This is a genomic window from Candidatus Palauibacter polyketidifaciens, assembly GCF_947581785.1.
Lineage (GTDB): Bacteria > Gemmatimonadota > Gemmatimonadetes > Palauibacterales > Palauibacteraceae > Palauibacter > Palauibacter polyketidifaciens.
In genome coordinates, this window is sequence record NZ_CANPVO010000012.1 from 1 (window position 1) to 57,671 (window position 57,671).

46 protein-coding genes and 1 riboswitch (1 of these 47 running past the window's edge) are annotated in these 57,671 nt (G+C 69.7%); of the genes, 19 read left to right on the forward strand and 27 right to left on the reverse strand.

Going from position 1 to position 57,671, the window contains the following annotated elements; translation table 11 throughout:
• The 4 genes from RN729_RS02010 to RN729_RS02025 all read right to left on the reverse strand — a co-directional run.
• Positions 1-442: phosphomethylpyrimidine synthase ThiC (locus tag RN729_RS02010; RefSeq protein WP_343218885.1), on the reverse strand; the 442-nt coding region annotated here is incomplete at its 3' end.
• Between the two features lie 219 nt (positions 443-661).
• Positions 662-760: riboswitch (TPP riboswitch) on the reverse strand.
• Positions 761-774: 14 nt separating this feature from the next.
• On the reverse strand, positions 775-1,857 hold the full coding sequence (leuB, locus tag RN729_RS02015) for a 3-isopropylmalate dehydrogenase (protein WP_310781961.1): 1,083 nt from the start codon (positions 1,855-1,857) through the stop codon (positions 775-777).
• A 13-nt stretch (positions 1,858-1,870) separates the two neighbouring features.
• Positions 1,871-2,665, reverse strand: coding sequence for a rhomboid family intramembrane serine protease (locus RN729_RS02020; RefSeq protein ID WP_310781962.1), 795 nt, complete (start codon positions 2,663-2,665; stop codon positions 1,871-1,873).
• A complete protein-coding gene (locus RN729_RS02025; protein WP_310781963.1) occupies positions 2,662-3,396 on the reverse strand; it encodes a DUF72 domain-containing protein in 735 nt (244 codons plus the stop codon). The genes RN729_RS02020 and RN729_RS02025 overlap by 4 nt, the downstream gene beginning before the upstream one ends.
• A gap of 97 nt (positions 3,397-3,493) precedes the next feature.
• Here RN729_RS02025 and RN729_RS02030 point away from each other — a divergent pair, with 97 nt between their 5' ends.
• Positions 3,494-3,823, forward strand: coding sequence for a ubiquitin-like small modifier protein 1 (locus RN729_RS02030; protein ID WP_310781964.1), 330 nt, complete (start codon positions 3,494-3,496; stop codon positions 3,821-3,823).
• A 72-nt stretch (positions 3,824-3,895) separates the two neighbouring features.
• On the opposite strand, the gene RN729_RS02035 is transcribed toward RN729_RS02030, so the two are convergent.
• The 11 genes from RN729_RS02035 to RN729_RS02085 all read right to left on the reverse strand — a co-directional run bounded on the left by RN729_RS02035 (position 3,896) and on the right by RN729_RS02085 (position 15,622).
• On the reverse strand, positions 3,896-4,675 hold the full coding sequence (locus tag RN729_RS02035) for a hypothetical protein (protein ID WP_310781965.1): 780 nt from the start codon (positions 4,673-4,675) through the stop codon (positions 3,896-3,898).
• Positions 4,676-4,873: 198 nt separating this feature from the next.
• Positions 4,874-6,331 carry a Fic family protein gene (locus RN729_RS02040; RefSeq protein ID WP_310781966.1) on the reverse strand — a complete coding sequence of 486 codons (1,458 nt, stop codon included), beginning with the start codon at positions 6,329-6,331 and terminating at the stop codon, positions 4,874-4,876.
• Positions 6,332-6,671: 340 nt separating this feature from the next.
• Positions 6,672-7,679 carry an NAD(P)H-quinone oxidoreductase gene (locus tag RN729_RS02045; protein WP_310781967.1) on the reverse strand — a complete coding sequence of 336 codons (1,008 nt, stop codon included), beginning with the start codon at positions 7,677-7,679 and terminating at the stop codon, positions 6,672-6,674.
• The gene (locus RN729_RS02050; protein ID WP_310782006.1) at positions 7,676-8,500 is read right to left on the reverse strand and encodes a sugar phosphate nucleotidyltransferase; all 825 of its coding nucleotides are present in this window, start codon (positions 8,498-8,500) and stop codon (positions 7,676-7,678) included. The genes RN729_RS02045 and RN729_RS02050 overlap by 4 nt, the downstream gene beginning before the upstream one ends.
• Positions 8,501-8,531: 31 nt before the next feature.
• Complete coding sequence (locus tag RN729_RS02055; RefSeq protein ID WP_310781968.1) at positions 8,532-10,013, reverse strand: RNase adapter RapZ; 1,482 nt, start codon at positions 10,011-10,013, stop codon at positions 8,532-8,534.
• Complete coding sequence (locus RN729_RS02060; protein ID WP_310781969.1) at positions 10,013-11,029, reverse strand: dihydroorotate dehydrogenase; 1,017 nt, start codon at positions 11,027-11,029, stop codon at positions 10,013-10,015. Before RN729_RS02060 ends, RN729_RS02055 begins: the two co-directional genes overlap by 1 nt.
• Positions 10,975-11,760: a hypothetical protein gene (locus tag RN729_RS02065; RefSeq protein WP_310781970.1), complete on the reverse strand. Its 786-nt coding sequence runs from the start codon at positions 11,758-11,760 to the stop codon at positions 10,975-10,977. Before RN729_RS02065 ends, RN729_RS02060 begins: the two co-directional genes overlap by 55 nt.
• Positions 11,761-11,780: 20 nt before the next feature.
• Complete coding sequence (locus RN729_RS02070) at positions 11,781-13,040, reverse strand: N-acetylmuramoyl-L-alanine amidase (RefSeq protein ID WP_310781971.1); 1,260 nt, start codon at positions 13,038-13,040, stop codon at positions 11,781-11,783.
• Positions 13,030-13,503 carry an SsrA-binding protein SmpB gene (smpB, locus tag RN729_RS02075; RefSeq protein ID WP_310781972.1) on the reverse strand — a complete coding sequence of 158 codons (474 nt, stop codon included), beginning with the start codon at positions 13,501-13,503 and terminating at the stop codon, positions 13,030-13,032. Before smpB ends, RN729_RS02070 begins: the two co-directional genes overlap by 11 nt.
• 3 nt (positions 13,504-13,506) lie before the next feature.
• Positions 13,507-14,043 carry a YtxH domain-containing protein gene (locus RN729_RS02080; RefSeq protein WP_310781973.1) on the reverse strand — a complete coding sequence of 179 codons (537 nt, stop codon included), beginning with the start codon at positions 14,041-14,043 and terminating at the stop codon, positions 13,507-13,509.
• An 88-nt stretch (positions 14,044-14,131) separates the two neighbouring features.
• Complete coding sequence (locus tag RN729_RS02085; RefSeq protein ID WP_310781974.1) at positions 14,132-15,622, reverse strand: M28 family peptidase; 1,491 nt, start codon at positions 15,620-15,622, stop codon at positions 14,132-14,134.
• Positions 15,623-15,707: 85 nt separating this feature from the next.
• On the opposite strand from RN729_RS02085, the gene RN729_RS02090 reads away from it, so the two are divergent.
• The 11 genes from RN729_RS02090 to RN729_RS02140 all read left to right on the forward strand — a co-directional run bounded on the left by RN729_RS02090 (position 15,708) and on the right by RN729_RS02140 (position 30,460).
• Positions 15,708-16,649 carry a DUF58 domain-containing protein gene (locus tag RN729_RS02090; protein ID WP_310781975.1) on the forward strand — a complete coding sequence of 314 codons (942 nt, stop codon included), beginning with the start codon at positions 15,708-15,710 and terminating at the stop codon, positions 16,647-16,649.
• 179 nt (positions 16,650-16,828) lie between these two features.
• Positions 16,829-18,817, forward strand: a complete 1,989-nt coding sequence (locus tag RN729_RS02095) for a BatA domain-containing protein (RefSeq protein ID WP_310781976.1) — start codon at positions 16,829-16,831, stop codon at positions 18,815-18,817.
• Between the two features lie 23 nt (positions 18,818-18,840).
• Positions 18,841-22,140, forward strand: a complete 3,300-nt coding sequence (gene mfd / locus RN729_RS02100; RefSeq protein WP_310781977.1) for a transcription-repair coupling factor — start codon at positions 18,841-18,843, stop codon at positions 22,138-22,140.
• 1 nt (position 22,141) lies between these two features.
• Complete coding sequence (locus RN729_RS02105; protein ID WP_310781978.1) at positions 22,142-23,545, forward strand: peptidylprolyl isomerase; 1,404 nt, start codon at positions 22,142-22,144, stop codon at positions 23,543-23,545.
• A gap of 14 nt (positions 23,546-23,559) precedes the next feature.
• Positions 23,560-24,507: a 4-hydroxythreonine-4-phosphate dehydrogenase PdxA gene (locus RN729_RS02110; protein WP_310781979.1), complete on the forward strand. Its 948-nt coding sequence runs from the start codon at positions 23,560-23,562 to the stop codon at positions 24,505-24,507.
• Positions 24,504-25,172: a cell division ATP-binding protein FtsE gene (gene ftsE / locus RN729_RS02115; protein ID WP_310781980.1), complete on the forward strand. Its 669-nt coding sequence runs from the start codon at positions 24,504-24,506 to the stop codon at positions 25,170-25,172. The genes RN729_RS02110 and ftsE overlap by 4 nt, the downstream gene beginning before the upstream one ends.
• Positions 25,169-26,044: a permease-like cell division protein FtsX gene (locus RN729_RS02120; RefSeq protein ID WP_310781981.1), complete on the forward strand. Its 876-nt coding sequence runs from the start codon at positions 25,169-25,171 to the stop codon at positions 26,042-26,044. Before ftsE ends, RN729_RS02120 begins: the two co-directional genes overlap by 4 nt.
• A gap of 79 nt (positions 26,045-26,123) precedes the next feature.
• Complete coding sequence (locus RN729_RS02125) at positions 26,124-27,302, forward strand: peptidoglycan DD-metalloendopeptidase family protein (protein ID WP_310781982.1); 1,179 nt, start codon at positions 26,124-26,126, stop codon at positions 27,300-27,302.
• Complete coding sequence (locus RN729_RS02130) at positions 27,299-28,486, forward strand: AAA family ATPase (protein WP_310781983.1); 1,188 nt, start codon at positions 27,299-27,301, stop codon at positions 28,484-28,486. Before RN729_RS02125 ends, RN729_RS02130 begins: the two co-directional genes overlap by 4 nt.
• A gap of 14 nt (positions 28,487-28,500) precedes the next feature.
• Complete coding sequence (gene moaC, locus RN729_RS02135) at positions 28,501-28,983, forward strand: cyclic pyranopterin monophosphate synthase MoaC (RefSeq protein ID WP_310781984.1); 483 nt, start codon at positions 28,501-28,503, stop codon at positions 28,981-28,983.
• Positions 28,973-30,460 (forward strand): nucleotide sugar dehydrogenase, encoded by a 1,488-nt coding sequence (locus RN729_RS02140; RefSeq protein ID WP_310781985.1) that lies wholly within the window; start codon positions 28,973-28,975, stop codon positions 30,458-30,460. The genes moaC and RN729_RS02140 overlap by 11 nt, the downstream gene beginning before the upstream one ends.
• Here RN729_RS02140 and RN729_RS02145 read toward each other — a convergent pair.
• The 3 genes from RN729_RS02145 to RN729_RS02155 form a co-directional block, all read right to left on the reverse strand.
• Entirely contained in the window at positions 30,350-32,077 is a 1,728-nt protein-coding gene (locus RN729_RS02145) for a LysM peptidoglycan-binding domain-containing protein (RefSeq protein WP_310781986.1), read from the reverse strand. The two genes, RN729_RS02140 and RN729_RS02145, sit on opposite strands and share 111 nt — an antisense overlap.
• Before the next feature lie 211 nt (positions 32,078-32,288).
• On the reverse strand, positions 32,289-33,755 hold the full coding sequence (gene guaB / locus RN729_RS02150; RefSeq protein ID WP_310781987.1) for an IMP dehydrogenase: 1,467 nt from the start codon (positions 33,753-33,755) through the stop codon (positions 32,289-32,291).
• Between the two features lie 67 nt (positions 33,756-33,822).
• The gene (locus RN729_RS02155; RefSeq protein WP_310781988.1) at positions 33,823-34,200 is read right to left on the reverse strand and encodes a DUF2281 domain-containing protein; all 378 of its coding nucleotides are present in this window, start codon (positions 34,198-34,200) and stop codon (positions 33,823-33,825) included.
• Between the two features lie 156 nt (positions 34,201-34,356).
• Between RN729_RS02155 and RN729_RS02160 the strand changes: the two genes are divergently transcribed.
• From RN729_RS02160 to glnA, 3 genes are all read left to right on the forward strand, one after another.
• Positions 34,357-35,376 (forward strand): SDR family oxidoreductase, encoded by a 1,020-nt coding sequence (locus RN729_RS02160; protein ID WP_310781989.1) that lies wholly within the window; start codon positions 34,357-34,359, stop codon positions 35,374-35,376.
• Positions 35,322-36,080, forward strand: a complete 759-nt coding sequence (locus RN729_RS02165) for a 4'-phosphopantetheinyl transferase superfamily protein (RefSeq protein WP_310781990.1) — start codon at positions 35,322-35,324, stop codon at positions 36,078-36,080. Before RN729_RS02160 ends, RN729_RS02165 begins: the two co-directional genes overlap by 55 nt.
• A 167-nt stretch (positions 36,081-36,247) precedes the next feature.
• Positions 36,248-37,648, forward strand: coding sequence for a type I glutamate--ammonia ligase (gene glnA, locus RN729_RS02170; protein WP_310781991.1), 1,401 nt, complete (start codon positions 36,248-36,250; stop codon positions 37,646-37,648).
• 40 nt (positions 37,649-37,688) lie between these two features.
• Here the strand turns inward: glnA and RN729_RS02175 are convergent, their stop codons facing one another.
• Both RN729_RS02175 and RN729_RS02180 read right to left on the reverse strand, forming a co-directional pair.
• The gene (locus RN729_RS02175) at positions 37,689-42,530 is read right to left on the reverse strand and encodes an NAD-glutamate dehydrogenase domain-containing protein (RefSeq protein WP_310781992.1); all 4,842 of its coding nucleotides are present in this window, start codon (positions 42,528-42,530) and stop codon (positions 37,689-37,691) included.
• A 24-nt stretch (positions 42,531-42,554) separates the two neighbouring features.
• Positions 42,555-42,971: a cupin gene (locus RN729_RS02180; RefSeq protein ID WP_343218886.1), complete on the reverse strand. Its 417-nt coding sequence runs from the start codon at positions 42,969-42,971 to the stop codon at positions 42,555-42,557.
• Positions 42,972-43,264: 293 nt separating this feature from the next.
• Between RN729_RS02180 and RN729_RS02185 the strand changes: the two genes are divergently transcribed.
• On the forward strand, positions 43,265-43,954 hold the full coding sequence (locus RN729_RS02185) for a DUF4377 domain-containing protein (RefSeq protein ID WP_310781994.1): 690 nt from the start codon (positions 43,265-43,267) through the stop codon (positions 43,952-43,954).
• Positions 43,955-43,991: 37 nt separating this feature from the next.
• Here the strand turns inward: RN729_RS02185 and RN729_RS02190 are convergent, their stop codons facing one another.
• From RN729_RS02190 to RN729_RS02205, 4 genes are all read right to left on the reverse strand, one after another.
• Complete coding sequence (locus RN729_RS02190; RefSeq protein WP_310781995.1) at positions 43,992-45,347, reverse strand: formylglycine-generating enzyme family protein; 1,356 nt, start codon at positions 45,345-45,347, stop codon at positions 43,992-43,994.
• A gap of 134 nt (positions 45,348-45,481) precedes the next feature.
• The gene (gene dnaE / locus RN729_RS02195) at positions 45,482-49,024 is read right to left on the reverse strand and encodes a DNA polymerase III subunit alpha (protein WP_310781996.1); all 3,543 of its coding nucleotides are present in this window, start codon (positions 49,022-49,024) and stop codon (positions 45,482-45,484) included.
• Positions 49,025-49,029: 5 nt separating this feature from the next.
• Positions 49,030-49,299, reverse strand: coding sequence for a hypothetical protein (locus RN729_RS02200; RefSeq protein ID WP_310781997.1), 270 nt, complete (start codon positions 49,297-49,299; stop codon positions 49,030-49,032).
• A gap of 1 nt (position 49,300) precedes the next feature.
• The gene (locus RN729_RS02205; protein ID WP_310781998.1) at positions 49,301-50,599 is read right to left on the reverse strand and encodes a DNA polymerase Y family protein; all 1,299 of its coding nucleotides are present in this window, start codon (positions 50,597-50,599) and stop codon (positions 49,301-49,303) included.
• A 446-nt stretch (positions 50,600-51,045) separates the two neighbouring features.
• Between RN729_RS02205 and RN729_RS02210 the strand changes: the two genes are divergently transcribed.
• From RN729_RS02210 to RN729_RS02220, 3 genes are all read left to right on the forward strand, one after another.
• Complete coding sequence (locus tag RN729_RS02210; RefSeq protein ID WP_310781999.1) at positions 51,046-51,534, forward strand: heme-binding protein; 489 nt, start codon at positions 51,046-51,048, stop codon at positions 51,532-51,534.
• A gap of 102 nt (positions 51,535-51,636) precedes the next feature.
• Positions 51,637-52,092, forward strand: coding sequence for a DoxX family protein (locus RN729_RS02215; RefSeq protein WP_310782000.1), 456 nt, complete (start codon positions 51,637-51,639; stop codon positions 52,090-52,092).
• 298 nt (positions 52,093-52,390) lie between these two features.
• Complete coding sequence (locus RN729_RS02220; RefSeq protein ID WP_310782001.1) at positions 52,391-52,939, forward strand: hypothetical protein; 549 nt, start codon at positions 52,391-52,393, stop codon at positions 52,937-52,939.
• Between the two features lie 27 nt (positions 52,940-52,966).
• Here RN729_RS02220 and RN729_RS02225 read toward each other — a convergent pair whose 3' ends face one another.
• From RN729_RS02225 to RN729_RS02235, 3 genes are all read right to left on the reverse strand, one after another.
• Positions 52,967-56,701 carry an FG-GAP-like repeat-containing protein gene (locus tag RN729_RS02225; RefSeq protein ID WP_310782002.1) on the reverse strand — a complete coding sequence of 1,245 codons (3,735 nt, stop codon included), beginning with the start codon at positions 56,699-56,701 and terminating at the stop codon, positions 52,967-52,969.
• Between the two features lie 16 nt (positions 56,702-56,717).
• Positions 56,718-57,344 carry a hypothetical protein gene (locus RN729_RS02230; RefSeq protein ID WP_310782004.1) on the reverse strand — a complete coding sequence of 209 codons (627 nt, stop codon included), beginning with the start codon at positions 57,342-57,344 and terminating at the stop codon, positions 56,718-56,720.
• Positions 57,341-57,671: part of a prolyl oligopeptidase family serine peptidase coding region (locus RN729_RS02235; protein WP_310782005.1), annotated on the reverse strand (this coding region is incomplete at its 5' end). Its footprint extends 143 nt past the window's final position; the window shows 331 of its 474 annotated nt. The genes RN729_RS02235 and RN729_RS02230, both read right to left, overlap by 4 nt.

The window sequence follows — 57,671 nt, forward strand, 5'->3', positions numbered from 1 at the left end:
CCGAGTTCCCGATGTTGGCGTTGATCTTCACCTTGAAGCCGCGCCCGATGATCATCGGCTCCAGCTCGGGGTGGTTGATGTTGGCCGGGATGATGGCGCGCCCCCGCGCCACCTCGTCGCGCACGAAGGTCGGGTCCATCCCCTCCCGCACGGCGATGAACGCCATCTCCGGCGTGGTCTCGCCCCGGCGCGCGTAGTGCATCTGCGTGACGGGGCCGTTTCCCCGCCTGGTCTCGCGGACGAGGGTCGAGGGCAGTACCGCGGCGGCGTCCCGCGGCCCGCGGACGACGGTGGCGGAGCGCCCGGTCGAACGCACGTCGCGGGCCTGGATCCACGCTTCGCGCAGGAGCGGCAGGCCTCCGCGCACATCGCACCCGCCCGGACCGCTCGTGTCGTAGACCCGCAGCGGCGGCTCGCCGCCGGAGAGCGCGATCTCCCGCATGGGGACGCGAAGGCCGCCGGGGCCATCCACGAAGACCCGCGTGGAGTTGGGGAAGGCGCCTTCGTACGGAACCGGCCGACTGGGGTCGAGGGCGGGGTCCGGCGCGAGGGCGGGGTCCGGCGCGAGGGCAGGGTCGGGCTCGATCATGACGGGTGTCGTTCTCCCCGGCACACCCGCGTCGTCGCCGGATGGGGGACGGTCGACGCCGGGCGGGAGGTTACCCCGCGCGGGCCGCGCTCCCTACGCCGGTATGAGCCGGATCAGGTTCATGGGGTACGCTCTCAATCCCGCACAAGCGGGATGCCCCCGGCGACCGCCGGGAAAGATAGGGGTCACCGGCCCGTCGCGCCCGCCGCGCGCAGGGCCCGGACGATCAACTCCCCCATCCGCGCCGTCGACACCGCCGCCGGGCCGCCATCGGCGTGGAGGTCGGCCGTTCCGTATCCGTCTTCGAGCACCCGGTTGACGGCCGATTGCACGGCGCCCGCCTCCTCCGGCAACGCGAAGGTGAGTTCGAGCATCATGGCGACGGAGAGGATCGCGCCGATGGGGTTGGCGATCCCCCGCCCCGCGATGTCGGGCGCCGCGCCGTGGACCGGCTCATAGAGACCGGTGTCGCCGCCCACGCTCGCCGACGGCAGCATGCCCAGGCTCCCGACGAGCACGGCCGCCTCGTCGCTCAGGATGTCGCCGAACATGTTGCTGGTCAGCAGGACATCGAACTGCCGCGGGTCTTGGATCAACTGCATCGCGCAATTGTCCACGAGCATGCTGGAGAACTCGACGTCCGGATAATCGCGGGCGACCTCCTCGGCGATCCGGCGCCAGAAGATCGACGACTCCAGGACATTCGCCTTGTCGATCGACGTCACTTTCCTCCGCCGCGTGCGCGCTAATTCGAACGCCGACACGGAGATCCGCCGGACCTCCTCCTCTGCGTAGGTCTCGGTGTCGAAGGCGACGCCGTCCTCGATGCCGCGTGGACGCCCGTAGTAGATGCCGCCGAGCAGTTCGCGGACGACGACGAGGTCCACGCCGCGGACGCGCTCGGGACGGAGAGGGGACCGGCCCACGAGCGCCTCGGGCACGGAGACGGGGCGGATGTTCGCATGGTTTCCAAGCAGGCGCCGCAGATCCAGCAGCCCCCGGGAGGCGTCGACCTCCGTCCCATCCACCGAGCGCACCGCGAGTCCAACGGCTCCGACGAGGACGGCGTCGACCTCAACGGCGAGCGCGCGGGTTTCCTCCGGCAAGGGATCCCCGAACCGCTCGAGCGCGCCGTCACCGATCGGGGCTTCGATGATGTCGAACCGGTGGCCGTAGATCCCGCCGACGGCTTCCAGCACGCGCCGCGCCTCGAGAAGGACTTCGGGGCCGATCCCATCGCCGGGCAGGAAAAGGATGCGTCCGTCCATGCCGCTGGAGGCGCTAGCCGAAGCCTCCGCCGAATCGCTCGACGAACGTGCGCTCGCGGTCGGTGAGTGCGGACCATCCCGCGGCCTTGAGCTTGTCGGCGATGCGCTCGTACTCGGCCCGGTTCACGGGATGAAGGGCGCCCGGCTCGATGCGCCCCCACTTCACGTTCAACTCCCGCTCTCCCATGCGGACGCCGGGACTCTCGGCCTTCTTGCGAAACTGCGCCGCCGCGGAGCGCGTGGCCCGCAGCCTCAGAAAGAGCCAGCCGCCGAGGAAGCCGCCCAGGTGCGCGAAGTGCGCCACGCCCCCGCCGGCGCCGCCCAGCCCCAGCCACAGCGAGAGGACCGTCAACCCGATCACGAGGTGGCGCACCTGCACCGGGACGACCATCCAGAGCAGCACGCGGTCGCGGGGCCAGTATTTCGCGTAGCCGAAGAGCACGCCGTAGACGGCCGCCGATGCGCCGACCATCGGCACGTGGAGACCGCCCTGCGACATCGCGAGCAGGGTCCACAGGATGTGAACCAGGGCCCCCGCGAACCCCGCGGTGAGATAGAGCTTGAGAAAGCTCTTCGATCCCAGGAGCATCTCGAGCTTCCGCCCGAAGAAGAAGAGCGCGAGCATGTTGAAGAGGATGTGGGACAGGCCGCCCAGGTCGTGCAGGAACTGGTAGGTGAGCAGCGTCCAGGGTTTGGTCAGGACCTGTGCGGGGACGAGCCACAGCTCCCGGAACAGGGCCGGATTGCCGCGCGTGAGCACGTACATGAGGATGTTGACGAGCAGCAACTGGCCGACGACCCGGGTCATGCGTGCGTCCCCTCCGTCATCTTCGCCGTCATCTCGTCGGTCATCTTCGTGAACTGGCCGGCGAGCGCGGGACCGACCCCGGCATCTTCGTGCTTGAAGAAGGCGTAGATCCGGTCCCATCCGGAGGCGCGCAGTCGCTCGGCCCAGGCCTCCAGCTCTTCCGTCGAGTACGCGCTTCGGCGCAGCCGGAGGTAGGTCCAATCCGCCGTCTCGACGAGCGGCGCGTCGTCCCCATCATCCGTTTCGGCGAGGCAAAGGGCGGAGTTCCGGGCCCGGAGGATGTCGAACACCGCCTCGTCGAACCACGAGGCGTGCCGGAACTCGAAGGCGGAGGTACCGGGGTTCGGAAGCTGGTCCACGAAACGCGCGAGCCGTTCATCGTCCCGCTTGAAGTTGGGCGGAAGCTGGTAAAGGATGACGCCCGCGCGATCCGCCATCACCGACGCCGTCTGCACGAGATACTCCGTTTCCTCCTCCGCGTTCTGCAACCGCTTGAAGTGCGTGATGCGGCGCGAAGCCTTGAGCGCGAAGCGGAATCCATCGGGCACCGCGTCCGCCCAGTTCTCGAGCACGCTCTCGCGCGGCATGCGGTAGAAGGTGTTGTTGATCTCGACGGCCCGAAGCCGGCGGCCGTAGAAGGACAACATCTCCTTGTTGGGGAGATCCTCCGGGTAGAAGCTGCCCTTCCACGCGGGGTAGCTGTAGCCGCTCGTGCCGATCCAGACCTGCATGGGCCGGATGATACGGTCCTGCCGTCGGCGGGCCAACGCACCCGGGAGGCGCCCGCATGGTACATTGGCCGCCGGCTGTTTCCAGTGGCGAAGCGACTTGCGAGAAACGAGGGAACGGATCGTGCCGAGCGGGACGCCCGCCGCCGGCCTCGTGCGCGTCACGCTGCCCGCCGCGCTGACGGAGTTCACGGGCGGGCGCTCCACGGTCGCTGTCCCCGGCGCGCCCGCCCCGGTCAGCGACATCCTGGCCGGCCTCGGCGCCGCCCACCCCGGCGCCCGCGACCGCCTGATCACGGACCGGGGCTGCCTGCGGCCTCACGTGAACATCTTCGTGGACGGCGAGAACATCCGCTTCCTGAGCGGCCTGGACACGCCCGTGCCTAACGGCGCCGAAGTCGTCGTCCTCCCCGCCGTAAGCGGCGGCTGACCGCAAGCCACGGACGACTTGGACGGCCGCGCACGGAAGCAATTGAACGGCAGCCGATGCGGGGACCGGCGGCTAGGCAGTCCCACGTGACCGGGACACCCACCTGCGGCGCCCCTTCGGTGTCCAGCCCCACACGTTGAACGGGCACTCTTGGGGGAGGAAGTCGATGTCCAAATCCCTCCCGACCATCGAGCGAACTGCTGCGTAGAGACCGCGCTTGTGAGATGTTCCTCGCGGATCGCGCGTGGTCCGGTTGAAGCGATACGTGACCGCGCCGAGAAGTACATCCGCCAACTGATGACAACGGCTGTCCCGTGGATCGCTCGGCCGCACGCGTGTCAGCTCGAGAGGGACTCGAAACTCAGATCGCAGCCCTCCGGCGACGGTGGTCTCCAGAACCTCCGTGCTGAACTCGTACTGATCCGTCGTGGCGCCAATCACCAATCGAAATCCGCCCGGGTCCGTTACGGCGAGTGCAAGGCTCTTCCTGAGGAAGAAGTAGCAAAACTTGTAGAATCCCTGTTCGGCGGTCGCCGCGCCGCTGGGCGGGTGCTTGAGTGGATACGTCGCAGTGTCAACAACCATCGCGCGAAAATCGAGGTTGAGATGATCGAACTGCGCTGCAAAATCGCAGTACCGGTCCAGTTCTCGGCGTGAACACGACTTCCAACTCAAGGAACGCTCCCCAAGGCCGCGCTCATCGCAGAATTCAGCGAGTACGACTTCAGCTCGAGCCATCGCGCGTGTCGATCCGATCAAGGCACCGAAGCCCAGAAAGCGTTCTCCGGTAGCACTCTCATCGGCATATACCGTGTACTCCCGCCCCACCAACCTTACCTCACGCTCCAGCAACTCGGGTCAGACGGACCTGAGACCGCCCGACACGTCCGCCAATAACTGGGCAGGAACTCGCCGAAACTGCATCGACCCTCCTAGCCCACGCCGCAACCGCCGAACTCGGCTTTGACGTCGCGATCACTCTCGAGGGAGACGTCTCCCCCGAGGCCCGTGCGGCGATCAACGCCGCTCTCGCCAACATCTCTCCCGACCTTAGGTCGACCTAACTCCACCCCCAAACCACCGACGAATCAACCCGCGTAGACCAGCCACTCCTCCCCCTTCGGCTCCGTCCCCTTCAATCGCCTCCTCGTTCCGTCCCGCTTCCCGTCGCACCTGCTCGAATTCGCCTCTTGTTCTTTCCATGATCCACCGAAGCAGGTCATTGAATTGCTTCTTCAACTCCTCCAGGTCACTACCGTCATACTCAATAGTGCGTCTCGAACTGAGGGGGCCGAAGTCGGCAACAAATTCCCATCGGCTGGCATCCTTCCGACATTCGCCGTTGACTTCGACATTCACGGCCGTCTCTGTTGTCAAGAAATCACTCACTATGTATTCGAATCTTCCGCGTATGTACTGCACCTCCATGGGAATCGGGAACTCGTCAACCTCGAGATCCTCCCACAAATGCGTGAACAGTTTCCCGTCGTCCCCCTGGCCTGCCACCTCCCCATATGCCTTGATCACTTTGGCGAAGACATCTGGGGTGAAGGCGGTGAGTTTTTTCACGCAGTACCTTCTGAGGGGGAGCATGACTGTGTCGAAGTATGTCCTGCCGTCAAACGGCGTGTTCTCACCGGCCTCACGGCGCACAGTCTGCCTAAAGATCTCGATTTCCTTGTCGATGTCGTGGGGATCTTCTATGGATTCTCCGCGTGCGGCTCGGAGATGTAGGTTGAGCGAATACTTACAGGAAGATGCAATGAATTCTATGAATTGCGAGAGAGTGTTGGCTTGAGCAGCGTGTTCAATCTCTTGAATGTACCGATCTCGGTTCGTCGTTTCGATGATAGCCACGGTATATCCGTGTCGGATGAGGATCATATTCATCAGGAGGCGCGCCAAGCGGCCGTTTCCGTCATCGAACGGATGAATCCGCACGAATCGGTAGTGGAACGTGGCTGCGACCACAATCGGATGCTCGCCGGAATCTTCTTGGTCTCGATACCAGTCGATGAGATCCTGCATCTCCGCAGCCACCTGCTCAGGCGGCGTGTAATAGTGGATCTCTCCGGTGCTCGTTCGAACGTTGTTGGGGGCAGTCTTGTATTGACCCACGGAAATGAGGCGTTTCGTGCGTCGCCCGTCCGGCGTCAGCGCTTCCATTTCGTATGGTTCGCGAAGGAGCACTTCGTGAAGTCGGCGGATGAAAACGCCGTTCAACGCGTCGCCGCGCTTGACGGCATCCTCGATCGTCTTGAAGGCAGCGTCGTGACCTTCAATATCGAGATGGTCGCGGAGTGGTTTTCCGTGAGCCGTGAGACCGTGAAGAATGAGGCTCCGCGTTTCGCCCAACGTGAGGATATTGCCCTCGATGGCGTTAGAGTGGTAGTTGGAGTCCAGCCTGATCTTCTGCGCAACGCGGGCCGTAACCTCCGGGGGCAGGGGTCGGAGCCGGTCCAAATCGGCCCTGAGAGCGTCGATGGTGGCGATGACGTCGCCGGTCATTTCTCCTCGCTTTCGGCGTCGGCGTAACGTTGACGTGATAGGAGCCGGTGCCTCGCTGGCGGCGAGACCCGCCCCGCCCTCACCCATGATCGCGGTGCGGCGTTACGGATTCCCGAAAATAGCCTCGTTGCGCCCTCGAATGCGACACGGCAAAGAATGTGACAGCATCGTTTGATCGGGATCCGATACGCAGGGTAGCGGTTTCGAGACGGCGGGACCGGTATCGTCCGCATGATGGGGGACGAAGGGGGTGTTCCTGATACGGGCGGGCGGGCGCGGTTGTGAGCGGCACCGACATCGCGATGCGCCCCGCCGTGAGCTGCGGCTGATCTTCTGAGCTTCAGGCGTCGGTGTCGAGCAGGACCTTGCCGAACGACTGGTTGGACTCGACGTAGCGGTGGGCCTCGGCGGCCTCGGCGAGGGGGAAGACGCGGTCGATGACGGGGCGGAGGTGGGAGGGGTCGCCCTCCGGCGCCGTGAAGCCGGGGAGGAAGCGGGTCGCGAACATGTCCGTGAGGGTCGCCTTCTCCGCCTTCGAGCGGGCGCGGAGGACGGTGCCGACGACGGTCGCGCGCTTCCCCATCAGCGTGCGGAGGTTGGCCTCGACCTTCATGCCGCCCATGACGCCGACGATGACGAGGCGGCCGAGGGTGGCGAGGCTCGCCATGTTCGCCTCCCAGTAGGGGGCGCCGACGGTGTCGAGGATGACGTCGGCGCCGGCCCGGTCGGTGTGGCGGGCGACCTCGTCGGCGAAGGAGCCGGCCCGGCGGTCGACGGCGAGGTCGCACGGCAGTCCGGCTTCGCGGATGCGGTCGAGCTTGGCCGCCGACGCCGTGGCGATGATCGCGCCCGCCCCGCTCGCGCGCGCAAGCTGAAGCGCGGCCGTTCCCACGCCGCCGCCGGCCGTGTGCACGAGCACGGTGTCGCCGGGGCACAGACGGCCACGCTCGATGAGGGCGTCGGCCGCGGTGAGGAAGACCTCCGGGATCGCCCCCGCCTCGGTCCAGCTCAGCGTCGGCGGGACGGGCAGGAGCTGCCCGGCCGGCACCGCCACGCGCTCGCCGTATCCGCCGCCGCCCAGAATGCCCATCACGCAGTCGCCCTCGGACCAGCCGACGACGCCGGCCCCGACCGCCTCGATTTCGCCGGCGAACTCGAGTCCCGGGATGTCCGGTGGAGCACCCGCCGGTGCCGGATAGCGGCCCATCCGCTGCAGGAGATCGGCCCGGTTGATCCCCGCACAACGCACGCGCACCCGCACCTCGCCCGCCCCCGCGACCGGGTCCTCCCGTTCCACGAGTTCGAGAACCTCCGGGCCGCCGGGCTCCCGGACGCGGATCGCCCTCATACGCCGTGCCCTCCTTTGCGCGGCGGCCGACCGGTGGCGGCCGAAGGGGCCGTCTCCGCCGCGGCAGCGTCGTCCGCCGAAGCGCTCGCCCCGAAGGCGCGCCGCGCCGCCTCCAGCCGCTCGGGCGTCCCGATGTCGTACCACGCCGCCCCCGTCGCGTCGAACACCCCGACGTGCTCACCATCTCCGATCCAGTCCATGTACGAATCCATGATCGAGAAGACGCCTCCTTCCGCGTGGCGTTCGAACACGCGCGGCGAGATCGCGTGGATGCCGCAGAAGCCGCACTCCCGCGCTTCATCCGCGCCCGACGGCTCGCGCGCGACGACTTCCCACCCCTCGTCCCGGTTCGCGCGCCCGTACACGCCCCACCCGTCCACCAGGAGGGGGCGCGACGTCTCCCGCTCCGCGATCGCGAGCGTCGCCAGCCGTCCATCCCGCGCCTCCCCGTCGAGGTGCGACCGATACAGCGCGGCAAGGTCGACCTCGGTCACGACATCGCAGTTGTGGAGCAGGAAGGGTTCCCGCGCCTCGAACAGCGACCGCGCGTGGAAGAGCCCGCCGCTCGTGTCCATGGGAGCCGGCGACTCCTCGTCCTCCCGCGACACGAACACCGGGACGCCCAGCGACGACGCCTCGGCCCACGCCGCCACCTGCCCGGCCAGATAGTGCGCGTTCACGATCAGCCGGTGTGCGCCCGCCGCGACGAGGTTTCCGGCGACGCGCTCCAGCAGAGGGACGCCGCCGAAGTCGACGAGCGCCTTCGGGGTCGCGTCGGTGAGCGGCCGCAGGCGGCGTCCCCGGCCCGCCGCGAAGATCATCGCCTCCACGGGTCCGCCCCCGCCGTCCGGCTCAGACCCGCGCGGGACGGCGGGGCCAGTCCGCCGATTCCCGGTGCGTGACCTCCACGCGCACGCCGGGGAAGCGCACGCTCAGGTGCCGGCGCAGCCGCTCCGCCATGTACACCGAGCGGTGCTGCCCGCCCGTACACCCGAAACTCACGCTCAGGCTGTGGAACCCGCGCTCCAGGTAGTTCGCGATGTGCGCGTCCACAATCCCCCGCACCCGTTCCCAGAACTCCTGCGCTTCCGGCCGGGCCGCGATGAAGGCGATCGTCTCTTCATCGAGACCGGTGAGGTTGCGGTAGGCTTCCTCGCGGCCCGGGTTCGGGAGCCCGCGGCAGTCGAACACGTATCCTCCTCCATGCCCCGACGTGTCCGCCGGATATCCGCCGGGATACCGGAAGCTGGAGATCGTCACCTCCAGTCCTCCCCCGACAGCCGACGGCTCAGCCCTGCGGCCCCAGCGTTCGACGATCGCGCGCAGCGCCCCCTCGAGTTCGGGGACGTCCACGGGCAGACCCGCCTCGAGCAACCCCCGCAGGTTCTCCGCCGCGTAGGGCACGCTCTGCAGGAAGCGCGGCTTTCGCTCGAAGAATCCCCGGTAGCCGTAGGCCCCGAGCGCCTGCAGCAAACGCACGAGGACGTACCCCGGCCAGAGTTCGAGGAACTCCTCGCGCCGGGCGACCCCGTGCGATTCGATGACGCCGATGTAGTGATCGAGCAGCGCCTCCCGGTGCCGGTCCGCGAGATTCGCCTTCGAGTCGTAGAGAAGCGACGCCACGTCGTACTGCAGCGCCCCGCGCCGTCCGCCCTGGTAGTCGATGAACCAGGCTTCCGGACCCTCCGGCCCCTGCCGCACCATCACGTTGCGGGACTGGAGGTCGCGGTACAGGAACCACGGCCGGTCGCCGGCGAGCAGGTGGCGCGCGAGCCGCAAAAAGTCACGCTCCAGGTGCGCCTCGTTGAAGGGGATGTGCGCAAGCTTCAGGAAGTGGTACTTGAAGTAGTTGAGGTCCCAGAGGATGGACTGCCGGTCGAACGCCGCCCGGGGATAGGCCCGCCGGAAGTCGATCTGCTTCCCTCCCTCGACCTGGAAGCGCGGCAGGATCTCGAGCACCTGCCGGTAGAGGGGGAGGACGGCGTCGGGGAGGGCGTCGGATCCCGGCTCTCGCGCTTCCTTGATCGCGTCGAAGAGGGTCGTGTCTCCGAGATCTTCGAGGAGCCACACGCCGGACTTCTCTTCCGCGCCGTACACCTCCGGCACGGGCAGTCCGAGTTCGCGCAACGTGCGGGAGTAGGAGAGAAAGGCCCGGTTCTCCATCGGGTCGGGCCCGTGGGCGCCCACGGCGGATGCCCCGTCACCGGCGGTGAGACGCCAGTAGCTGCGGGCGGAGCCGTCCGAGGCGACGGGGCGGATGTCCACCGGCGGTTCGCCGCGCCACTCGACGAAGAGCGCCGACGCGAGGTCGACCAGCGCCTTGCCGGGACTCATCAGCCCGCCGGAATCGCGGGGCCCCTGCCCGGCCGGGCCTGAAGGGCGCCCACGAGATCCTCCAGGCGCGCGACCCCGTTCGCCGTCATGTACTCCGACATCCCCTCGTGAACCGCCACCGCCGCACCCGGATCGACGAAGGAAGCCGTCCCGATCTGGACGAGACAGGCGCCGGCGAGGACGTACTGCAACGCATCCTCCGCGTTGCGGATCCCCCCGATCCCCATGATCGGAAGCCCGCACGTCTGCCGCGCCCGCCACGTCGCGTACACTCCCATGGGGAGGATCGCGGGCCCGCTCACGCCGCCGGACCGGTTACCGATGAGCGGTTCTCGCCGCGAGATGTCGACGACCATCCCGGGGAAGGTGTTGATCGCGCTCAGGCCGTCGGCCCCCGCCTCCTCGCAGATGCGGGCGAAGTCACCCACGTCGGGGACGTTGGGCGTGAGCTTGATTACGAGCGGCCGTTCCGTGCAGCCGCGGAGCCGCGCCACGAGGTCGGCCAGCGCCCTTTCGTCGGTGCCGAACATCGTACCGCCTTTCACGTTCGGGCAGGAGACGTTGATCTCGTATCCGAGGAAGCCGTCCTCCCCGTCGAGTCCGCTCACGACGGCGGCGAAGTCCTCCGCCGAGTGCCCGACGACGTTCACGAACACCTGCGCGCGGCTGAGGTGCTCGCGCAGCCAGGGGAGTTTCTCCGCGATGAAGCCGTGCAGACCGGGGTTCTCGAGTCCGATCGCGTTGATCATTCCGCCCGGCGTCTCCGCGACGCGGTGCGGCGGGTTGCCGGGGCGCGGCTCGAGGCTCACCGCCTTCGTGACGAGCCCCCCGATCTCGTCGAGGGGGATGAGGTCCGCGTATTCCTGCCCGTAGCCGCACGTACCCGACGCCAGGAGCACGGGACTCGGGAACTCCGCCCCGAAGACGCGCTGGACGAGGCCCGGGGATGCCGCGGCCGGGGTCAGATCGCCCCCCAGTCGAGTTCCTCCGCGGGGAAGACGGAGCCCTCGATGCACGCCTTCACCCAGCGTCCGTCCGCCCCGCGCACAACGCACCCCTGGCAGGTGCCGATCCCGCAGCCCATGTGCTCCTCCACGGAGACCTGGAGCCGGCGACCGTGTTCGCGCGCGAAGGCCGCGAGCGCCCGCAGGAGCGGCGTCGGACCGCAGCCGAGGAGGAGCGCGCCGGACGCGGGATCGAGGCCCGCGGTCACCAGCCCCTTCCGGCCAGCGCTCCCGTCTTCCGTGAACAACTCCGGGTCGTGATCCGTGAGACGGGCGATGAGCGCGGGGTCGAAGACGGCTCCGGCGTCCCGTTCTCCGTAGATGAGCCGCACGCGCCGCCCGGCGGCCGCCTCGCGCGCCGCGAGGAAGATGAACGGGGCGAGCCCGACGCCGCCTGCGACGCACTCGACATCCGCGCCCTCCGTGTCGAAGGGGCGGCCCAGCGGGCCGAGGAGGAGGGCGGTCTGGCCGACCTCCAGCTTCGCGAGCGCCCGGGTGCCCTGTCCGTAGGCGCGCAGGAGGATGCCGACCTCTCCGCCGGGGCCCGTCCAGCCGACGCTGAACGGACGCGGGAGGAGCCAGGCCCCCGGCTCGTCGAGCCCCACGCCGAGCATGACGAACTGCCCGGGGAGCGAGGCAGCCGCGATGTCCGGGCAGTCGAACTCCTGCCACCAGGTATCGCGGGCCACGAGGCGCGCGAAGCGCAGCGTCGCCCGCCGGCTCACGGGCGCCGCGCGCCTCACGGCCGCACCGCCGCCGGCGCTCAGCACCCCGGCTCCGGCGCGGGAGCGTACCGGCGCAGTACGTCCTCACGGTATGCCACGATCGCCTCCGCAATCGCCCGCGCGATCACTTCCTGTCCTTCCGTGCCGTTCAGGTAGCGCTCCTCTTCATCGTTCGAGAGAAAACCGACTTCGACGATCACCGACGGCATGCGCACAAGCGCCCCCAGGAGCACCCACCACGGGCCCTGTATGACGCCGCGGTCGGGGGCCTCGCCGCGCCGGACGCTCCGGATCGAGTTCTGCACGAACCCGGCGAAGAGCCGCGACTCCGCATAATTCTCATTACGGTCCATTCCCGCGAGGATGAACTGAACGTCGGAGGGCGAACCCGGGGCGTCATCCACCTCGGGACCCCGGTTCTCCCGCAGCGCAACCTCGCGCGCCTCCTCGGAGCGGGCCTGCCCGAGGAAGATGGTCTCGAACCCGCGCGCCCGCTCGTCCGCCGCGGCGTTGGCGTGGATCGAGACGAAGAGATCCCCGGCCCGGTCCACGGCGAACTGCGACCGCACGTCGAGGTCCACGTAGACGTCCGTCTCGCGGGTCAGATAGGGCTCGAACATCTCGTGCCCTTCAAGCTCCCCGTACAGTTGTTTCGCGATCGCGAGCACGATGTCCTTCTCGTAGCTCGCGCTGCCCAGCGTTCCCGGATCCCGGCCGCCGTGCCCCGGGTCGATGATCACGCGCCACGGCGCCGTCGGGTCGACGCGGGCCGGCAACGGATCTGCCGGCGGCGGGGGGGACGGAGACGCCGGGGATGCGGCGGACGCCTCGGATCCCTCGGACACGGCGGCGACGTGCGGCGGTCCCTCCGACACCCACCGAGTGACGAACTCCGCCGGAAGCCAGAAGGCGCCGCCCTCCTCGTAGGGCGGATTCGCAAGCTGCACCGTGCGTCCTCCGTGTCGGAAGAAGGGAGACTCCGCCTCGAACGCGACCTCTTCGCCGTGGAGGCGGGCCCGAAGGAAGACGCCGTTCCACGTGACGTCCTCGACGACGCTCTCCAGGGCGAGGGCGAGATCCGCCGCATCGACCGCGGGGTAGGCCCGGTGTCGCGCGACGGCGAGACTCACGGTGCGGCCCGAGACCTCCGCCTGAACCGTCTCCGGGGGCGTCTGCGCGTCGACCGCCGCCAGGGTTCCCGAAAGCGCGGTCTGCGCAACGACGACGGCTGCCACCGCGATCCGCCCGCCCGCGCCGGCCCGGCCGCGTTTGCCGCCGGCTCCCCGTTCAACCCCCACGCGCCGCCTCCCTCTTCGCCCGCTCGGCCTCCCGCTGCATCGTCTTCCTCTTCAGGTCCTCCCGCCGGTCCCGGTGCTTCTTCCCCCGCGCCAGCCCCAGCGTGACCTTCGCGAAGCCGCGCCGAAAATGGATGTCCAGCGGCACGAGCGTCAGCCCGCTCTCCCGCGTCTTCGAGCGCAGGCGATCGATCTCCCGCCTCCTGAGCAGGAGCTTTCGCCGGCGCACCGGGTCGGGGGCGTCGATCGTCGCCTTGTCGTACGGAGGAATGTGGAGATTATGGAGCCACGCCTCCCCACCGTCGATCCGCCCGTACGAGTCCGTGAAGCTCGCCTTCCCATCCCGGAGCGACTTCACCTCCGCGCCCCGCAGCACGAGTCCCGCCTCGAACTGTTCGAGCACCTCGTAGTCGTGGCGCGCCTTCCTGTTGCGGGCGATGACCCGGACCCCATCGCGATCGCCCACGGCTCACTCCCGGGACGCCCCGCCGTCCGCGTCTCCGGCGCTCTCATCGGCCTCCGGCGCTTCGCCCGCCTCGTCGCCGGTTCCGTCTCCCGATCCATCCCCGGATCCGTCCTCCGGGTGGTCCTCCGGAGCCTCGCCGTCCGCCAGCGCCGCGCGGTAGGCCTCCTTGGACTCGGAGACGCGCGCTTCGAGGTCGGAGCGGGCCTGCCGGGCCGCGTCCTTCCCCGCCTTGATCGCCTCTCCCGCCTTCTTCTGGCGGTCGGCGACGTTCCGGCGGAAGGCCCCCACCTGCGTTTCCACCCGATCGCGCGTCCGGTCGTAGCGTTCCCCGAGCGTGTCCCGGAGGTCCGTGAGCCGCTCGCCCGTCCCTTCTCTCAACCGGCGGGCTCCCTCCTTGAGGTCGGCCTGCGTCTCGCGTCCGGATTTCGGCGCCAGGAGCAGCGCGACGCCCGCACCCACGAGGGCGCCGCAGAGGAATGCGACGACCCCGGACGCCCGGCGTTCCACGACGACGTACGGCTGTTGTTCCTGCTCCGACATGTCACTCACTCTCCTGATGGCGCCTCTGGCCAAAGCTGGCGGCCTGGCGGCTCCCGACGGCCCGGCGACCGCTGAGGACTCGGCGAACCTATCGGCCGCTTCCCTCTACAACCCGCCGGTATGCCGCCGGATCCCACTCGGGCCGCCCATCGGCGTCGGCGATGCGATGCCCGAGATGAAAGATGAGACGCGTGATGCGCGCCGTCTTGTCGTACAGAATCCGGTCCGGTTCGTCGTTGGGACCGTGATAGTCTTCGTGCGTGCCCGTGAAGAAGAAGAGAACGGGCACGCCCTTCCGCGCAAAATTGTAGTGGTCCGAGCGAAAATAGAAGTTCTCCTCCGGCCACGGGTCGTCGATCATCTCGAGCCCGAGCTCCGGGTGCTCCCGCAGCGTCTGGCGAAGTGTCGTGCCGAGCGTCGACTCGTCGGCGCCGATCGCCACGACGGTGTCGCGCCAGTTTCGTCCGATCATGTCGATGTTCAGGTTGGCGACCGTCGCCCCGAGGGGAAACAGCGGGTTTTCGGCGTACCACCCCGAGCCGAGAAGTCCGCGCTCCTCCCCGCTCACGGCCAGGAATACGAGGGAGCGGCGCGGCGGCGTTTCCAGAGATGCGTACGCCTGCGCGAGTTCGATGATCGCCGCGGTCCCGGAGGCGTCGTCATCGGCGCCGTTGTAGATGGAGTCCCCGTCGACAGGCCGCCCCACGCCCACGTGATCCATGTGGGCCGTGAAGACGACGAACTCGCCGCGGAGGTCGGGATCCGAACCCTCGATCCAGCCGATCGTGTTGAAGGCCCTCTCCTCACGGAACACGGAATGTGTACGCACCGTCGCCTCGTAGGCGTTGGTGCCCGCGCCGGAAGCGAGGGCCGCGCGCAGCGGCTCGGGGAGCGCACGCGCCCGGACGAGCGCCACCGGGGCGCCGAGTTCCTCCGGCATGCCGACGGACAGCCGCTCCCGCTCGTAGAAGCGCCGGATGCCGGCGAAGTAGTCGTCCGGCGCATCGAGCGCGAGCAGGACGGCGACCGCGCCGCCATCGAGGATACCGCGGACGGATTCGAGGCCTCGCCGAGTCTCCTCGGGCGTGACCCGCATGACCGCAACGGCGCCGGTGGGCGGGTCCGCGGCGCCGGGCGTGACGATCGCGAGCGGACCCGCGGCCTCGCCGCGGCCCCCGGGAACGGCGAGGTAGTCGGACACGTCGATCGTGCCGCCGCCCGGACCGGCGATGTCGAGCAGTTGCCGGCCGGGGGAGCCGGCTCGGGAAGCGGTCAGCGGATACTCCTGCAGATAGATGTCGCCGTCCGCCGGCTGGAGGCCAAACTCCTCGAAACGGCGGGCGATGTGCCGCGCCGCCTTGTCGAGTTCCGGGCTCGGCGTCGCCCGGCCGCGCATCGAGTCGTGCGCGAGGGCGCCGATGCGAAGCCGCAGGTCGTCCGCGGTGATCGTCGCCGCTCCGGCTTCGTTCTGCGCGGAGATTCCCGCGGGGAAGGCCGCGAGAGCCAGCAGCGGGACCCACATCGCGGCGGGCCGCGCGCCCGCCAGGGTCGGCGTGATTCCCGGCAGCTTCCTTTTCATCGGCTTTCTTCCCGGAGAGACGTTCGACCGAAGGCGAGTCCGCGACGTGTGGCGGGGCTCCGCCACGTGGAGCTAGTCTTTTCCGATGACCGAAGGCACCGCAACTCTCACCTCCGCTCTCGAAGCTTCCCGGCAGCGCCTCGACCTCGCGAGTCCGCGCGAGATCGTGGGGCTTTCGCACCTCGAACTCGTGGCGCGCCATATCGTCGAGGGGTTTCTCATCGGGCTCCACGACTCGCCGAAGCGCGGCTTCTCCGCCGAGTTCGCCGAGGATCGCCCCTACAATCACGGCGACGATCTCCGCTACCTGGACTGGAAGGCCTACGCGAGGACGGACCGCCTCTTCATCAAGCAATACGAGGAGGAGACGAACCTGCGGGCCTACCTCCTCGTCGACGTGAGCCGGTCGATGGGCTGGGTGTCGGACGAGGAGCGCTTTCCGACCAAGCTTGCCTACGCGAGGCTGCTTGCGGCCTCGCTTTCGCTGCTCCTCGTGCAGCAGGGAGACGCGACGGGGCTCATCGCCTTCGACGAGGCGCTGCGGGCGCACCTGGCGCCACGCACCACGCGCCGCCACTGGCGCCGGCTGCTGGGCGAACTCACGCGCCTCTCCGCCGATGGCCGGACCGACGCGGGCTCCGCGCTCAAGGAGATCGCGGGGCGGCTTCAGCGGCGGGGCCTCGTCGTGCTCATCTCGGACCTGCTCGTGGACCCTGAGACGACGCGGCTGTCGCTGCGCTATCTCCGGCACCGCGGCCATGAGGTGATCCTGTTCCACATCATGGACCCCGGCGAGCGGGAACTTCCCGCGGAGGGGGAGGCGATCTTCTTCGACCCCGAGACCGGCGAGGAGCTCGGCGCGAACTCCGCGGCGCTCCGAAGGCAGTACCGGGAGGCGGTCGAGGCGGCGGTCGACGGCTGGCGCAAGGAGGCGCTGCGCTGGGGGGCCGACTACGCGCTCCTCACGACGGACACGCCCCTCGGGCTCGCGCTGCGGCAGTTCATGCGCAGGCGGGCCGGCGGATGACGGGAGCTAGTGTCGTGTCCCAGGAATACGCGAGCTACCGAGAGTGCCGAGGCGCCGGATTCCGCAAGGCGCTCCGACGAGGAATGGTGGCACCATTTCGAGGAGGAGCAACGCCGCGGAGCCGGATGCATCGGCGCTCGAATAGCCGTGGTATTCCTGGGACACGACACTAGGGTGGCTTGAGCTTCCTCTACCTGTCAGCGCTGGCGCTCGGGCTGAGCGTCGTCGTGCCCCTCATCCTCCACCTGCGGCGGCGCCAGACCGACCGGCGCGTGTCCTTTCCGGCGCTCCGCTACCTGAGCCGCGCGGAAGACGCGCGCTCGAGGTCGCTCGCGGCCTCGGACCTGCTCCTGCTCGCCGTGCGGATCGGCCTCCTGATCGCGCTCGCGCTCGCCGCAGCGGGTCCGCTCATCGGGCGGGGCGGGGCCCACGACCACGAGCCGACGGACCTCGCGCTCATCGTGGACAACTCGGCGAGCGTCGGGCGGCTGGACGAGGACCGCCTCCTGTTCGAGTCGCTCGTGGAACTCGCCCGGTCGGCGCTCGCTGCGGCCCGTCCGGAAGACCGCGTGTGGCTCTTCCCCACCGTCGGGGAACCGCTCGCGGCCGGCGTCTCGGCAGGGCGCGCAGCTCCGGCGCTCGGGCAGCTCCGGCCGACGGACGGCGCGGCCGACCTGGCCGCCGCCGTGGCCCGGGCGGCCGCGGCGCTCCCTGCCGACGGCGAGCGGCGGCGAGAAATCCAGTTGCTGTCGGATCTCCAGGCTTCGGCGCTGCGGACCGCCCCGGCGGCGGCCGGCGACGCCGCCCCCCTCGTGGCCTACGCGCCGCGGCCGCCGGCCGAGCCGAACGGGGCTCTCGTCGATGTCGAACTCACCGGCGGCACGACCGCGCCGTCGGGGACGGGACACGGCGTCATCGTGCGGAGCGCGCGCAGCGGGCCGGCCGCTCCGCCGGAACCGCCGGGCGCCGCCGCGGCGGAAGCCGACATCCGCCTCGAACTCGACGGACGGCTCGCCGGCGCCGCCCGCGCCCCGTGGGGAGCGAGCGCCATCCTCGGCCTTCCCGAACTCGGTCCCGGGCTGCACGAGGGTCGGCTGGAGGTGGACCCCGCCGGCGCGCGGGCCGACGATCTGCGCTACTTCGCGATCCGGATCGTGCCTCCGCCCACGGTCCGCTTCCACGGCGACCCGACGAGCTTCGTCGGACTCGGGATCGAAACGCTCCGCGATGGAGGGCGGCTGGGAGCGGGAGGAAACGGGGCCGTCGCGGTCGTGGACGGGGATGCGAGCGTCGGCGCGCCGTGGGAGGGCGCGGGGACCGTCGTCTTCGTTCCGCCCGAGGACCCGGTGGATCTCGCGGCCTTCAACCAGGGACTGGCCTCCCTCAGGATCGCCTGGCAGGCGCGCATCGATGCGGGATCGGGCGACCTTGGACTCGCGGAGCCGGAGGCCGCGTTCTCGCTTTCGGGGGTTCGGGTCCGGCAGCGCTATCTCCTTCGCGCGACGGGCGGCGGGTCGGCCGCCGACACGGCGCTGCTCCGCACGGAAGACGGCGAGCCCTGGCTCATCCGCACGGAGTCGGATGATCGGATGGCGTTGGTCCTCGCTTCGCCGCTCACCGCCGGCGCGAGCGATCTCCCCGCGCATCCCGCCATGGTCCCCTTCCTCGAAGCGCTCCTCGTGCACTGGTCGCACCTGGCCACCTGGCCCTTCGCCGATTTCGGCGCCGGGCGGCCGCTGACCCTCCCCGAGTGGGCGAGCGAGGTCGAATCCCCCGACGGGACGGTGCGCGGCGTGGAGGGCGGAGCGCGGTTTACCCCGCTCAAGGCGGGGGTGTATGCGGTCCGGGGTACCGGGAGCGACGGGGCGGGCGCGGAGACGCACTTCGCGGCGAACGTGCCGGCGGAGGAGGCCGATCCCACGCCGATGACGCGGCGCGGCCTCGAGGAACTGTTCGCCGGCCGGCCGGTATTCACGGCAGGCCCCGACGCGAGCGCCTGGGAAGACGGTATCTTTCGAGCGCGGCGGGGCCGGGACATGGCCCCGTGGCTGATCGCGCTCGCGCTCGCGCTGATCGGGATCGAGCTGTACCTGGCGACGCCGGGCCGGTCGCGACGCCCGAGCGCGGACGGTGAAGGGAGCGAGGTGACATCGGGCGCGTCGAGCTGATTCGAACGTCGTTCCTCCAGACCGTGCGAGCCGCCGGAGTCCCGGAGGCGCTCTCGCGGCGTGGTGCCCGTGCGCTAGTCCACCCGCTCCCGGGTGCGGGACCCGCCGCGCTCGCGCTCGCGCTCGACGACCTGGCCGTCGGCGCCCCCGTCGTCCTCGTCGCCGAGACTCCCGAGCGGGCCGACGCGCTCCACGAGGACCTCCGCACGCTCGGCGCGAGCGGCGCCCGCTGTTATCCGCAGCGAGAGGCCCTCCCGTACGAAGATGCGGACCCTCACGTCGAGATCGAGGCCCAGCGCGTGGAGGCGACGGGGGCGCTCCTCGGCGGGCGCTGCCGCATCCTCACGACGACGGCCCGCGCGCTCGCCGAACGCGCGCCGATCCCCGTCGGGCCCGGCACGAGTCTCGCGCTCACGGTGCGGCGCGGGGCCGCGCACCCGCTGGCCGAACTCGGCCACCGTCTCGAGGAGATGGGCTTCGACCGCACCCACACGGTGCGTGAGGTCGGGGATTATGCGATCCGCGGCGGGATCGTGGATCTGTTCCCGTTCGGACATCCCGCGCCGCTTCGGATCGAACTATGGGGCGACGAGGTGGAGTCCGTGCGCCGCTTCGACGCACTCACACAGCGTTCGACCGAACCCCTGGAGAGCGTCGATGTCCTCCCGGTCGCGCTGCGGAGTTCGGAGACGGCGGGCGACGTCGAGCGGCGCGCCCTCGTCGAGACGCTCCCTCCGACGGCGCTCGCCCTGATCCTCGACCCGGAAGGGGGCGTCCGGGCCCGCGCACGCCTTTGGGATGAGGTCCGGGACGCCCGGAAGCGCGTCGGAGCCGGCGCGGAGCCGTCTGAGTCCCTCGTCCTCCCGCCCTCCGAGGCGGAGCAGCGGCTTGCGGCGTTCCGCCGTCTCGAATTCACGGCCCCGGAGCAGGGGGCGCCGACCGCGATCCGGCTTCCCGTCGAACCTCCGCCCGCCATAGACCGCGACATGAAGCGGCTCGTGGCGGAGATCGGTACGGCGCGGGCCCGCGGAGAACGATTCGTCGTCTTCTGCGACAACGACGGCCAGGTCGAGCGGCTGGAGGAGATCCTCACCGAACGCGGGGGCGCCGCGCTCGCCCGCGAGGTCGCCCTCGCCATCGGATCCCTCAGCGGCGGGTTCAGGGTCGGGGTCCCCGGCACCCTGCTCGTCCTCACGGATCACGAGGTGTTTCGGCGGCGGTATCGCCGCCACCGCGTCCGGCTGCGCGGCGCCGCGACCATCGAGTCCATCGCGGCCATCGAACCCGGAGACTACGTGGTTCACATGGAGCACGGGATCGGCCGCTACATGGGCCTCGAGCGCGTCGAAGTGCGCGGCGAGACGATCGAGACGATGGAGATCCGCTACGCCGACGGCGAGATCCTGAGACTCCCGCACTATCGGCTGGACCTCATCGAACGCTGGAGCGCCGCCGGCTCCGACGCCCGGCCGCCGACGGTCCACAAGCTCGGCCGGCGGAAGTGGAAGCAACTCCGGAACCGGACCGTCGCGGCGATCGAGGCCACGGCGGTCGAACTCCTCCAACTCTACGCGCGCCGCAAGATGTCGCCCGGGCGCGCCTTTCCCGCCGAGACCGCGTGGCAGCGCGAGATGGAATCCGCCTTCCTCTACGATGAGACGCCGGATCAGCTCGGCGCCTGGGAGGCCGTCCGCCGGGATCTCGAGGCGCCGGTCCCGATGGATCGCCTCGTGTGCGGGGACGTCGGCTTCGGGAAGACGGAGGTCGCGATTCGCGCGGCGTTCAAGGCGGTACAGGACGGCGCCCAGGTCGCCGTGCTCGCCCCGACCACAATCCTCGCGGACCAGCATCTCACCACCTTCCGCGAGCGCCTCGCGGGCTTCCCCGTGCACGTGGAAGGGCTGTCGCGCTTCCGCACCCCCCGTGAGCAGCGCAAAGTCGTCGCCGGGCTCCGGGCCGGGACCATCGACATCGTCATCGGCACGCACCGGCTCCTCTCCCGCGACGTCGAATTCCGCGACCTGGGCCTCCTCATCGTCGACGAGGAGCAGCGTTTCGGGGTCCGCCAGAAGGAGCGGCTGAAGGAGTACCGCGAGACGGTGGACGTCCTCACCCTCACGGCGACGCCCATCCCCCGGACCCTTCACCTTGCGCTCGGCGGGCTGCGCGACCTCTCCACGATCCGCACACCGCCGCGAAACCGCATGCCGATCATCACGCACGTGCTGTCGTGGGACGACGGGATTCTGGAGGAGGCGCTGCGGCGCGAGTTCGACCGCGGCGGCCAGGTGTTCTTCGTCCACGACCGCGTCGAGACGATCCGCGCCGTCGCGAGCCGGGTCGAGAGACTGATGCCCGAAGCGCGGGCCGCGATCGCGCACGGCCAGATGCCTGAGCGCGACCTCGAGGACGTGATGCACCGCTTCGTCCGCGGCGAGCTCGATCTCCTCATCTGCACGTCCATCATCGAGAACGGACTCGACGTCCCGTCCGCGAACACGATGATCGTCCACCGGGCCCAGAACTTCGGCCTCGCCCAGCTCTACCAGCTGCGGGGGCGGGTCGGCCGCTCGCACCGCCGGGCCTACTGCTATCTCGTCGTCCCCTCCGATGTCGCCCCGGATGCGGCGGAGCGGCTGCGGGTCCTGGAGCACCACACGGAACTGGGCTCGGGATACCAGGTCGCGCTCAAGGACCTCGAGTTGCGGGGGGCGGGGAACCTGCTGGGCGGAGAGCAGAGCGGCTTCGCGACCGCGGTGGGGATCGAGACGTGGCAGCGGCTCGTCGAGAGCACGCTCAGGCGATTGAAGGGAGAATCGTCGGACCCCGTGCCGCGCGCCCGGGTCTCCGTGGACGGAGAATCGTTCCTCCCCGATGCCTACGTCGCCGGGTCCCCGGTAAAGATGCATCTCTATCGCCGTCTCTCACGTCTCACGAAGTGGGAAGAGGTGAAGTTGTTCCGCGCGGAACTCGAGGATCGCTTCGGTCGCCTTCCTCCCCCCGCGGCGCGTCTCATCGCGGCGGGGGAACTCCGGATTCTCGGGGCGGCGATCGGCGCGGACTGGATCCGGGCCTCCGACGACGACGCCCGAATCTCGTTCGAAGCGACGGCCTCGCCGCAGCTCAGGCTCCTCACGAACGCGCTCGCGGACCGCCAGTTGCACGTTGAAGTACGGCGGCTCGAACCGTTATCGTTGGTCCTGCGACGGGCGGGAACCGAGCCCCTCCTGCCGATGCTGGTCGAAGCCCTGGGGATCCTGGCGGCGCCGGGGCGCGCGGAGGCGAGGGAAACGAGAACTGCGGTGACCGCGGGAGGAGTCTAGCGTGATCGATATCAATCCTGGAACGAAGTCCGTGCGGGCCGGAGCCTGTCTGCTCACGGCGGCCCTCACCCTCATCGCCCCGCTCTCCGGGCTTCAGGAGAACGAGCCCGCGGCGCCCGACACCGTGCCGACGACGGAGTTTCCCCCCGGTGTGGAGACGCTGGACCGGATCGTGGCCGTGGTGGGCGACACGGCGATCCTCATGTCGGATTTACAGATCACGCTCTACCAGTTGCAGGGGGCCGGCGCTCGGGTCCCGCCCGAGGGCTCGGAGCTCTGGAAGGCCTTCGCCGACGATGTGCTCGAGGCGATGATCGACGACCTCATTTATCTCCAGGAGGCGAAGAACGCGGGGATCACGGTGCCCGAGGGCCGCGTCACACAGATGTCGGACGAGATCTTCGCAGAAAGGCGATCCCGGTTCTCGTCCGATGATGAGATGATGCTGGCGGTGGAGGAGACGGGCATGAACATGCTCCAGTTCCGCCAGATGCTCCGCTCCCAGGCTCATGCCGAGGGGCTGCGCCAGGCCTACCGGTACGAACTCGAGCAGCGCACGGACCTGCCGCCGGTCATCGTCAGCGAGGAGGAGGTCGAGGCCGCGTTCGAGGAGTTCGCGCAGAACCAGCCGCCCCGCCCCGCGCTCGTCTCGTTCAACCGGCTCGTGGTCACGCCGCTGCCGAGCGGCGAGGCGCGGGACAGCGTCCTGGCGCGCACGATCCGCGTTCAGAACGACTTCGCGAACGACGAAGAGGAGTTCTCCGTCCTCGCCCGCCGCCATTCCGACGATGAAGGGACCAGGGAGCAGGGCGGCGAGTTGGGCTGGATGAGCCGCGATCTGCTCGTGAAGCCGTTCGGCGACGCCGCGTGGACGACGCGCCCCGGCCAGACGGTGGGTCCGGTGCAGACGCAGTTCGGACTCCACTTCATCAAGATCGAGCGCCAGCGGGGGGCGGAGCGTTTTCTGCGTCACATCCTCCTGCGACCCGAGATCAAGGATGAAGACATCGAGGAAGCCCGGACGCTCGCGATTCAGATCGCGGACAGCCTGCGGGCGGGCTCCGACCCGGAGCGACTCGTGGCCCTGTTCCGCGGACAGGTGGCGGATGAGGCGATCCGCTTCGACGACGTCTCGCTCGCGAGTCTCGTCAGCCAGTTCACGGGCGCGGGCGGTGAGTCCGGACTCACCGCCCCGACGGAGGGGATGGTGTACGGGCCGCTGCCGATGGAGCGTGGCGGGCCCACCGAGTTCGGGCTCGTCCATGTCCTGACGTTCCGTCCCGAAGGCCCGATCGAGATCGGCGACGTGCGGGATCAGATCCGGCAGAGCCTCCGCACTCGCAAGCAGATCGACATCATTCTCCAGGAGGTGCGTGCCAACACCTACATCGATGTGAGATTCTGAGGGGGATGACCCACATGCCGCGCCTCGGGATCACGCTGGGGGATCCACGCGGGATCGGGCCGGAGGTGACCGCGGCGGCGCTCTCCTCGTTCTCGGGGATGGACGGGATCGAAGCGGTCCTGGTGGGGCCGCGGTCGCTCGGCGAGGTGGAGGATCACCTGGAAGGAGTGCCCCGGGAGACGGTGGGAGACTGGGACCCCACGGGCGGCGAGCGGCTCGCGGGCCTGCTGTCGGGGCGGGCCATCGAACGGGCCGTGGCGATGGCGCGGACGGGAGAGATCGACGGAATCGTCACGGCTCCGATCAGCAAGACCGCGCTGCGGGCCGCGGGGTACGCGCACCCGGGTCACACGGAGTTTCTCCAGGAACTGGCGGGAGCGCACGAGGTCACGATGATGATGTCCGCCGAGCGCACGCCCCTCGGCGGACCGCTGCGCCTGGCGCTCCTCACCGCGCATCTCCCCCTGCGCGACGTGCCCTCCGTGCTCAATGTGGACCTTTTCGCACGCAGATCGCGGATCGCGATCGAAGCGCTGCGCGCCTGGTGGGGGATCGAGCGGCCCCGCCTCGCCTTCGCGGGGCTCAATCCGCACGCGGGCGAAGGCGGACTCTTCGGCGATGAGGAGATCGAAGTGTTCGCGCCGGCGCTCGCGCGGCTCGCTGCGGATCCCGGCGTGGAAATCCTCGGCATCTTCCCCGGGGACACCGTCTTCCTGAAGGCGCTCTCGGGGGAGGCGGACCTCGTCGTGACGCCCTACCACGACGTGGGGCTCGCGGTGCTGAAGACGATCGCGATGAACGAAGGCGTGAACGTGACGGCGGGGCTTCCCTTCCCGCGAACGTCTCCGGATCACGGCACGGCGATGGACATCGCGGGCCGCGGGATCGCGGATCCGGGAGCGATGCGGGCCGCCATCGACCTCTGCGCCCGGTTCTGCGCGGCGCGGGTTGCTGCGGGATGATCTCGCTGAGAGATGTCTCGAAGGCCTATCCGCGCTCCGGAGACGCGCTTCGGGGGGTGTCCTTCCGTCTCCGGAAGGGGGAGTTCGCCTTCCTCACCGGACCCTCGGGGGCGGGCAAGTCGACGGTGCTGGAACTGATCCACTTCCAGACCCGACCGACCAAAGGCGAGGTTCAGGTCTCACGCTACAACTCGAGGCGGGTCCGCCGCCGGGATATTCCGGCGCTGCGACGGCGCGTGGGGTTCGTGTTTCAGGATTTCAAGCTGCTGGAGCGGCTGACCGCCGCGGAGAACGTGGCCTTCGCGCTCGAAGTCATCGGGACCCCGCGACGCGAGATCGCGGGCCGCGTCCAGCGGCTGCTGAGTCAGGTCGGGCTCGCCGCCCGCCACCGCTCGCGACCAACGGAGCTGTCGGGCGGTGAACGGCAGCGCGTCGCGGTGGCGCGCGCCCTCGCCACGGAACCGCGGATCCTCCTCGCGGACGAGCCCACGGGCAACCTCGATCCCGACGCCGCGGGGGGCGTGTTCGAGCTGTTCCGCATGCTGAACCGGCTCGGCACGGCCGTGCTCATGGCCACGCACGACGCGGACTTCGTGCGCCGACACCCGGACATCCGTCGACTCGAGCTGGAGGACGGGCGACTTGCCCGCGACTCCGCCGCATGAGATTCATGCGCGAGGCGCTCGCCGGCTTCCGGCGCACCCCTCTGCTGTGCGCCCTCTCGATCGGGGCGACCGGGCTCAGCCTCGTGATCCTCGGCCTCTTCGGGCTCGTTGCGCACAATATCGGCGGCGCGATCGGCGACGTGGAACGCCGCGTGGAGGTCGTCGGCTACCTGCTCGATGACGCCGGCTCGGAACAGGTGCGGGCCGCCCGGCGGGAGTTGGAGGCGCTCCCGGCGGTGGAATCCGTGCGCTACGTATCGAAGGACGAGGCGCTGGAGCGGGCGCGGCGCGATCTCGTCGAGTTCTCGGACGTCTACGGGGAATTGCGGGTGAACCCGCTTCCGGCCTCGTTTCACCTCCGGCTCCGGGAGGGCTTCCGCACGCCGGAAACGGTGTCGGAGACCGCGGGCGCGCTGGCGGCGTATCCGTTCATCGAGGAGGCGCGGTTCGGGGATGAGTGGGTGGAGCGGCTCTTCGCGCTGCGGAGCGCGGCGGTGGGGATCGCGCTGGCCCTGGGCGGCGGATTCGCCCTGATCGCGGTGCTTCTCATCGTCACGACGGTGCGCATGGCCATCCTCGCGCGCGGTGAAGAGATCGAGATCATGCAGATCGTGGGCGCGCGGGAAGGCTATATCCAGCGGCCCTTCCTTCTCGAAGGCGCGGTCACCGGGCTCGCGGGCGGGCTGCTGGCGCTCGGCGTGACGCGGCTCGCGTACGTCGTCTTCCCCATCCGTTTCGCCGCCATCGAATCGCTCGCGTGGCTCCCGCACCTCTGGACCGCGTCCGGCGTCGCAGCCGCCGCCCTCCTCGGCCTGCTCGCAGCCGCCTACTCCGTGCACCGTGAAGTGGGACGCGCGTATGGCCCGTCCTAGCCGTTCGTCCGGGGGGCGGAGTGCCGGGCGGCCCTGGGGTCTGCGACGCCGCGCGTGGGCGGCGCGGCTCGTCGGGGCCGTGAGCTTCGCCGTCGCGACGAGCCCGACATGGACCGCGCCCCTTCCCGCGATCGCGCAGGAGTCGTCGGATGTGCGGCGCCGCCTGGAGGAGAGCGAGGGACGGCTCGAACTCATCCGCGAGGAACGACAGCGGCTGCGCCGGGAACTCGAGGGGATCGCGGGCCAGGTCACCGGCGACTCGGCCGAACTCGTGAACATCGAACGACAGATCGCTGCTTCGGCGAGCCTCCTGGCCGAGTTCGACGTTCAACGGCTCGCGCTCTCCGAGCAGCTCACGGCCATGACGCGCGAGATGCTGCTCACGCGCGACGAACTCGCGGCGCGCCAGGTCGTGCTGCGGGCGCGGCTCCGCGACATCTACAAGCGCGGCCCCCTCCGCACCGTCGAGGTGCTCCTCTCCTCCCGGTCGTTCTCGGACCTGCTCAATCGCTACAGGTATCTCCGCGACATCGCCGTCTTCGACCGCATGCTCGTGGAGGACGTGAAGAAGCTGGAGGACACCCTCGCGGACCTGCGCGGCGGACTGAGCCGGGAAGGCGACCGGATCGCGCGCGTGCGAGCGGAGAATCGCCGGGAATACGACGAATTGGAGAGGTTGGAGCGGCAGAGGCAGGAGCGGTTGCGCCGATTCGCCGACCGCCGCGACGAGGCGCAGTTGACGCTGGCCCGGCTGGCGGCGGAAGAGGCCGAGTTGCGGGCGCTCATGGCGGGGCTGGAAGAACGACGCCGCTCGGCGGAACGCGAGGCGGGCGCGGCGTCGGTCTCGTCGCTGACGACCGGGGATCTCGGGAGCCTCGCCTGGCCCGTCGAGGGGGAGGTCTTGTGGCGGTTCGGGCCCGAGCGGGAAGGACGCACGACGATCCCGCGGGAAGGGATCGGGATCGCGGCCCCGCGCGGCACGCCCGTGAACGCGGTGGACCGCGGCACAGTCGCCTCCGTGGCGGCGCGCGCCTCGGGACTGACGGTGATCCTCGATCACGGCGGGGGTTTCTACTCGTCCTATCAGAAGCTCCGCGACGTCACGGTCGGCGAGGGACAGGCGGTCGGCGAGGGACAGGCGCTCGGCCACGTGGGCGGGGACGCCACCCGGCCACACATCGAGTTCCAGATCTACGAGCCGGGGACGGTGGGGCCCCGCGCGGTGGATCCGGTCCGGTGGCTGAGGGGTCGCCCGTGAACGCCGAGCGTCCCTGGGGACAGGAGGACCTCCTGCAACGGCTGGCGAGCGCGGTCGCGGGCCGGAGACTGCCGCAGTCGCTTCTCGTCCACGGCCCGGAGGGCGTCGGCAAGCGTTCGCTGGCGCTGTGGATCGCGCGCGCGCTCCAGTGCGAGCCGGCGGGGGCGGAGGATGTGCCCTGCGAAGCGTGCCGGCCCTGCCGCATGGCGGCGCGGCTGGAACACCCGGACATCCACCTCCACTTCCCGATGCCGCGCCCGAAGCGGGCCGCCTCGCGGGCCAAGCTGCGGGAAGCCATCGAGGCGCAGCGGCACGAGCGTCTCGCGCTGCTGCGGGAGGATCTCCACGCACGCCTGGACCCGGACGCCGTCACGGGACTCTACGTGGCCGCCGTGGAGAACATCCGGGACCAGGCGTCCCGGCGTCCGTCGATGGCGCGCAGGTCGGTGTTCGTGATCGAGGACGCGGAGCGGATGGTGCCGCAGAGCGCGAGCCCCGAGGCGGCGAACGCCTTTCTCAAGCTCCTGGAGGAGCCGCCGCCGTTCGCCTACATCGTCCTCACGAGCGGCCGTCCGGACGCCCTTCTGCCGACGATCCGGTCCCGCACGGTGCCGCTCCGCATCGCGCCGCTGCCGACCGAACACGTGGCGGCCTATGTGGCGGAACACCTCGGCGTGCGCGATGACGACCGCGCACGGGCGGTCGCCCGGCGGGCCGGCGGCGCGGTCTACCGGGCGCGCACGCTCGTCGACTCCGAAGCCGGCGAATCCGAGGCCGCGGCGGACGGCCTGCTGGCCGCCGCCCTCGACGGTTCGCCGCAGGCGCGCTATCGCGCCGCCTCCCGCTACTCCGCACGCGGCGCGCGAGGGGAGTTGGAACCGGCGCTCGAAGCCCTGCGCATCCGCCTTCGGGACATGCTCTGCGTCGCCGCCGGAGCCCCCGACGCGGCGCTCGATCCGGCGGGCGGCCGAGACGCCGGGGGCGCGAGGGGCGGCCCGGCGGAAGGCGCGGTTCTCGAAGCCCTCGGGGCCGTCGATGCGGCCATGGAAGGGGTGGGCCGCAACCTGAATCCGCAGGCGACGACAGCCCTCCTGCTCGAGGAGATGAGCGCGGCCTTCGCCGGTCGCCCCACTGGCCGGACGGCGGGAACACCGCAGTTTGCGGGGGTACTGAGAAGTTTGTGACGGGAGGCAGCTTCGTGGACGGACTCACACATCTGGATCCGGAAGGGCGGGTGCGAATGGTCGACGTGGGAGAGAAACCTCTCACGCGACGCGTGGCCGTGGCCGAGGGCCGGATCCGAATGAGCCGCGCGACCCTCGATGCCATCCGGGAGGGCGAGGTCGAGAAGGGAGAGGCGCTCGCCGTAGCCCGTCTCGCGGCGATCCAGGGGGCCAAGGCGGCGTCCGCGCTCGTTCCGCTCTGCCATCCGATCCCGCTCGACGCGGTAGATGTCGACCTGGAAGCCGAGGAGACGCCGCCGGCTTACCGGCTCGGCGTGCGGGCCTCGGCAGAGTGGCGCACGGGCGTCGAGATGGAGGCGATGGCAGGCGTCGCGGCCGGCCTGCTCGCCCTCTACGACATGTGCAAGGCGATCGACCGGGGCATGACGCTGGGGCCGATTCGACTCCTCGAGAAGCGCGGGGGACGATCCGGCACCTGGAAGTCGGATGCGAAGTGATGCGGATACGGGGGACGCGGTGAGCCACCGGGAGGCGCTGCGGACGAAGATCGAGTCGGGCACGGCCCGGGTGGGCGTGCTCGGGCTCGGCTATGTCGGTCTTCCGGTCGTCACGGCGTTCTCCGGCGCAGGCTTTCGGACGCTGGGGTTCGATATCGACGAGCGTGTCGTCCGGCGGGTGAGGCGTGGCGACTCCCACATCGGCGATGTCCCGGCGCGCACCGTCGCCGCCGCCGTCGAGAGCGGCCTGCTCGATGCGACAACGGACTTCGGCCGGCTCGCGGAGATGGACGCCGTCATCATCTGCGTCCCCACCCCGCTCGGGAAGACCGGCGATCCCGACGTTTCCCACATACTCGACGCGCTCGCGCACATCCGCGACGGCCTCCGGCCCGGTCAACTCATCGTCCTCGAGTCGACCACCTACCCGGGCACGACCCGGGAACTCCTGCAGCCGGAACTCGAACAGGGCGGACTCACGGCGGGAAAGGAATTCTTCGTCGCCTTCAGCCCCGAGCGCGTAGACCCCGGCAATCCCATCTACACCTTCACGAATACGCCGAAGGTCGTGGGCGGATTGACCGCCTCCTGCCGCGAACTCGCCGATGGCCTCTACGAGAGAGTCATCGACGAGGTCGTGAGCGTTTCGTCGCCCGAGGTCGCGGAACTCACGAAACTGCTCGAGAACACCTTCCGCGCCGTGAACATCGGGCTTGTGAACGAGATGGCGGTCATCGCGGATCGTCTGGGGATCGACATCGGCGAGGTCGTCGAGGCCGCGGCGACGAAGCCGTACGGCTTCATGCGTTTCACGCCCGGCCCCGGGCTGGGCGGTCACTGCCTCCCGATCGACCCGCAGTACCTCGCCTGGAAGATGCGGACGCTCCAGTACCGGACCCGCTTCATCGAACTCGCCGCCGAGGTCAACGCCGAGATGCCGCGCTACGTCGTGGATCGCGTCGCGCAGGCGCTCAACCGGCACCGGCGGCCGCTGAACGGCAGCCGCGTCCTGCTGCTGGGCGTCGCCTACAAGCCGGGCGTCGGCGATGTCCGCGAGAGTCCGGCGCTCGACGTCATCGAACTCCTGCGCCGGCAGGGCTCCGAGGTCTCATATCACGATCCGTTCGTGCCGCGGCTGGCACTGGAGGGCGGAGACCTCGAATCGCAGCCCCTGACGGCGGAGTCGGTCGCATCGAGCCACGCCACGGTCGTGATCACGGATCACCCGCAGGTGGACTACGGTCTCGTGCTCGAGAGGGCGCAGATCATCGTGGATACGCGCAACGGCCTGCCGAAGCGGTCCGGGGAGCCCGGCGAGCAGGCCGGTGCGGCCCTCTATCCGCTTTCCGGCCCCGCGCGCGGCGGCTCAGCGCCGGATCTCGAGCCGGTCGCCGGGATGGATCCGGGTCGAGGAGAGGCGATTCCATTCGATGAGGTCGCGCGTCGATACCGAATGTCGGCGGGCGATCAGCCATAACGAGTCACCCGGCCGGACCACGATCGTCACAGGCCCGGCGCCGTTGCTCGCGGACCCCGTCGAACCCGTTCCCGTCGACCCGCCCGTTCGCGGAATCAGCAACTCCTGGCCGATCTGCAGGCGTCGCGGATTCACATTGCCGTTCGCGGCCCGCAACGCCGCCACCGACACGCCGTATCGCTGCGCGATCACGTCCAGCGTCTGCCCGCGCTGCACCGTGACGACGGTCGTCCCCTCGGCGTTCGTCCGCGCGTCGAGCGGGCGAGTGGGCGAGCTGCGCGCGATCGATGCGCCGGGCGCCCGCGCCGACCGGGGAATGACGAGTTCCTGGCCGATCTGCAGGCGACGCGGGTTCAGGTTGCCGTTCGCCGCACGCAGCGCCGCCACCGACACACCGTACTGCTGCCCGATCCACCCCAGCGTGTGACCGCGCTGGACCGTGTGGAACGTCCAGGTCACCCGCTCATCCACGGGCACGGCCGCATACCGCGCCGCGAACCGGGCGGCGCCCTCCACCGGGACCCGAACCTCGACCTCGCGGTTCGGCGGCGTCACGTCGCGCGGAAACTCGGGGTTGAGGAGGTTGATCGTTTCCTCGTCGGTCCCGGCGGCCTCCGCCAGGACGTCGAAGCTCGTCGCGTCGGGCACGCGCACCTTCGCGTACTCCGGGATCGTCTCTCTCTCGGGATCCGGGAACCCGTAGCGCGCGGGATCGTGCCCGATAATGGCCGCCGCGATGATCTTGGGCACGTAGTCCCGCGTCTCGCGCCGCAGCAGACGGCGGTCGGCGAGATCCCAGAAGGTGCCGCCCGGCACGGTGCGCAGCCCGCGGCGGACCCGGTTGGGTCCTCCGTTGTAGCCCGCGGCCGCGAGATACCAGGAACCGAACTCGTCGTAGAGGTCCTTGAGGTGCCGGACCGCGGCGTCCGTCGCCTTCTCCGGATCTCTCCGTTCGTCGATCCAGTAGGATATTTCGAGGCCGTACTGGCGCCCCGTGCCCGAGATGAACTGCCACAGCCCCACCGCGCTCGCGCGGCTGTAGGCGTTCGGGTTCATCCCGCTCTCGATGAGCGCGAGGTAGATCAGGTCCTGCGGCAGCCCCGCCTCGCGCAGCTTCCGGCGAATCATGGGCTCGTAACGGGTCTTGCGGCCGAGGTAGGTCCCGAAGCGTTCGCCGATGGCGGTCTGGAAGTAGTGGACCCACGACCGGACGCGCTCGTTCATCTCAAGCCTGAAGACGCGCGGATCCTCTCCTTCGTGCACCAGCCCCATCGGGTCGCCGCCTAGCATCTCGCGGATGGCCCGATCAATCTCCGCCGGCGTGGGCTCGGCATCCGTATCGTCTGCCGGGCCCGGCACGACCGGGTCCTCCGGCATCAACTCGTCGTCCGGAGCCGGCGCCGACGCGGGAGCGTCTCCCGGCTGCGGGGTCGTTTCGGGTGGATCCGCCGCGCCGGCCTCGGGCGCCCCCTGCTCGACGTTCGCGTTCTCCGGGGCCGGGCCGAGTTCGGGTGTACGCTGGGTGAGCGCGCAGCCGTGCAGCACAAACACCGCGAGCAGAAGACCGACCCAATGAAGGCACGCAGGGACGAGCGTTCTCGATGATCGATAGGTCATCAGACGGCAAATCCCCCCTTGGTGCCACAACTCTGGTGCTGCTACCCCCAGGCCCCTCCACCCCGCCAAGGCGTCGCTCCGGAAGCAGGACCGGACAACACGCGAATAATGGTACAGAAGCGGATGTGCCGTGTCGAGACGGACCCGGCGGCGAAGCGTTTCAGGCGAGATGCAGTGCCGCTCGAACGCAGCAGGGTTTTGCCACGGGTTGCTAGACGTGGTAGTTGGGGGCTTCGCGCGTGATCACGACATCGTGCGGATGGGACTCGCGAAGTCCGCCGGAAGTGATGCGGAGGAAGCGGGCATCGCGGCGGAGTTCGTCCATGTCGGCGGCGCCGCAGTACCCCATGCCGCTGCGAAGACCGCCGACGAGCTGGAACACGGTGTCCGACACCGGCCCCTTGTAGGGCACCCGGCCTTCGATCCCCTCGGGGACCAGCTTCTGGGCGGACGATCCCTCCTGAAAATACCGGTCGGCCGAGCCGGCCTGCATGGCCGCCAGCGAACCCATGCCGCGGATCACCTTGAACCGCCGCCCCTCGAGGAGGAAGGTCTCCCCCGGGCTCTCGTCGGTGCCCGCGAACATGGACCCGAGCATGCACGTCTCCGCCCCCGCCGCGATCGCCTTCACGAGATCGCCGGAGTACTTGATGCCGCCGTCGCCGATGACCGGCACCCGGCCCTCCGCCCCCGCCACGCTGTCCTCGATCGCGGTGATCTGAGGCACGCCCACCCCCGTGACGACGCGCGTCGTGCAGATGGATCCCGGCCCCACGCCGACCTTGACCGCGTTCACCCCCCGCTCGACGAGCGCCGCCGCCCCCTCCCGGGTCGCGACGTTGCCGGCAATGAGGTCGATGTCGGGGAGCGCCTCCCGCACCCGGGTGACGGCCTCGAGGACGCCTTCCGAGTGCCCGTGCGCGGTGTCGAGGACGATAACGTCCACGCCGGCCCCGGCAAGTTCCCGCGCCCGCTCGAGTTCGTTCCGGCTCGCCCCCACGGCCGCCCCTGCCCGGAGCCGTCCGTGGCCATCCTTCGTCGCGTTGGGAAACTGCCGCCGCTTGAAGATGTCCTTGACGGTGATGAGCCCCGCGAGCCGCCCGTCCTCTCCCACCACGGGGAGTTTCTCGATCTTGTGACGGCGGAGAATCTCCTCCGCCTCGTCGAGCGAGGTCCCGGCGGGCGCCGTCACGAGATTCTCGCTCGTCATCACCTCCCGCACCGACCGCGAGAGGTCGGTCTCGAACACCAGGTCCCGGTTGGTCAGAATCCCGACGAGGGCGCCGTCGTCGCCCACGATGGGGACCCCGCTGATCGAAAAGTCCCTCATCCGCCGTCGGGCCTCGCCCAGGGTGGCGTCGGGTCCGAGCGTGACGGGGTCCAGAATCATCCCGCTCTCGGATCGCTTCACCCGGTCGACCTGCCGGGCCTGGTCTTCGATCGGCATGTTCTTGTGGATGATGCCGATCCCCCCCTCGCGCGCGAGAGCGATGGCCATGCGGGACTCCGTCACCGTGTCCATGGCGGCGGAGAGCAGCGGAATCTGGAGTCGGATCCGTTGAGTCAGGCGAGTGGAGACATCGACATCCGCCGGATGAACGAGCGCATGCCCGGGTGCGAGCAGAACGTCATCGAAAGTCAGTGCTTCGCGGCTGGAGCGCGGCGTGGGAGCTTCCATGCGCCATCGTAGGCGACGGCCCTCGCGACGTCAACGAGCGGCCGGTCGCCCGGCGGCAACCGCCGTCCTACGGGTCGACGACGATCTCGCGCGTCTCGGGCGGCGGGCGATCCTCCCGGGGTTCCGGTTCCGGGCTTCCCGCTTCGAGTTCGGCGAGGAATCCCCGCCCGGCCTCGCGGAACGAGTCGATCACGCGGTCGGCCGCGCCGAGCACCTTCATCGTCCCCTTGACCGCGGTGGTCGAGGCCCGCGTCCTCCGCAGCCCCCGATGGACGGATTCTGCGAAGTGCTGGAACGGATCCGCGCCGGCCGCCGGCCGGGATGCGTACTTCGATGCGAGATAGTCGATGAAATCGACGACCTCGTACTGCTTGTCTTCGGGGAGAGCCTGGAGCTTCCTCCAGATCTTCTTCCTCAGGATCTCGTTCATGCCTTCTTCGGCCATGGCGCCTTCCGACTCCGTGGTCGTCCGAACCCGCCCCGCCTTCCTTCGCCGGTCCCCCTCATACTCCGCCCGACAGGGGGCAGGTTTCAAGTACGCAGCGCGCGCGGCGGCGCGAGGGGTTCCGCCGTCCGCCGCCGCAAGCATAACATGTAGCGCGTGAAAACCGCCTATGACCTCGCCTGCGAAGAACTCGCCGCGGCCCCTCGACGATGGCTGGTCACGGGAGGCGCCGGGTTCATCGGATCGCACCTCGTCGAGCGGCTCCTGACGCTGGGACAGGAGGTCGTGGCGCTCGACGACCTCTCGACCGGAAACCGCGGCAACATCGACGAAGCCGTGGCGGCATCGGGCGCCCCGGCGGACCGGTGCCGTTTCCTCGAGCAGGACGTCGTCGATGCCGACGCGGTCCTCGAGGCATGCCGCGATGTCGACATCGTGCTGCACCAGGCCGCGCTGGGTTCGGTGCCCCGATCCGTCAAGGAGCCGCAGGAGACGTACGCCCGCAACGTCGAGGGGTTCATCAACGTGCTGGACGCGGCCCGCGACGCCGGCGTTTCCCGCCTCATCTACGCCTCCTCGAGTTCGGTGTACGGGGACTCGCCCTACCTCCCGAAGGTGGAGGCCCGCATCGGAAACCCGTCCTCCCCTTATGCGGCCACGAAGCGCGTCAACGAGTTGTACGCGGAGATGTACCGCCGCAGCTACAACATCGAGGTCGTCGGACTCCGCTACTTCAACGTCTTCGGCAGGAGGCAGGCACCCGACGGACCTTACGCCGCGGTCATACCGCGCTGGACCCTGAGGATGCTCGCGGGAGAGCCGTGCCAGATCTTCGGGGACGGGAAGACGACCCGGGATTATTGCTACATCGACAACGTGGTACAGGCGAACCTGCTCGCCGCCACGACGGGGGCGGAGGCGGCGCTCGGCGTCTACAACGTCGCCGCGGGAGATCCGACGACGCTGAACGAGCTGTTCGCCCTCATTCGGTCGGGGCTTGCGAAGAAGCGGCCGGATGTGGGAAACGCCGAACCGGTGTACGAGCGCTTCCGGGTCGGTGACGTCCGGCATTCCTACGCGGACATCTCGAAAGCCCGGGAACGGCTGGGATACGAACCCCGGTGGACGCTCACCGAAGGTCTTCAGTCCACGCTCGACTGGTACGCCGCCTTCTGAACGGCGGGGACTGGCCTGCGGGTACCCATCCCCCAGGGCTGCCGGGGTCCGATCTTCACGTCTGGAGAATCGATCTCTCCGCCTGTGACGGTTCCGGCGGCGACGCCCTCCTGAGTCCGGACGAGCGGGCCCGCGCCGAGCGACTCGTCAACGCGAAGGCACGCGCCCGCTTCCGTTGCGCCCGCATCGCCCTGCGACGCCTCCTCTCCGGGTATATGCGCGTCCCGCCCGGCAAGTTGGCGCTGGAGTACGGAGAGCACGGAAAGCCTCGGCTGTTACGAGGGAGCGACGGGGCCGGCGATGCTCCCCCCTTCTTCTTCAACCTCAGCCACTCGGGCGGACTCGCGCTCTGCGCGGTGGGCCAGATTGGCGAGATCGGAGTGGACATCGAACGCATCCGGCCGCTCAGCTACCCGGGGGATCTCGCCCGCGACCACCTCTCCCCCGAGGAACGGCGCCTCCGGTCCGACTGGGAGACCCCGGCGGCGAGGCCGGAGTTCTTCCGGATCTGGGCCCGGAAGGAGTCTATCCTCAAGGCCGCCGGACTCGGTTTATCGCGTCCGCTGGGCCGCGTCGACACGATTCGCGGGGAACTCGACGGGCGTTCGTGGTGGTTGATCGACCTCTTCCCCGGGGAAGGTTTCACGGGCGCCGTGGCATGCGCCCGGAGGCCGGAGACCGTCCGGCGGTGGAGCTGGCGGTGACCGCCGCGGGGTCGCCGATCGTTCGGCGGCGGCGGGCGAGGTTGACGATGGCCTATCCGCTCCCCATAGTGCCTCGCGACATTGCGGGTCGTGCCCGACCGCCAGGCGCGGAGCCGGACGTACGAACCCCCCCTCAGTACGCCCCCAAGTGACCCGGAGGTCGCGCCATGTCCGACGCCGTTTTTGCGGCACCCAGTGAACACCCCTCGCACATTCGATACGACGACTACGGGAGCACCGTCGCCACCGGCGACCGGGACGCGATCCTGAAGCTCTGCGAGGATCTGAACGTCCGTTTCCTTCGTCTCATCTTCATCGACATCGACGGCTTCGCGAAGAACGTCGAGGTTCCGGCGAGCAAGCTCGAAGACGGGTTCGACGCCAAGGTCATGTTCGACGGATCGTCGATCGGCGGCTACGTCCGCATCGAGGAGAGCGACATGCTCCTCAGGCCCGATCTGGACACGTTCCGGGTCTTCCCGTGGGGGAACCCGGACGCCCGGGTGGCCCAGATGTACTGCGACGTGCGGCGCCCGTACAACAAGCCGTTCGGCGGCTGCCCGCGCGCGGCGCTGAAGCGCGTCGTTGCCAGGGCCGAATCGATGGGCTACACGATGTTCTCCGCCGTCGAGGCCGAGTTCTTCCTCTTCAAGACGAACGAGGACGGCAGCTGCAATTTCATCACCGACGACGATGGCGGGTACTTCGACCTCACGCCGTCGGACCTCGCCGAGCGGGCGCGACGCGAGATGGTCACCGCCATGGAGGCGATGGGCCTCGATATCGAGGCCGCGCACCACGAAGTCGCCGAGGGCCAGCACGAGATCGACTACAAGTACGGCGAGGCGCTGCGCACCGCCGACGACCTCATGACCTTCAAGTTCATCGTCCGGAACGTCGCGCACGCGCACGGGCTCCACGCGACGTTCATGCCGAAGCCGATCTTCGGCGCGAACGGCTCCGGCATGCACACGCACCAGTCGCTGTTCAAGGACGGGAAGAACATCTTCCACGACGCGAACGCCGACTACGAGCTGGCGGAGGTCATGCTCCACTACATCGGCGGCCTGAAGAAGCACGCGCGGGCCATCGCGGCGGTCACCAACCCGATCGTGAACAGCTACAAGCGGCTCGTGCCCGGCTACGAGGCGCCGATCTCCATCGCCTGGTCGCAGCGGAACCGCTCGCCGATGATCCGCATCCCCGAGCAGCGAGGCGTCGGCACGCGGCTCGAGTTCCGCATGCCCGACCCGTCCTGCAACGGCTACCTGGCGACGGCCGTCCAGCTCGCCGCGGGCCTCGACGGCATCGAGAACCGGATCGATCCGGGGCCGCCGCTCGACACGAACGTGTGGCAGCTGACCGACGAGCAGCGCGCGGAGATCGGACTCGAGGTGCTGCCCGCCAACCTCGGCGAGGCGGTGGAGGAACTCGAGGCGAACGACGTGATGAAGGACGCGCTCGGCGACCACATCTTCGAGCAGTTCGTGAGCCGCAAGAAGTCCGAGTGGAGCGACTACGTGGCGTCGGTCTCCGAGTGGGAGCTGGAGCAGTACGTCAACTACTAGCCCCAGCTGAGGGCGGCCGCGCGCCGGCTGCCCGAGCCGATCAGCGGTCCGGGGGTTCCAGGATCCCCGGATCGTTGACGGCATCGACGGCCACGACGAGCCCGGGGAGTTCCGCGCCCGTGCTCCGGACGTCGGCGATCACGTTCCGAATTCGGCTCAACCCCACGGCGTTCCGGCGCCGGAAGGATCTCATCGCGTCTTCCGTCGTCGACGCCTCGGCACGGGCGATGATCTGCGCCGCCATGCGGGAACGCGCGAGCTCGAGTCGCGTGACGAGGATGCGCGCCGCCCTCTGGTCCCACGGATCGTCCGTGGCCTGCGAGTAGACGCGGCTCCGCAGCCACGGGAAGTCGATCTCCTCGGCGAGGCCGAAGTACACGGCGCCGACCTCGCGCGTGCCGGCGCCCGTTTCACGGATGAGGCTGGCGATCGGCAGCAGTTCGTCCACGTAGCGGAAGGTCGCGAGTTGCGCCGCGCCGTCCGGATCGAGTCCGTCCATCTCGTGCAGCGAGCAGGTGGACTCGAAACGTTCCCGCCGCTCCGCGGTGAGCAGCTCCGGCAGTGCCTCGCGGACCGCCCGCACGGGGTCGTGCAGCCACTCGATCGCCTCGCTGATCGGCTCGCCGGGGGTGGTCCGCTGCAGGAGCCATCGAGTCGCGCGCGTCAGTGCGTCGGCCATGGCGAGGTAGCACTCGTTCTGCGCCCCGCTCCGCATCCGCACGTCGGCGACGCGCAGCCGCTCGTACAGGTCCTCGGCGTCCGCGATCCGTGACGCGACGTACCAGGTGCGGGCGACGGTCGCGGCGGCGCGCCCGGTCTCCTCCATGAGCCGGATATGGCTCGTGGCGCCCATGCGGTCCACGAAGCGGTTCGTCAGCAGCATGCTCGAGATGTTCGGGCGCAGCCGGTGTTCCTCGAGGTCCGCTGCCTCGACCTCCTTCAGCGCCCCGAACGGGAAGTAGTCCTCCACCAGTTCCATCATCGCCGGGTCGCGCGACACGCTGGACTCCGTGAGCGCATGCTTGAGATGGAGCTTCGAGTAGGCCATGACCGTCGCGAGTTCCGGCCTCGTGAGGTGCGCTCCGACGTTCTCCCGTTCGATGAGTTCCTCGCCCGCCGGCAGGTATTCGAGGGCCGGATCGAGGATCCCTTCCCGCTCGAAACGCTGGATCACCTCGCGGAATGCGGCGGGCGCGCGCCGCGCCCGGATGTAGTCGAGGCTGATCGCGAGGCTCTGGCTGTACGTGTTGCGGAGGACCTTCCACGCGACCTCATCGGTGCACTCCCGGAGCAGATCGTTTCGCGCCTCGTAGTCGATCCCCCCGCGCGACAGCGGCGCGCCGAGGAGAATCTTGAGGTTCACCTCGTGGTCGGACATGTCGACCCCGGCGGAGTTGTCCACGGCATCGGTGTTGATGCTCCCCTCGCGGAGCGCGTATTCGACCCGGGCGCGCTGCGTGAAGCCGAGATTGCCGCCCTCCCCCACGACGCGCGCCCGAATGCCCGTTGCATCGACCCGCGTGGGATCGCCGCTCGGGTCGCCGACATCGGTGTGTCGTTCCGAACTCGCCTTCACGTACGTGCCGATGCCGCCGTTCCAGAGGAGGTCGACCGGCGCCGACAGGATCGCGCGGATCAGCTCGTTCCCGTTCATCTCCTCGTGATCGATGCCGAGGCGCTCCCGGATCTGCGGTGAGAGGGGGATCTGCTTCTCCGTTCGGTCGTAGACGCCACCCCCCTCGCTCAGAAGTTCGGCGTCGTAGTCGGCCCACGACGAGGCCGGGAGTTCGAACAGCCGTTTCCGTTCCTCCCACGACGCCTTCGGATCCGGGTTCGGATCGAGGAAGATGTCGCGGTGATCGAAGGCGGCGACGAGCTGGATCTGCTTGCTGAGCAGCATCCCGTTGCCGAACACGTCGCCGCTCATGTCCCCGATGCCGACGGCCGTGAAGGGCTCGTTCTCGTAGTCGATGTCCGCTTCCCGGAAGTGGCGCTTCACGCACTCCCACGCACCGCGGGCCGTGATCCCCTCTTTCTTGTGGTCGTACCCCTGCGATCCGCCCGAAGCGAAGGCGTCATCGAGCCAGAAGCCCGCTTCCGCCGCGAGTTCGTTGGCCGTATCCGAGTTCTTCGCCGTCCCCTTGTCCGCCGCAACGACAAGGTACGGGTCGGGCCCGTCGTGGATCACCATTCCCCGGGGTCGCGTCACCTCGCCATCGACGACATCGTCCGAGACTTCCAGCAGACCGCGAATGAAGTCCCGGTAGCTGTCCAGCCCCGCCGCAAGCCGCGCCTCCCGATCCTCCGGGAGGCCCTTCACGATGAAGGCGCCCTTCGCACCGCCGGGCACGATGACGGCGTTCTTCACCCGCTGCGTCTTCACGAGCCCCAGCACTTCCACCCGGAAGTCCCCGTAGCGGTCGCTCCACCGGATCCCGCCCCGCGCCACGTCGTCCATGCGCAGGTGGGCGGCCTCCGTCCGAGGGCCGCGCAGGTAGACCTCGTGCTTCGGCTTCGGCTCCGGAATGAAGTCGACGGGCCGGCTCGAGATCTTGAGCGCGAGAAGGGGCGAACGGCGCCGCTCGCCCCGGTAGTGGTTCGTGCGCACGGTCGCGTGGACCAGTTCCATCATCCGCCGCAACGTCCGGTCGTCCTCGATTCCGCGTACCGAGGCCAGCCCGCGCGCGAACTCGCGCTTCAGACGCCGCATCGCGGCGGCCGCGCCCTCCTGCGCCTCCGGATCGAAGCGCGCCTCGAAGGCCCGGAAGATGCAGCGCGCGATATCGGGGTACGCCGTGAGCGGAAACTGGCCGCCCGTGGGAGCGGCAACGGCGCCGATGCGGAACGTGTAGCCCGCGTAGGCCCGAAGGACCGATACCTCCCGCCATGTGAGACCGGCCGTCACGACGAGTTCGTTCAGCCGGTCGTCTTCCGCCACCCCCGCCCGGATGGCCCGCAGCATGTCGCCGATCCGGTCCTGCGCCGCCGCGATGTCGAGGTCGCCCGCGCGCCGCGCCTCGGCTTCGAAGGACTGGACGCGCGCCGCGAACGTCTCTTCCGTGGCGTCGGGCGTCTCGTCCCTGAGCTGGATCGTGAAGCGGAGCGAGTCGAGCACCCGGAGGCCCAGGTTCTCGAGCGTGGGGATCACGTCGCTCAGGACGTATTGACCCTTCCGGGCGTACAGCCGCAGCTGATAGTGCCGTCCGTCCCCCTCTCCCGGGGACCGCTTGAGCAGTACCTGGCTCTCGCCCGTCTCGGCCAGCCGCGCGAGACACGCCACGTCCTCGACCGCTGTGTCGATGTCCATCGCCGCCTGGTAGCCGGTCGAGAACCGTACGACATGCGTTGCGAGTTCGTGGCCCCGCGAAGGGCCGTGGACGGCGTCGAGCGCGTCCTCGAGACGCTCCTCCCAGGTGCGGACGATCGAGCGGACCTGGGCCTGCACGGCGTCGAGGTCGACGGACCCCACTTCGTCCGGGTCGTGGGCCAGGTAGAAGTGGAGGCGAGCCTGGTCGCCCTGGCCGAGCGCGAGGTGGTAGTTGAGGAGCGTCCCCCGGTAGGCCTCGGTCAGCGCCGTCTGCAGCCGCCTCCGCACCTGCCCGGAGAAGTGGGTCCTGGGGAGGATGACCATGAGCTGGACGCCGCGGCCGAGCTGGTCGGGACGCGCCGTGACCCGCACATCGTCCCCGCCTCCGGTCTCCATGACCGCGTCGACGACCGAGCGGATCTCCTCCACCGAGGCGAGGAACAGCTCCTCCTTCGGCATCGAGTTGAACGTCCCCAGGATGACGTTGTAGTCGTGCGATCCCGGGGGCGCGGCTTCCAGCTGAAGGATCTCGCGCAGCTTGCGGCGCAGGATCGGGATGGAGGAGGCGTCCTGCGAGAACGCCTTCGCGGTGAACAGCCCGAGGAACCGGTGCTCGCCGTACACCGTCCCGTCCGGGCGCAGACGTTTGATGCCCACGTAGTCCATGCGGACATTGCGCCGAATCGGACTCTGGGCGTTGGTCTTGGAGATGATGAGAAGCGGGCCGCCCAGCACCCGGGCGCGGAGGTAGGCGGGGAGTTCGTCCAGAGGCCGGGGTTCGTGATATTTCGACTTGTCGTCGTCCCTGAGGATCCCGAGGCCGCTCCCCTCGTCGACGCGGATCCAGTCGCGGCCCGCGTCATCCGTCTCGATGTGGTAGGCGCGATAGCCGAGGAAAACGAACCCGGGGTCCACGAGCCAGCGGAGTAGGTCCTGGATTTCCTCGAATTCGGCGCTGCGCCACGGCGTTTCGACCCGCTTCGTCTCGAGTTCGCTGACGAGCGTCCCCACCTGTTCGATCATGGGGGAGAAGTCCGCGGTGACCGCCCTCACGAGTTCGAGGCGCTGCCGCACCTCGGCTTCCAGCGTCTCCCGGACTTCGGCGTGGTGCGCGTCGTCGAGCACGATGTGGACGACCGACACCCGCGTGCCTTCGGCGGAGTGGTCGCGGATGTCGAGCACGCGGCCGGAGGCATCCCGGTCCACCACGACGACCGGGTGGAGAAGATGCGGAATGTCGATCCCCGCCGAGTGGAGGTACTCGCGCAGCGTGTCGACGATGAAGGGCCGGTCCTCCATCACCGTCTGAAGGACGCCGCGGGATGGATCGTCCTCGTCCCAGGCGAGCCGGATCGCGATTTCGCCGTCGGCGGCGCCGGCCAGCAGGCGGTAGAGGGCTGCAACGTCGTCCGCCAGCGCGCGAACCGGACGTCCATCCGCGATGTGGCCGTAGCCGCGACTGAAGAGACGGCGGGAAAGATTGCGGACGGCTTCGCCGGGCGCGTCCGGGAGTCGCGATTCGACCTCGCGGATCAGGGGCCCGAGGTCCGACTGCTGCGCAGGCCTGTTTTTCATGCCCGTAGATACCCCATCGTGCAGTCAGTAGCCCTTCCGGCCGGCGCGGCCGTAGCGGTCCTCGAGGCGCACCAGGTCGTCCAGTTCCGGCGTGCTCACCTCGAGGATGACGCTGTCCTCGAGCGCCTCCATGCGGTGCACGTTCCCCGGCGGAATGGAGACCACCTCGCCCGGGAGCCACTCGAAGATCGCGTCGTTGAGCGTAAAAAGCATGCGCCCGGACTGGAGCAGCATCGTCTCGTGCTTCACGACGTGCTTCTGCAGCGAGAGGACGTGCCCTTTGTCGACTTCGAGGACCTTCCCCGCGTAGCGTTCCGTGTGGGCGTACCACACCTCGCGCCCCCAGGGTTTGTCCACGATTCGGGGCTCGCCGCGGCCCGCAGCCTCCCGCTCTCCCGCCGCCTTCCTCTCCTCGGCCGCCTCCCGCTCCTCGGTGTGCATGGGGGCAGACGTGCGCCCGGCCCCTGCCGTATGCCGTTCCATGTGTGACATGATACACCGGCGGCCGCCGCGACGCCGGACGCGGGGTCGGGCTGGCCGGATGTTCACCGCACGAGAACTCCGGAGCGGCTGATGGGTACAATTCCCGGTCGGGTCGTCGGAGACCCGGTCGAGAAAGGAGAACTCCCATTCGCGGCAGAAGCTTCGCTTTCGTTCTGCTGCCGGCCCTGGTCGTTGCCGGCTGCGGCGGTTCCACGGGGCCCGGCGAGTCCGCATACCTCGAGACCGTGGAGGTGACCGTCGGCCCCACGCTGGCCAAGTGCTACGGCGTGGGCCTGCAGTCGTGCATGGTGGTCAACGGCGCGTTCTTCTACGACGGAATCGAGGGATTCGAATACGAGGCCGGCTACGACTACCGACTGCGGATCGGCAAGTACGATCCCTGGGATGGGAAGGAACCGCCGCAAGACGCCGGCGCGTACGCCTACCGCCTGCTGGAGCTACTGCGGAAGGCTCCGGCGCCATCCACCCCTGCAACCCTCTCGGTGGGTCCCGCGCGGGTCATATGCGCCCGGAGCGATGATTTCTGTCCGGTGGTGGACGGGGCGCCGTATGACGACCTCATCAACAGTTTTGACTACGAGGGCGGCTACCACTATGTCCTGGAAACCCACCGGTATGGCGATGGCCGGTACGTGCTGAGTGAGATCGTCTCCAGAACCAGGGCGGCCGGCACCGAAGAGGAGGTCACGGTCGATCGCCATCGGGTGGAGTGCGGCGATGGCCATCCGGGGTACTGCAAGGTCTTTGACGGCGTCCCCTACCGCGGCGAGATCGTGGGCTTCCACCCCCGGCATGAAGTCGACTACCGACTGCGCGTCGAAAGGTTCGACATGTTCCCCGAAGGCATGACCGGGTCGCCGAACGTCCCGGCCCACGGCTATCGCTGGCTGGAAACGCTCGAAGCTACGCCGGGCACCTGACCTCCTCCACGACGCGGCCGCGTGCTCCGGCGCGACGTCAGGGGAGCACCCGGGCGACGCGGAATCCGTAGTACATGTCCCTGGTGTCGGGAACACTCCTGGACCGGTTGGCGGAGCGGAGGAACCACGCGGTGATGAACCAGGATCCGCCGCGGAGGACGCGACGGTCGCAATCGCCGGATTCCCAGGCGCTCCCATCCGTCGGAGCGCCCGCGTAGCTGTCGTTCCAGCAGTCCTGCGTCCACTCCGACACGTTCCCCAGCACGTCGTACAATCCGAACGCGTTCGGCGCGAAGGACCCCACCGGCGCCGTGGCTCCGTAGTCGTCGGCACACGGTCCGTCGCGCACATAGCCGGAAGGACCCGCGAACCGGAGGCGCCCGGGGCGCCGCGCGGCGCCGTTCGCGTGGCGGCACAGGTCCGATAGGTCCTCCCCCCAGTACCGGGCCGTCACCGTGCCGGCCCGCGCCACGTACTCCCACTCCGCCTCGCTCGGAAGCCGGTACCGCTGTCCCGTCAGCCCGGATAGCCACGACACGTACGCCTGCGCGTCCTCCCAACTCACGTGGATCACCGGACGACGCGCCCGACCCCAGCGCCGGTCGGCCGGGGTGTAGCGGCACCCTCCCATCCGCACGCACGCGTCCCACTCCGCGAACGTGACCTCGTGCACACCGACCGCGAATGGAGACCCGATCGTCACCGAGTGCTGCGGACCTTCGACGGCCCCCCGGAACTCCTCCGACTCCGGGGAACCCATCGTGAACGTTCCCTGCGGCACCACGACCAGCTCCGGACAGAACGCGCAATCGCGGAACGTGGCGAACACCTCGAATACCTGCGCCGGGGGCGGGTCCGCCGTCCCGGGCGCCCCGCCGCCTTCCTCGACGCCCCAGCTCTCCCGGGCGAGGACCTCGTAGCCGCCCCCGTCGTAGTGCCTCGCGAAATGATCGTTGCCGGTCGTCGCGTTCGTCTCGGCCGCCTCCGCGCTCGCCCCGAATCCGATCGCAAGGCGCTGGAACACGGAGCCGTTCGGGTCCGACGTCGGGGCGAGGCGGATCGCCGACGTGTACCTGATGATCGCGACGTGATGGTCACCCCGGTTCGACCAGACACACGAAACTTCCGTGTGGTCGCCGAGTTCCGAGCGCAGGGCTCGTTCCACACGCTGCCGGCCATCGAGCGGGACGCCGACCCGGTAGGCCAACGCGACATCGGACCGGTAGACGACGGCCATGCCCTCCCAGCCGAATCGGCGGTCGGGATCCGGTGTCCGCGGCGTGGACAGCTCGCTCCCCACGCACACGACCGTCCCTGCCTCGGACTGCGCGCTGGCCGGAACGCTCCCGGCGAGCAGCATGAGACCCGCCGCCGCATGCGCGACGGTCGCCACGACAAGGCTTCGTGGTCGCAGACCCAATCCGTTGCCTCCATGCGCTGCGTCGTCCAGCCTCCGCCGCGGCCCAACTCGTGGCGGATCGTCAGACACGATACAACCGGCGAATCTCCGCGGCAGGTGTTTCCGGTTTAGCGGCAGCCGCCGCCGCGGCCCCAGCTCATGGTGGGGGGCGGGTCGCGTCTCAGCGCTTCCAGATATGCGAACGGATCGGATCCGGCGAGCCGGTTCCGGTTGGTCACGGCCGCGATCCGGTTCGGGGCGGGGTTCAGCGGATCCGGCTCCGGGTCCAGGTCGACTGGAGCAGGCGCGGTGTCCGCCTCTCCCTCCACGGCGGGGACCGTCTCGCGGCTCAGCCGCAGTTCGGGGCTCAGGCGCAGGGGATACACCCCCTCGGCGAGCACGTTGTACGTCGCGCCGTCCTTCTGGAGCGTGCCGTCGATGTAAAGGAAGGGTTCGAGACGGATCGCGGCGCGGCATTTTTGATATACCTCGGGCCTCACGATCGCGTTGACGGGCCCGGATTCGTCCTCCATGAGGATGAAGATGTAGCCGTTGGCCGTATGCGGACGCTGACGGGCCACGACGATCCCGGCCACCCGCACCTCGCTCCGGTTCGGAAGGCCGGGGAAGCGGGCCGAGGAGACGGTGCGCTCGGGGAGGCGGTCGCCCACGAGCGCGAACGGGTGATGCAGCGAGGCGGCGAGGGAGAGGATGCGGTACTCCGCGATCATCTTCTCCATGTCGTGCGTGCCCGCGAAGCGCAGGTCCGCACAGGGGTCGTCGAGCGCGAGTTCGATCTGGCCCTGGTCCGAGCGGTCGGCGCTTCGGCGTCCGCGGACGGGCGGCACGTCCCCGCCCAGCCCCGCGGCGTTCGTCGCGAGTTCGCGGCGCCGGCGCTCCGCCTCCGTCTCGGCCTCCGGGCCCAGCCAGAGCCCCGTCTGCCACAGCAGGTCGCGGCGTTCGATCCCCAGCGAGTCGAGCCCGCCGACCCAGATCAGGTTCTCGATCGCGGCCCGCTTGAGCGCGGCCGGGGTGCGGCGCAGAAAATCGGGCAGCGACGCGAACGGTCCGCCGCGCTCGCGCTCGTCCACCACGAGTTCGGCCGCCTCCGTACCCCAGTCGCGGACCATGCCGAGTCCGATCCGGACATCGTCTCCCTCGGCGGTGCAGGCGACCCGGCTGACGTTCAGATCCGGCAGCAGGACGCCGACCCCGTGCCGGCGCGCGTCGCGCCCGATCGCATCGAGTGAATAGAACCCCATCGGCTGGTTGTTGAAGAGCCCCACGTAGTACTCGGCCGGATAGCGGTCGCGGAGCCAGGCGGACTGGAAGGCGAGGAGCCCGAACGCCACCGCGTGCGACTTCGGGAACCCGAACTCCGAGAACGCGACGACCTGCTCGAACACCTTCTTCGCGGTGGGGCCGCCGACCCCCTTCGCCGCCGCGCCGTCCCGGAATGTCGTCCAGTACCCCAGCAGCGCCTCGCGCGAGCGCTTGCGGCTCATGGCGCGCCGCAGCCCCTCGGCCTGCCCGTCGCTGAAGCCCGCGAGCGCCTTGCACACCTGCAGCACCTGGTCCTGGAAGATGATCACGCCCAGCGTCTCGCCGAGCACCTCCTCGAGCAGCGGATGGTCGTAGGGAACGACGTAGTCCGGGTTCTTGCGCAGCTGCTCGCGTCGCCGGACGTAGGGGTTCACCGCCCCGCCGACGATCGGACCCGGCCGCACGATCGCGACCTGGACCGCGAGGTCGCCCAGGTTCCGGGGCCGCACCCGCCGCAGCATCTGGATCTGCGCGCGACTCTCGACCTGGAAGAGGCCCACCGTGTCTCCCGAACAGATGCGGTCGTAGATCCTCTCGTCCTCATAGTCGATGCGGGAGAGGTCGGGGGCCTCGCCGTGGCGCGCGTGGATCGTCTCCACCGCCTCCTCGACGAGCGACAGCATCCCGAGCGCGAGGAAATCGATCTTGATGAACCTCGCATCGTCGCAGGAGTCCTTGTCCCACTGGCAGAGGACGCGCCCCTCCCACGCGGCGGGCTCGAGGGGGACGATCTCCACCAGCGGCCGGCTCGAGATGATCATCCCGCCCACGTGCTGGGAGATGTGCCGCGGGAGTCCCCTGATCTCCTCGGCCAGTTCGGCGAAGGCCCGCCAGATCCGCGAGTTCGCGCGCGCCTCGAGGCCGGGGATGCGCTCCAGTTCGGCCATGAACCCGTCCTCTCCGGGTTCGGCGAGTTTGGCCAGCTTCTCCACGTCGCCGACCGGGAGGCTGAGCGCCTTGCCCAGTTCGCGCACGATCGAGCGCGTGCGGTAGGTGGGGAAGGTGCACACGAGCCCGACGTGGTCGTACCCGTAGCGCTCGTAGACCGCGAGGATCAGTTCCTCGCGAATATCGCGCGCAAAGTCGATGTCGATGTCCGGGACGCTCTCCATGGCGTCGTTCAGGAACCGGCCGAGAAAGAGGTTCGTCTGCACCGGATCCACGTGGGAGAGTCCGATCAGATAACAGATGACGGAGGAGACCGAGGACCCCCGTCCGCGTCCCGGCGGAAGCAGTTGGCGCGGCATCGAGTCGCCCCGCACGCGATGCGCGACCTCCCGGGCGAGTTCGAGGATGTCGTGATAGACGAGAAAGAACCCGGCCAGGTCGTGGCGGTCGACGAGCGCGAGTTCGGTAGCGAGGCGTTCCTCGGCTTCGCGGCGGTATCGGCTGCCGGGGGGATAGCGGACCTCGAACGCCCTGCGGCAGACCTGGTGGAGTACGCGCATCGCGGGGGCGAAGCCGCTCCCCTTGAAATCGGGGAAGCGGTAGCCGAGATCGGACGTGAGATCGAACGCCCGGCAGCGCTCGGCGATCGCACGCGTGTTGCGGAGCGCATCGGGCCGCGATGCGAAGCGCCACGCCATCTCCCGGGGCGAGGCGAGGTGAAAGCAGGCGTTGGGGCGGCGGAGTTCGTGCGAATCGTCGACCGTCGTCCGGTTCCGGATCGCGACCAGGATGTCCTGGAGACGGTGCCGGTCGGCGACGTGGTAGTGGACGTTGCCCGTGGCCACGACCGGGATGCGGAGCCGGTCGGCCAGCGCGCTCAGCGCCCGGCCGCGCGCGAGGTCGCCGTGGACCGCGTTGTTCTGGAGTTCGACGAAGAGGCTGCCGGGACCGAAGGCGTCGCGCAGACGGCCCGCCAGTCGCTCGGCTTCGTCCGTCCCCCGTTCGAGCGCCGCCAGGAGGGGACTCCGGCGGCACCCGGTGAGGAGGATGAGTCCCTCGGGCCGCTCGAGGAGCGCGTCGAGGTCGAGCCGGGGTTTTCCGCGCGGACTCTCCATGTGCGCCCGGGTGATGAGACGGCACAGGTTCGCATACCCCGCCGCGCTCTCCGCCAACACCGTGACGTGGCAGTCGTCGACCGCTTCGTCGGACCCCTCCTCCGCGAACGCCGAGGCGAGGGTGAGTTCGGCGCCCGTGATCGGCTGGAGTCCGTGGGCGTGGGCGAACTGTGCGAACTCCATCGAGCCGTACAGCCCGTCGTGGTCGGTGAGCGCGAGCGCGGGATAGCCCAGTTCGAGCGCGCGCGCCGCGAGTTCCTCGGGCCGCGACGCCCCATCGAGAAAGGAGTAGGCGGAGTGCGCGTGCAGTTCGACGTAGTCGACGCTTCGCGAAGGGGTGACCACGGCGGCTATTCCGGCTGCAGGAACCAGCGATCCAGCATCAGATCGTGGTACGCCGTGAGGTGGGCGCCGTTCTCGAGCAGAATCGAGAAGTAGACGCGCGAGATCGGTTCCCTCCACCACTCGTCGTCGATCCGCCACTGGTCGAACACGTCGCCGATCCGTCGCCAGCGCCCCCGGATCTCGAGGCTCACGGGCACCCCGGCGGCGCCGAGCCGGACCCGCACCGGCCGCGGGCGGTTGAGCGGCCGCAGCTTCCCCGCGGACGGCTTCGCCACTCTACGCAATTTCCATGAGCGCGTGCCGGCGCTCGGGGAGCCGGGAGTTCGGCTCGAGTTCGAGCACCCGGTACAGCGCGGCGGCGCCCAGCCGCAGCCGCAGCACGCGCGCGGCGCGCCGGAACGCGGGCAGGAGTTCGCCATCCTTCGTCTCCAGCGAACCGAGGACGCGGGCCGCGCCTTCCTTCGGGTCGAAGAGCCCGGTCTGCGCGCTCGCCGGACCGAAGCGGAAGAGTTCGAGCCGCAGCGTCTCGACCGCGCGGCAGGGCCGGTCGAGCGCGATCCGCGAGCGGAGGAACGCCCCGAGCCGTTCGGGCTCGCTCGTGGGTTCCCGGGCAATCGCGCGAATGGACCAGGAACCGCCGTCCTCGAGGCTCGCCGACACCCTGAGCCCCCGGACGCTCTTGCCTCGCCGCCGCGGATGCGCGAGCGCGCGACCGATGAGCCGGTCGAGCGCGGCGTGCAGCAGTTCGAGCTGTCCGATCGGGCTCGGAAAGTCGAGCGCGACGCGAATCGGCCGGGCCGGCGCCTCCGGCCGCACACGATCGATGCGCGTCCCCCGCGCCCAGGCGAGCGCCCGGCGCCCATCGGCCCCGAACTGCGACACGAGCGCCGGCTCGGGCATGCGCACGATCCCCGCCAGCCGCTCGACCCCGAGCCGCTTCAGCCGCTCGACCATGCGCGGCGACACCGGCAGCACATCGACCGGCTGCGGGGCCAGAAACGCAGCGAGGTCGGCCGGCGCCACGCAGACGGCCGCGCCCGGCCGACCGGAACCCGCCGACCCCGTCGACCGGGCAGACTCCGCGGACCGCGCCGCGACCCAGGCCGCGAATTTCCCCGGCGCGCAGCCGATCCGGGCGCTCGCCGCGAGCCACGGCGACAGCGCCTCGAGCCGCGCCCGGAGCCCCGCGATCTGACGCTCCGGCGGGCCGTACAGGCGTTCGAGTCCGTCGACCCCCACGAAGAACCGCCCCCGATCCACCGACTGTTCGACGACCGGACTCCAGTCGCGGAAGACTTCCGCGATCCGGTCGCGCGCCGCGTCGTGGAAATCCGGATCCGGTTCGCAGAGGACGAGCGAGGGGCAGAGCGCGATCGCCTGCGAGACGATCATCCCCGGCTCGACTCCGAAGGAGGCCGCGAGCGCGCACCCCATCTCGATGCGGCGGCGGTCTCCCACCGTCGGCAGCGCGAGCGGCGGGTCCGCGAGCGACGGCGTCCGGACCCGCTCCAGTTCCAGTTCGAACCCCGGCCACCAGAGGCAGAGCGCCATCCGGCTCCCGCGACCTGCGTCCATGCGACCTTTCCAAACCCGAGAAAACCGAATAAAGACCGAAAATCGGGTCGGCTAACCTAGCGGATCACGAGTGGGATGCAAGGGGGGACATCTTCCGTCAACGGACCTCCATCACCGCACCAGCCTCGGGATCTCCCAGCCGCTGACGCACATGCCGAAGCGTCTCGGCGTAGAATCGCCCGAGCTCGTCCTCCCCTCACGCCGCTGAGGAGCACGGAGGAGCTTGCCAGCGACGGCCCGGCCACCTCAGTCCGGGGCGGCGCGCAGAAGAGTTTCACGGAGTTTCACTAACGGCTGCCCGTCTTCCAGCCGAGAGCGTCGGCCGGCTATCCTCGCTTGGACTTGACACCGATCCTCTATCGGTGCTTGGGCGAAACACCAAGATTCCGCCACGAACCGACCAGTAGCCGATCCTTGTTTCAACACCAACCTCTGGAGGAAAATCGATGCGTGCCCGTCGCTGTTTCGTTATTCTCTGTCTCGTCGCCCCGGCGCTGACGGCCATCCCCGCCGCCGCCCAGGTCGAGGACCGTCCCATGCTCACCAGCGCCGCCGCCATGACCATGATTCACGGCTGCCTGACCAAGGCGGAGGAGGAGGGGTGGCGCATGCACATCGCCATCATGGACAACCACGGCAACCTGAAGGGTTACCACCGGATGGACGACGCGCAGCTGCTGTCACAGGACATCTCGATGGCCAAGGCCCGCAGCTCGGCCCTGAGCCCGCGGTCGACGCAGCAGTGGGGCGAGATCGCCTTCGGCAACGGCGTCTCCGCCGCCGCCTTCGTTCCCGGCATGAATTACTTCGAGGGCGGGCTGCCGATTATGACCGATGACGACCAGCACATCGGCGGCATCGGGGTCAGCGGCGACACCGGTGCCAACGACGCCATCTGCGCGCAAGCGGGCATCGAAGCCGCGGGCCTGAACTAGGCTGCGGCGGGGAGCAGGGCGACCCGGTCCGAGCGTTACCAGCGCAGCGTCGCCACCCGTCGGCGCTCTTCGCCGAGGTACGCGGCCCAGTAGGTTCGACTCATGAACCGGGAGTTGAAGGCGAAAGCGGCGCTCGCGCCGAGGAGCTGGGCCGCGTTTGTGGCGCGGATGATCCTCGGCCTCATCTTCTTCATGGCCGGGTTCTGGAAGGTGTTCGAACTCGGAGCCGTCCAGCACGCGCGGGGCCTGTTCGTGGAGGCCTACGCCGACACGTTCCTCCCCGCCTGGTCGCTGTGGGCCGCCGGGGTCGCGATCCCGTTCATCGAACTCGTCTGCGGGGCGCTGATGCTGGCGGGCTGGCGGCGCCGGATCGCCGCGCTGGGGTTGGGCGGGATCCTCATCCTCGTCACCTTCGGCCACCTGCTCGCCGAACCCCTCTACGTCTTCAGCGCGCACGTGATCCCGCGCACGCTCCTGCTCATCATCGTCCTCCTCCTGTTCGAGGACGACCGCCTCAGCCTGGACGCCCGGCTCGCCCGCCGCACCGCCTCACGCTGACCGCCCCCGCCCCGTTGATACGGTGTTGACACGACGCAACACCGTGGGGCATGATCAGGCTCCGGAGACACCCGAAGAAGGACATCGAGAAGGCGCTGGCCATCGCCCGAAAGGCCGGATGGACGGTCATCCCGAAAACGTCCGGACATAACTGGGGCGTGATGTACTGCCCGGCGACCGAGACGCGCCGCTGCCCGATGTCCATCGCGTCGACACCACGCAATCCGGGCGACCTTGCCGGCAGGGTCCTGAGAGTCGTGCGCCAGTGTCCTCACGGAAAGCAATGAGAAGTCGAGCGATGAAGATTCACAGCTTCACTCTGATCGTTGAAGGCGTGGACATCCACGAGCAGGCTGTGCTCGACGCCCTCTACGAAGCCGGCTGCGATGACGCCCTGGTTGCAACAACGAACGGAATCCAGCACCTGGATTTTGGACGCGAGGCGGCGAGCCTCTCTGAGGCGATCTCCTCGGCGGTCGCCGATGCCGAATCGGTCGACGGCCTTCGGGTAGTTCGGATCGCAGACCCCGACCTGGTGTCGATGTCCGAAATCGCGGCCCGGATCGGGCGCTCGCGCGAGTGCGTCCGGCTGTGGGTGAACGGAAAGCGCGGACCGGGCGGATTTCCGGCGCCCCTCAACAGTCCTCACGATCGGTACCGGTTCTGGCGCTGGTCCGACGTGGAAGGCTGGCTGAGAGGAGCCCTCGGAGGCGAACCGTGGTCGGCCGAGGATCACCTCCGGGCCGCGATCAACGCGGCGCTCGAACTCCGCCACCATTTCCGCCAGCTCGATCCCGAGGATCGTCCCGACCTCCGCGCCCTCGCCGGCCCTGCCCTTAGCGGCTGAGACTCCTTCCGGCGTTCGATTCCCGGTTCACGGTGGGCCGATGGTGACCTCGCGTGCGCCGGGGGGGACGTCGACGCGCTCGACGGCGCCGCCGGGCCATCGGACTTCGATCGCCAGGGGGGCGGCAGAGAGGCCGAGGATCTGCAGCGGGTCGTCGTGGGAGCCGGTTCCGGACCCGGCCCTTACTTCGCGCGCGGGGCCGAGGCCGTCGGCGTACACCACGCGCAGGACGGTCCCGATTCCGTGAGGGTTCTCGACCGTCCCGGCGACGCGGACCCGCAGGCCGGGCGCGGTGCCGGCACCGCGAAACAGTCGCGCCGCGCCGCCGTTGATCCCCAGCATAAAATCCATGCGGCCGTCGCCGTCGATGTCCGCGGCCGCGGCGCCGCGCTGGTCTCCGTAGGCGGCGACACCCGACTCCTGCCCCGGGACCGGGCGGAACCCGCCGCGCCCGTCGCCCTCGAGCCATAGCCCCCGCCCCGCGTCGTAGCGCGGCGTGTCCTCATCGGTGGCGAAGAAGTTCTGGGACAGGAACAGGTCCTCGCGGCCGTCTCCGTTGGCGTCCGCCACCAGGACTCCGAGCGAAGGAGCCTGCTGCGCCTCGCGCGGGAGCGGCGCCGCCTCGAAGCGGTCGCCCCGGTTCAGGAACACCGTGTGCCGCAGTTCCGCCGCCTCCAGCCGACCTTCCGGCCACGCCCCCAGCGCCTCGCCGACATCCGCCTCGGCGTAGGCCGCGCGCGTCGGCATGCGCCCTCCCACCGGCGGGATGTGCTCGGCGAGCCGGCCCAGCGCAGCCAGCGGTGCCGGCGCGCCGAGCCGCTCATCCCGCTGCGCTTCCACGAGATCGAGGGTGCCGTTGCGGTCCACGTCGGCGAAATGGAGTTCGAGCGGGGCCCCGGGCGTCGGGCGGTACTCGGTGTTGTCTCCCCACGAGACCGCCACCAGGTCCGGACGCCCATCCCCGTCGAAGTCGCCCGCGGACACGCCGTTCCAGCGCCCGACGTACACGGACAGGCCGACCGCCTCCGTGACGTCGGAGAAGCGCCCCCGGTCGTTCCGCAGCAACCGGACGGGGCCCCACTCGACGGAGACGGCGAGGTCCGGGTCGCCGTCCGCGTCGTAGTCCGCGAACACGGCTCCGGTCACCATGCCGAGACGCTCGAAGACCGCCGCATCCCGCCGGTCCTCCTCGAAGCCGCCGCCCGGACGGCCCCGGAACACCCGGGAGGGGCCGGAGAGCGGATAGCCCCCCGGCATGACCCGCGCGCCCACGAAGAGGTCGAGCCGTCCGTCGAGGTCATAGTCGGCGACGGCCAGCGGGCCTACCGACCCCGACGACCCCGGCGCGACGCCGCGGTTGAGCGGGGTCACCGCCACGCCCGCCATGGCTCCTGCGGGCCACGCCGCCGACACGACGGCCGGCACCTGCGTCACCTCCGTCGGCGGCGCCTCGTAGCTCGACAGCCCGAGCAGCACCCTGGCCGTGTCCGCCACCGGGAGCGGGATCACGGCGGTCTGGTCGACGGGCGCCCGCGGTCCGGCCAGCGTCACGCGGACCAGCGTCCCCCCGTCGTTCCGAAACAGCGCCGGCGCCGCGCCGGCGCCCGAGCCCAGCAGCAGGTCGGGATCCCCGTCGCCGTCCAGGTCGTGCCACGCCACGCTCGGCCCCATCCGGGACAGCCGCAGCGGGAGGAGCGGCTGGCGCGCCGCCTCGGCGAACGGCGGCTCGTCGTGGATCGGCCCGAAGCTCTCGTCCAGCTCGAACCACGTGGCCGGCGCAGGGGCCGGCGCCGGCGCGGGCGTCCCCGTCTCGGCGCCCTCCGACGCCTCCGTTTCGAACACTTCGTACAGCCGATTCGCGCCATCGACGCGCACCACCGACCGGCCGCCGCCGCGCCAGTCCACGCCCAGCGTACCCTCGGCCACGTCCCCCATCGCGAATGAGACGAGCGCCTCCGAACCCGAGAGATACCCGCCGCCCGCCGCGACCTCCTTCGTCTGGCGCGGGAGTCCGGGGACCTCCAGCCACACAGTCGCCCCGACCCCGGCCGTGTTCGGCGCCTCTCCCCGGAGCCGGACGGCCAGCCGCGGGGCCGCGGCGTCGTTGCGCAACAGCAGCGCCGGGCTGCCCAGCCGGTTCACGACCGCGTCCAGATCCCCATCTCCGTCGAAGTCCGCCAGCGCCGCCCCGTGCGACACGTCCGGCTCCGGCGCCACGCCCCACGCGCGCCCCACCTCCTCGAATCCGGTCCCGCCCACGTTCCGGAAGGCCACGTTGTGCAATGGCAGCGGACGGTACAGGAGGGTGGACTCGCGCTCGCCGGAGAGCCCGGCCTCCCGGATGGAGATCTGGGTGTCCGCGTCCATGAGGTCCCGGATGTGGCCGTTCGGGATGAGGAGGTCTTCGAATCCGTCCAGGTCCACGTCGACGAAGAGCGCCGACCACGACCACCCGGACGCCTCGACCCCCGCCTGGCGCCCGATCTCCGCCCACGTGCCGTCCCCTCGGCTGGCGAGCAGCGTGTTGCGGTTCACCTGCTGCGCCCCGGAGGCCTCGCCGGGCGGCGTGTGCTCCACGCGCGACACCGGGTCCTGGGTTTTCCTTGAGCGCGAGTCGCGGGCCAGCATGTCGAGCACGAAGACATCCGCGTCGCCGTCCCGGTCGACGTCCGAGAAGTCCACCGCCATCGAGGAGGCGCTCGTCGTGGGAAGCGCATGGGGCGGCGGCAGGCGGAATGTGCCGTCCCCGCGATTGATCCACAGCCGGTCGGGACTGTGGAGATCGTTCGCGACGTAGAGGTCCGGGTCCCCGTCGTCGTCCAGGTCCCCGAAGCGGGCCGCGAGCCCCCATTCGGTCGGGGCGATCTCCAGCGGCACACCGTCGGCGTCCAGGAAGGCGCCGGAGGAGAACGGGACATGCCGGAAGCCGCCCCCGTCGCTGCCGCCGCCACCTTCGTTGAACTCATTCAGATAGAGTTCGTCGGCCTCCCCCCTCTCGAGCCGCACGACGCCATCCGCGCGCCACGCGAGTTCGTAGTGACCGGCGAAGCGCTCCACGACCTCGAATTCCCGCCCCACGCGCCGCACCGTATTGGGGAAAGCGACCTCGTCCCCGGAGAAGAGATCGAGCACGGAGCGGCTCTTGTAGCGCGTGAGGTAGAGGTCGAGATCGCCGTCGCCGTCGATGTCGGCCAGCGCGCTCGACATCCCTCCCCGCGAATCCCGCAGCCCCGCGTCCGGCGCTTCCGCGAATCGCCCCGCTCCGTCGTTGAGGAAGACGGACTTCGGACCCTCGATGGAGGTGAGCAGGAGGTCGAGGTCGCCGTCTCCGTCCACATCCACGAAGGTGGCGCCGGTCGAGAACCGGTCTCCCGCGTCGACGCCGCTCTCCGCAGCCGTCTCGCGGAACCGCCAGTCCCCCAGGTTGAGGTAGAGGGCGTTGGGCCCCTCCAGACGAGCGAGATAGAGATCCGGCCGGCCGTCCCCGTTCACGTCGCCCGCCGCCACTCCCGAGCCGTTCCCGCGCATCTGGTTCTCGATGAAGCGGGCGTCCGAGAGCGCGTTGCCGAAGTCAACTCCGGACCACGAGGGCGGAACGGAGGTGAATCCCGCTTCGGCCCCGTCCACCACTAGGGGCCGCCAGCGGGCGCCCGGCACCTCCGTCCACTGGTCCGGCTGCGCCGGAGCGGAGAAATCTGCCGGGCCGCAGGCCGCGACGGCGGCGGACAGAGCGCAGACGGCCCGGCGGGCGGCACGGCTCATGACGCGGGGGAGACGCTCAGAATCCGGAAAGGATCGCATCCGCGCGGCCGACGAGGGCCCGGTTGAGCGACAGCCACGCCTCCACCGTCGCGGGATCCGCCCAACCCGAGGCGGTGGCCGCCGTCAGCCCCGAGCCTCCCGGCCAGGGGCGACGTTCGACGAACTCGAGCACGTCCTCGAAGGCGGAGAACACGGTGGGGTCCACCTCAGTTCCGACTGAGGTGAGACGCTCGGAAACGGCGCCCCACTCCGCGCGCGTCGCCGCGTCCACGGCCAACTGGGGCAGGCGGACGGCACCGGCCAGGGAGCCGCCCAGCGGGTCGGAGGAGCCCGCCGAAGCCCCGGGTACGACCCAGGTCACGATCTGCCCCTCGAGCCCGAAGCGCCGGAACTCCTGCAGGCGGTAGAAGAGGGCGAGCGCGAGTTCCCGCTGAAGCTGCGCGGATTCGTCCGCGGCCTGGGCGAGTTGTCCCAGGCGCTCGTCCTGCCGCTCCACCATCCCCGCCAGGATGTCCGCCGCGGCGCCACCGTCGTCCGCGTTTCCGCCGCCGAACCCGCCGAAGCCGCCCAGCGCGGCCCCGGCCGCGCCGCCCACGACGACGCCGGCCAGAAGACCCAGCGCCGCCGCGCGGGCCGGCTTCACGGCGAGTCGGTCGTCGTGCGCGCGTCGTCCTTCCCGACGCCCTTGACGTACTGGTCGAACCAGTCGATCCAGCGCGCCCACATGTCGAGGTTGTTCTCGATCGCACGCGGCGTGTGCGACTCGAAGGGATACTCGAACAGCGCTGCCGTCTTCCCGAGCCCGGTGAGCGCGTGGATCATGCGCCTCGACTGGATGGGATAGGTGCCCGAGTTGTTGTCGTCCGCCCCGTGGTAGAGTAGGAGCGGGGTGTTGATCTGGTCCGCCTTGAAGAACGGGGACATCTCCATGTACACGTGGGGCGCCTCCCAGATGTCCCGCGGCTCGGCC

Excerpts from the sequence above, each read along its gene's own strand:
- leuB (WP_310781961.1), bottom strand. The coding sequence starts at position 1,857 with ATGGACGGACGCATCCTTTTCCTGCCCGGCGATGGGATCGGCCCCGAA.
- RN729_RS02020 (WP_310781962.1), bottom strand. The coding sequence starts at position 2,665 with ATGACCCGGGTCGTCGGCCAGTTGCTGCTCGTCAACATCCTCATGTAC.
- RN729_RS02025 (WP_310781963.1), bottom strand. The coding sequence starts at position 3,396 with ATGCAGGTCTGGATCGGCACGAGCGGCTACAGCTACCCCGCGTGGAAG.
- RN729_RS02040 (WP_310781966.1), bottom strand. The coding sequence starts at position 6,331 with ATGACCGGCGACGTCATCGCCACCATCGACGCTCTCAGGGCCGATTTG.
- RN729_RS02045 (WP_310781967.1), bottom strand. The coding sequence starts at position 7,679 with ATGAGGGCGATCCGCGTCCGGGAGCCCGGCGGCCCGGAGGTTCTCGAA.
- RN729_RS02050 (WP_310782006.1), bottom strand. The coding sequence starts at position 8,500 with ATGATCTTCGCGGCGGGCCGGGGACGCCGCCTGCGGCCGCTCACCGAC.
- RN729_RS02055 (WP_310781968.1), bottom strand. The coding sequence starts at position 10,013 with ATGAGTCCCGGCAAGGCGCTGGTCGACCTCGCGTCGGCGCTCTTCGTC.
- RN729_RS02080 (WP_310781973.1), bottom strand. The coding sequence starts at position 14,043 with ATGTCGGAGCAGGAACAACAGCCGTACGTCGTCGTGGAACGCCGGGCG.
- RN729_RS02085 (WP_310781974.1), bottom strand. The coding sequence starts at position 15,622 with ATGAAAAGGAAGCTGCCGGGAATCACGCCGACCCTGGCGGGCGCGCGG.
- RN729_RS02090 (WP_310781975.1), top strand. The coding sequence starts at position 15,708 with ATGACCGAAGGCACCGCAACTCTCACCTCCGCTCTCGAAGCTTCCCGG.
- RN729_RS02110 (WP_310781979.1), top strand. The coding sequence starts at position 23,560 with ATGCCGCGCCTCGGGATCACGCTGGGGGATCCACGCGGGATCGGGCCG.
- ftsE (WP_310781980.1), top strand. The coding sequence starts at position 24,504 with ATGATCTCGCTGAGAGATGTCTCGAAGGCCTATCCGCGCTCCGGAGAC.
- RN729_RS02120 (WP_310781981.1), top strand. The coding sequence starts at position 25,169 with ATGAGATTCATGCGCGAGGCGCTCGCCGGCTTCCGGCGCACCCCTCTG.
- RN729_RS02140 (WP_310781985.1), top strand. The coding sequence starts at position 28,973 with ATGCGAAGTGATGCGGATACGGGGGACGCGGTGAGCCACCGGGAGGCG.
- RN729_RS02145 (WP_310781986.1), bottom strand. The coding sequence starts at position 32,077 with ATGACCTATCGATCATCGAGAACGCTCGTCCCTGCGTGCCTTCATTGG.
- guaB (WP_310781987.1), bottom strand. The coding sequence starts at position 33,755 with ATGGAAGCTCCCACGCCGCGCTCCAGCCGCGAAGCACTGACTTTCGAT.
- RN729_RS02155 (WP_310781988.1), bottom strand. The coding sequence starts at position 34,200 with ATGGCCGAAGAAGGCATGAACGAGATCCTGAGGAAGAAGATCTGGAGG.
- glnA (WP_310781991.1), top strand. The coding sequence starts at position 36,248 with ATGTCCGACGCCGTTTTTGCGGCACCCAGTGAACACCCCTCGCACATT.
- RN729_RS02175 (WP_310781992.1), bottom strand. The coding sequence starts at position 42,530 with ATGAAAAACAGGCCTGCGCAGCAGTCGGACCTCGGGCCCCTGATCCGC.
- RN729_RS02180 (WP_343218886.1), bottom strand. The coding sequence starts at position 42,971 with ATGCACACCGAGGAGCGGGAGGCGGCCGAGGAGAGGAAGGCGGCGGGA.
- RN729_RS02205 (WP_310781998.1), bottom strand. The coding sequence starts at position 50,599 with ATGGACGCAGGTCGCGGGAGCCGGATGGCGCTCTGCCTCTGGTGGCCG.
- RN729_RS02210 (WP_310781999.1), top strand. The coding sequence starts at position 51,046 with ATGCGTGCCCGTCGCTGTTTCGTTATTCTCTGTCTCGTCGCCCCGGCG.
- RN729_RS02215 (WP_310782000.1), top strand. The coding sequence starts at position 51,637 with ATGAACCGGGAGTTGAAGGCGAAAGCGGCGCTCGCGCCGAGGAGCTGG.
- RN729_RS02220 (WP_310782001.1), top strand. The coding sequence starts at position 52,391 with ATGAAGATTCACAGCTTCACTCTGATCGTTGAAGGCGTGGACATCCAC.
- RN729_RS02225 (WP_310782002.1), bottom strand. The coding sequence starts at position 56,701 with ATGAGCCGTGCCGCCCGCCGGGCCGTCTGCGCTCTGTCCGCCGCCGTC.